Origin of the sequence: Bradyrhizobium sp., assembly GCF_035701725.1 — a bacterium.
GTDB lineage: Bacteria > Pseudomonadota > Alphaproteobacteria > Rhizobiales > Xanthobacteraceae > Bradyrhizobium.
Genome location: NZ_DASSRP010000118.1, coordinates 1 through 56468, shown reverse-complemented (window position 1 = coordinate 56468; position 56468 = coordinate 1). Strand labels below are relative to the sequence as shown.

The 56468-nt window shown below is 63.5% G+C and carries 52 protein-coding genes; 19 read left to right on the top strand and 33 right to left on the bottom strand.

What is annotated here, in order from left to right:
- Positions 1 to 85: 85 nt before the first annotated feature.
- Both VFL62_RS06805 and VFL62_RS06800 read left to right on the top strand, forming a co-directional pair.
- Positions 86 to 898 carry an MJ0042-type zinc finger domain-containing protein gene (locus VFL62_RS06805; protein WP_325171606.1) on the top strand — a complete coding sequence of 271 codons (813 nt, stop codon included), beginning with the start codon at positions 86 to 88 and terminating at the stop codon, positions 896 to 898.
- Between the two features lie 211 nt (positions 899 to 1109).
- Positions 1110 to 1484 (top strand): response regulator, encoded by a 375-nt coding sequence (locus VFL62_RS06800; protein ID WP_325171602.1) that lies wholly within the window; start codon positions 1110 to 1112, stop codon positions 1482 to 1484.
- A gap of 34 nt (positions 1485 to 1518) precedes the next feature.
- Here the strand turns inward: VFL62_RS06800 and VFL62_RS06795 are convergent, their stop codons facing one another.
- From VFL62_RS06795 to argH, 4 genes are all read right to left on the bottom strand, one after another.
- A complete protein-coding gene (locus tag VFL62_RS06795) occupies positions 1519 to 4089 on the bottom strand; it encodes a TIGR02302 family protein (RefSeq protein WP_325171601.1) in 2571 nt (856 codons plus the stop codon).
- Between the two features lie 235 nt (positions 4090 to 4324).
- Entirely contained in the window at positions 4325 to 5590 is a 1266-nt protein-coding gene (gene lysA / locus VFL62_RS06790; RefSeq protein ID WP_325171600.1) for a diaminopimelate decarboxylase, read from the bottom strand.
- A gap of 62 nt (positions 5591 to 5652) precedes the next feature.
- Positions 5653 to 5940, bottom strand: coding sequence for an LPS translocon maturation chaperone LptM (gene lptM / locus VFL62_RS06785; RefSeq protein ID WP_325171599.1), 288 nt, complete (start codon positions 5938 to 5940; stop codon positions 5653 to 5655).
- Positions 5941 to 6037: 97 nt separating this feature from the next.
- Positions 6038 to 7429 carry an argininosuccinate lyase gene (gene argH / locus VFL62_RS06780; RefSeq protein WP_325171598.1) on the bottom strand — a complete coding sequence of 464 codons (1392 nt, stop codon included), beginning with the start codon at positions 7427 to 7429 and terminating at the stop codon, positions 6038 to 6040.
- An 89-nt stretch (positions 7430 to 7518) separates the two neighbouring features.
- On the opposite strand from argH, the gene tlpA reads away from it, so the two are divergent.
- The gene (tlpA, locus tag VFL62_RS06775) at positions 7519 to 8199 is read left to right on the top strand and encodes a thiol:disulfide interchange protein TlpA (RefSeq protein ID WP_414644632.1); all 681 of its coding nucleotides are present in this window, start codon (positions 7519 to 7521) and stop codon (positions 8197 to 8199) included.
- Between the two features lie 30 nt (positions 8200 to 8229).
- On the opposite strand, the gene VFL62_RS06770 is transcribed toward tlpA, so the two are convergent.
- Genes VFL62_RS06770 through VFL62_RS06755 form a run of 4 tightly spaced genes read right to left on the bottom strand, consistent with a single transcriptional unit; the run spans position 8230 to position 12944 of the window.
- The gene (locus VFL62_RS06770) at positions 8230 to 9078 is read right to left on the bottom strand and encodes a fumarylacetoacetate hydrolase family protein (protein ID WP_325171597.1); all 849 of its coding nucleotides are present in this window, start codon (positions 9076 to 9078) and stop codon (positions 8230 to 8232) included.
- Positions 9079 to 9117: 39 nt separating this feature from the next.
- The gene (locus VFL62_RS06765) at positions 9118 to 10431 is read right to left on the bottom strand and encodes an MFS transporter (RefSeq protein WP_325171596.1); all 1314 of its coding nucleotides are present in this window, start codon (positions 10429 to 10431) and stop codon (positions 9118 to 9120) included.
- Positions 10432 to 10453: 22 nt separating this feature from the next.
- Positions 10454 to 12031 carry a bifunctional 3-(3-hydroxy-phenyl)propionate/3-hydroxycinnamic acid hydroxylase gene (locus VFL62_RS06760; RefSeq protein WP_325171595.1) on the bottom strand — a complete coding sequence of 526 codons (1578 nt, stop codon included), beginning with the start codon at positions 12029 to 12031 and terminating at the stop codon, positions 10454 to 10456.
- Between the two features lie 19 nt (positions 12032 to 12050).
- Positions 12051 to 12944 carry a VOC family protein gene (locus tag VFL62_RS06755; protein ID WP_325171594.1) on the bottom strand — a complete coding sequence of 298 codons (894 nt, stop codon included), beginning with the start codon at positions 12942 to 12944 and terminating at the stop codon, positions 12051 to 12053.
- Between the two features lie 124 nt (positions 12945 to 13068).
- Between VFL62_RS06755 and VFL62_RS06750 the strand changes: the two genes are divergently transcribed.
- Positions 13069 to 13785, top strand: a complete 717-nt coding sequence (locus tag VFL62_RS06750; RefSeq protein ID WP_325171593.1) for a GntR family transcriptional regulator — start codon at positions 13069 to 13071, stop codon at positions 13783 to 13785.
- Positions 13786 to 13838: 53 nt separating this feature from the next.
- Here VFL62_RS06750 and VFL62_RS06745 read toward each other — a convergent pair whose 3' ends face one another.
- From VFL62_RS06745 to VFL62_RS06720, 6 genes are all read right to left on the bottom strand, one after another.
- Positions 13839 to 14030 carry a YjfB family protein gene (locus VFL62_RS06745; protein WP_325171592.1) on the bottom strand — a complete coding sequence of 64 codons (192 nt, stop codon included), beginning with the start codon at positions 14028 to 14030 and terminating at the stop codon, positions 13839 to 13841.
- Between the two features lie 96 nt (positions 14031 to 14126).
- Positions 14127 to 14999, bottom strand: coding sequence for a 3-hydroxybutyryl-CoA dehydrogenase (locus VFL62_RS06740; protein WP_325171591.1), 873 nt, complete (start codon positions 14997 to 14999; stop codon positions 14127 to 14129).
- Positions 15000 to 15118: 119 nt separating this feature from the next.
- A complete protein-coding gene (locus tag VFL62_RS06735) occupies positions 15119 to 16054 on the bottom strand; it encodes an electron transfer flavoprotein subunit alpha/FixB family protein (protein ID WP_325171590.1) in 936 nt (311 codons plus the stop codon).
- Entirely contained in the window at positions 16055 to 16804 is a 750-nt protein-coding gene (locus VFL62_RS06730; protein WP_325171589.1) for an electron transfer flavoprotein subunit beta/FixA family protein, read from the bottom strand.
- 169 nt (positions 16805 to 16973) lie between these two features.
- Positions 16974 to 17546 carry a cob(I)yrinic acid a,c-diamide adenosyltransferase gene (locus VFL62_RS06725; RefSeq protein ID WP_325171588.1) on the bottom strand — a complete coding sequence of 191 codons (573 nt, stop codon included), beginning with the start codon at positions 17544 to 17546 and terminating at the stop codon, positions 16974 to 16976.
- 111 nt (positions 17547 to 17657) lie between these two features.
- Entirely contained in the window at positions 17658 to 17855 is a 198-nt protein-coding gene (locus VFL62_RS06720) for a twin transmembrane helix small protein (RefSeq protein ID WP_325171587.1), read from the bottom strand.
- Between the two features lie 146 nt (positions 17856 to 18001).
- Here VFL62_RS06720 and VFL62_RS06715 point away from each other — a divergent pair, with 146 nt between their 5' ends.
- Positions 18002 to 18895: a YihY/virulence factor BrkB family protein gene (locus VFL62_RS06715; RefSeq protein ID WP_325171586.1), complete on the top strand. Its 894-nt coding sequence runs from the start codon at positions 18002 to 18004 to the stop codon at positions 18893 to 18895.
- On the opposite strand, the gene VFL62_RS06710 is transcribed toward VFL62_RS06715, so the two are convergent.
- Both VFL62_RS06710 and gluQRS read right to left on the bottom strand, forming a co-directional pair.
- Entirely contained in the window at positions 18822 to 20069 is a 1248-nt protein-coding gene (locus VFL62_RS06710) for an ATP-binding protein (protein WP_414644631.1), read from the bottom strand. The genes VFL62_RS06715 and VFL62_RS06710 overlap by 74 nt on opposite strands.
- Before the next feature lie 152 nt (positions 20070 to 20221).
- Entirely contained in the window at positions 20222 to 21094 is an 873-nt protein-coding gene (gene gluQRS / locus VFL62_RS06705) for a tRNA glutamyl-Q(34) synthetase GluQRS (protein WP_325171584.1), read from the bottom strand.
- Positions 21095 to 21289: 195 nt separating this feature from the next.
- Between gluQRS and VFL62_RS06700 the strand changes: the two genes are divergently transcribed.
- The 4 genes from VFL62_RS06700 (at position 21290) to VFL62_RS06685 (ending at position 26003) form a co-directional block, all read left to right on the top strand.
- Positions 21290 to 21988 (top strand): DNA-3-methyladenine glycosylase 2 family protein, encoded by a 699-nt coding sequence (locus VFL62_RS06700; protein WP_325171583.1) that lies wholly within the window; start codon positions 21290 to 21292, stop codon positions 21986 to 21988.
- A gap of 47 nt (positions 21989 to 22035) precedes the next feature.
- A complete protein-coding gene (locus VFL62_RS06695) occupies positions 22036 to 23127 on the top strand; it encodes a DUF2855 family protein (protein ID WP_325171582.1) in 1092 nt (363 codons plus the stop codon).
- An 80-nt stretch (positions 23128 to 23207) separates the two neighbouring features.
- On the top strand, positions 23208 to 24962 hold the full coding sequence (locus tag VFL62_RS06690; RefSeq protein ID WP_325171581.1) for an NAD(P)/FAD-dependent oxidoreductase: 1755 nt from the start codon (positions 23208 to 23210) through the stop codon (positions 24960 to 24962).
- Positions 24963 to 25031: 69 nt separating this feature from the next.
- Complete coding sequence (locus VFL62_RS06685; protein WP_325171580.1) at positions 25032 to 26003, top strand: peptidyl-alpha-hydroxyglycine alpha-amidating lyase family protein; 972 nt, start codon at positions 25032 to 25034, stop codon at positions 26001 to 26003.
- A 24-nt stretch (positions 26004 to 26027) separates the two neighbouring features.
- On the opposite strand, the gene VFL62_RS06680 is transcribed toward VFL62_RS06685, so the two are convergent.
- Together VFL62_RS06680 and VFL62_RS06675 are read right to left on the bottom strand one after the other, a co-directional pair.
- Positions 26028 to 27017, bottom strand: coding sequence for a Bug family tripartite tricarboxylate transporter substrate binding protein (locus tag VFL62_RS06680; protein ID WP_325171579.1), 990 nt, complete (start codon positions 27015 to 27017; stop codon positions 26028 to 26030).
- Entirely contained in the window at positions 27010 to 28785 is a 1776-nt protein-coding gene (locus VFL62_RS06675) for a chloride channel protein (RefSeq protein ID WP_325171578.1), read from the bottom strand. The genes VFL62_RS06680 and VFL62_RS06675 overlap by 8 nt, the downstream gene beginning before the upstream one ends.
- Before the next feature lie 167 nt (positions 28786 to 28952).
- On the opposite strand from VFL62_RS06675, the gene VFL62_RS06670 reads away from it, so the two are divergent.
- Complete coding sequence (locus tag VFL62_RS06670; protein ID WP_325171577.1) at positions 28953 to 29510, top strand: HNH endonuclease; 558 nt, start codon at positions 28953 to 28955, stop codon at positions 29508 to 29510.
- Between the two features lie 53 nt (positions 29511 to 29563).
- Here the strand turns inward: VFL62_RS06670 and VFL62_RS06665 are convergent, their stop codons facing one another.
- Positions 29564 to 31315 (bottom strand): acyl-CoA dehydrogenase family protein, encoded by a 1752-nt coding sequence (locus VFL62_RS06665; protein WP_325171576.1) that lies wholly within the window; start codon positions 31313 to 31315, stop codon positions 29564 to 29566.
- 166 nt (positions 31316 to 31481) lie between these two features.
- On the opposite strand from VFL62_RS06665, the gene VFL62_RS06660 reads away from it, so the two are divergent.
- Positions 31482 to 32414 (top strand): LysR substrate-binding domain-containing protein, encoded by a 933-nt coding sequence (locus tag VFL62_RS06660; protein ID WP_325171575.1) that lies wholly within the window; start codon positions 31482 to 31484, stop codon positions 32412 to 32414.
- A gap of 220 nt (positions 32415 to 32634) precedes the next feature.
- Positions 32635 to 33606, top strand: a complete 972-nt coding sequence (locus VFL62_RS06655; RefSeq protein WP_325171574.1) for a S1C family serine protease — start codon at positions 32635 to 32637, stop codon at positions 33604 to 33606.
- A gap of 53 nt (positions 33607 to 33659) precedes the next feature.
- Here the strand turns inward: VFL62_RS06655 and VFL62_RS06650 are convergent, their stop codons facing one another.
- The 5 genes from VFL62_RS06650 to VFL62_RS06630 form a co-directional block, all read right to left on the bottom strand.
- On the bottom strand, positions 33660 to 35255 hold the full coding sequence (locus VFL62_RS06650) for a PEP/pyruvate-binding domain-containing protein (RefSeq protein WP_325171573.1): 1596 nt from the start codon (positions 35253 to 35255) through the stop codon (positions 33660 to 33662).
- Between the two features lie 40 nt (positions 35256 to 35295).
- Positions 35296 to 37221 carry a hypothetical protein gene (locus tag VFL62_RS06645; RefSeq protein WP_325171572.1) on the bottom strand — a complete coding sequence of 642 codons (1926 nt, stop codon included), beginning with the start codon at positions 37219 to 37221 and terminating at the stop codon, positions 35296 to 35298.
- A gap of 180 nt (positions 37222 to 37401) precedes the next feature.
- Positions 37402 to 38112 (bottom strand): ligase-associated DNA damage response endonuclease PdeM, encoded by a 711-nt coding sequence (gene pdeM, locus VFL62_RS06640; RefSeq protein ID WP_325171571.1) that lies wholly within the window; start codon positions 38110 to 38112, stop codon positions 37402 to 37404.
- A 2-nt stretch (positions 38113 to 38114) separates the two neighbouring features.
- On the bottom strand, positions 38115 to 40658 hold the full coding sequence (locus VFL62_RS06635; protein ID WP_325171570.1) for a ligase-associated DNA damage response DEXH box helicase: 2544 nt from the start codon (positions 40656 to 40658) through the stop codon (positions 38115 to 38117).
- Positions 40659 to 40668: 10 nt separating this feature from the next.
- Positions 40669 to 41595 (bottom strand): class I SAM-dependent DNA methyltransferase, encoded by a 927-nt coding sequence (locus VFL62_RS06630; RefSeq protein ID WP_325171569.1) that lies wholly within the window; start codon positions 41593 to 41595, stop codon positions 40669 to 40671.
- A 66-nt stretch (positions 41596 to 41661) separates the two neighbouring features.
- Between VFL62_RS06630 and VFL62_RS06625 the strand changes: the two genes are divergently transcribed.
- The 5 genes from VFL62_RS06625 to VFL62_RS06605 all read left to right on the top strand — a co-directional run bounded on the left by VFL62_RS06625 (position 41662) and on the right by VFL62_RS06605 (position 46849).
- The gene (locus tag VFL62_RS06625; RefSeq protein ID WP_325171604.1) at positions 41662 to 42705 is read left to right on the top strand and encodes a ligase-associated DNA damage response exonuclease; all 1044 of its coding nucleotides are present in this window, start codon (positions 41662 to 41664) and stop codon (positions 42703 to 42705) included.
- Positions 42702 to 44372 carry a cisplatin damage response ATP-dependent DNA ligase gene (locus VFL62_RS06620; RefSeq protein ID WP_325171568.1) on the top strand — a complete coding sequence of 557 codons (1671 nt, stop codon included), beginning with the start codon at positions 42702 to 42704 and terminating at the stop codon, positions 44370 to 44372. The genes VFL62_RS06625 and VFL62_RS06620 overlap by 4 nt, the downstream gene beginning before the upstream one ends.
- An 80-nt stretch (positions 44373 to 44452) precedes the next feature.
- Complete coding sequence (locus VFL62_RS06615; RefSeq protein WP_325171567.1) at positions 44453 to 44758, top strand: DUF6460 domain-containing protein; 306 nt, start codon at positions 44453 to 44455, stop codon at positions 44756 to 44758.
- Positions 44759 to 44828: 70 nt separating this feature from the next.
- Positions 44829 to 46109: an MATE family efflux transporter gene (locus VFL62_RS06610; protein WP_325171603.1), complete on the top strand. Its 1281-nt coding sequence runs from the start codon at positions 44829 to 44831 to the stop codon at positions 46107 to 46109.
- 11 nt (positions 46110 to 46120) lie between these two features.
- Positions 46121 to 46849, top strand: a complete 729-nt coding sequence (locus VFL62_RS06605) for an MBL fold metallo-hydrolase (RefSeq protein ID WP_325171566.1) — start codon at positions 46121 to 46123, stop codon at positions 46847 to 46849.
- Here VFL62_RS06605 and VFL62_RS06600 read toward each other — a convergent pair.
- The 8 genes from VFL62_RS06600 to VFL62_RS06565 form a co-directional block, all read right to left on the bottom strand.
- Positions 46846 to 47943: a quinone-dependent dihydroorotate dehydrogenase gene (locus VFL62_RS06600; RefSeq protein ID WP_325171565.1), complete on the bottom strand. Its 1098-nt coding sequence runs from the start codon at positions 47941 to 47943 to the stop codon at positions 46846 to 46848. The genes VFL62_RS06605 and VFL62_RS06600 overlap by 4 nt on opposite strands.
- Positions 47940 to 48284, bottom strand: coding sequence for a DUF952 domain-containing protein (locus VFL62_RS06595; RefSeq protein ID WP_325171564.1), 345 nt, complete (start codon positions 48282 to 48284; stop codon positions 47940 to 47942). The genes VFL62_RS06600 and VFL62_RS06595 overlap by 4 nt, the downstream gene beginning before the upstream one ends.
- Positions 48285 to 48414: 130 nt before the next feature.
- On the bottom strand, positions 48415 to 49197 hold the full coding sequence (locus VFL62_RS06590) for a class II aldolase/adducin family protein (protein ID WP_325171563.1): 783 nt from the start codon (positions 49195 to 49197) through the stop codon (positions 48415 to 48417).
- 150 nt (positions 49198 to 49347) lie between these two features.
- Positions 49348 to 50982, bottom strand: coding sequence for a lysine--tRNA ligase (locus VFL62_RS06585; protein ID WP_325171562.1), 1635 nt, complete (start codon positions 50980 to 50982; stop codon positions 49348 to 49350).
- A 166-nt stretch (positions 50983 to 51148) separates the two neighbouring features.
- Positions 51149 to 52129: a transporter substrate-binding domain-containing protein gene (locus VFL62_RS06580; protein ID WP_414644630.1), complete on the bottom strand. Its 981-nt coding sequence runs from the start codon at positions 52127 to 52129 to the stop codon at positions 51149 to 51151.
- Positions 52130 to 52207: 78 nt separating this feature from the next.
- On the bottom strand, positions 52208 to 52798 hold the full coding sequence (locus VFL62_RS06575) for an SCO family protein (protein ID WP_325171560.1): 591 nt from the start codon (positions 52796 to 52798) through the stop codon (positions 52208 to 52210).
- Between the two features lie 13 nt (positions 52799 to 52811).
- Complete coding sequence (locus VFL62_RS06570) at positions 52812 to 53003, bottom strand: hypothetical protein (protein ID WP_325171559.1); 192 nt, start codon at positions 53001 to 53003, stop codon at positions 52812 to 52814.
- A 154-nt stretch (positions 53004 to 53157) separates the two neighbouring features.
- Positions 53158 to 53616: a hypothetical protein gene (locus VFL62_RS06565; protein WP_325171558.1), complete on the bottom strand. Its 459-nt coding sequence runs from the start codon at positions 53614 to 53616 to the stop codon at positions 53158 to 53160.
- A 269-nt stretch (positions 53617 to 53885) separates the two neighbouring features.
- On the opposite strand from VFL62_RS06565, the gene VFL62_RS06560 reads away from it, so the two are divergent.
- The gene (locus VFL62_RS06560; protein ID WP_325171557.1) at positions 53886 to 55544 is read left to right on the top strand and encodes an FAD-binding dehydrogenase; all 1659 of its coding nucleotides are present in this window, start codon (positions 53886 to 53888) and stop codon (positions 55542 to 55544) included.
- An 81-nt stretch (positions 55545 to 55625) separates the two neighbouring features.
- A complete protein-coding gene (locus VFL62_RS06555) occupies positions 55626 to 55976 on the top strand; it encodes a RidA family protein (RefSeq protein WP_325171556.1) in 351 nt (116 codons plus the stop codon).
- A 164-nt stretch (positions 55977 to 56140) separates the two neighbouring features.
- On the opposite strand, the gene VFL62_RS06550 is transcribed toward VFL62_RS06555, so the two are convergent.
- A partial coding sequence (locus tag VFL62_RS06550) for a DUF1223 domain-containing protein (protein ID WP_325171555.1) occupies positions 56141 to 56468 on the bottom strand: 328 nt, incomplete at its 5' end.

Genomic DNA, 56468 nt, shown 5'->3' with positions numbered 1-56468 from the left:
AATTGGCTTCAGATTCGGGCATGAATTCCGAAAAAGCGAGGACAACCCGGCAGCCCCGGCGGGCGTCCTTGCGGAGAGCGGCTCCATGCAGATCATTTGCCCCTATTGCTCAACCTCCTATGGCATCAGTTCGGCAGCCCTCGGCGAAGCCGGCCGCACCGTGCGCTGCTCCCGCTGCAAGGAAGTCTGGCTCGCCCGGCCGGAAGATGCCGTCGAATTCGCCGGCCATGCGATGGCTGGGACAGGCGATGGCGACTACGACGAGAGTGCCGGATGGAACAGCCACGGACAGGACGCCGAAAGCGGAACCCCGCATGTCGACAGCCCCTCGATCGCCGGCGACTGGCAGACGGCGGCTCAGGATCAAAATCTGGACGGCTGGTCAACTGACGCCGGCGAGGAGTTCGACGGCTCGCAGCCCGGACGCTTGTCCTGGCTCAAGGCTGTCCGCCTGCCGCATATCAAGTCGCCGATCAGCCTCACCACGGCCTGCGCGGCAATGGGAGCGCTGGTGCTGGCGACCCTGGTCTGGCGCGCCGAACTGGTTCGCCTGCTGCCGCAGACGGCGGCGTTCTATAAATTGGTCGGCCTCGAGGTCAATCTGCGGGGGCTCAAGTTTAGGGACGTCAAGGTGTCCTCGGAAATGGTCGAGGGCAAACCGGTTCTGGTGATCGAGGGTTCGATCACCGGCGAATCGAACAAGCCCGTCGAGATTCCCCGGCTGCGGTTCAGCGTGCGGGATGCGCAAGGCGCCGAAATCTACGCCTGGAATGCGGTGCTCGAGCAATCGGTCCTGAAACCCGGCGAGCGGGCGCAATTCAAGTCGCGGCTTGCCGCACCGCCGCCGGAAGGCCGCAACATCGACGTGCGCTTCTTCAACAAGCGGGATCTCGGCTAGTGCGGTGAATTTGAAGTTCCTATCAGTTTCGCTGCGGGTTGGTCATAGGAACTTCAGATTCTAAACCGCACGAGAATCATTAGGTTGCTAGAGCTCCTTTGATCCCGAAGTTCGTAAACGTGGAGCCGCGATACCATACGAACTTCGGAATCGGAGCTCTAGGACCCGCTTTACGAAATTCGATACGCTTCTACAGCTTCAAGGGATCGTCATGTCACGGGTGTTGATCGTCGACGACGAGGAATCGATGCGCCTCCTGGTCGCGCGCGCCATCGCCATGGATGGCCACGAGATCACGACGGCGGCCGATGGCGCCGAGGCGCTCGACATCTTGAGCGGCCCCAGCCTTCCCTTCGATTTGCTGTTGACCGACATCCAGATGCCGGTGATGGACGGCATTGCGCTGGCGCTGACGGCAGCACGCGATTTTCCGCAACTCACCATTCTGCTGATGACCGGCTATGCCGAGCAGCGCGAGCGCGCTTCCGGCCTCAACGCCATCGCGCACGATGTCATCAGCAAGCCGTTTTCGGTAGCCGACATCCGCACCGCGGTTGCGGACGCACTGGCGGCAAAGAAAGCCTGACGGCAAGCCCCCCTGCTTTTGCAGGAGAGAGGCCTCAATAGTCCTTCAAGAGCCGCTCGAGATAGTCGAGCTCGATCTGCGGACGCTGCGGATCGGCGAGACGCCGGCGCAGCTCTTCGAGAATTCGCCGTACCCGCTGCACGTCGATCTCGCCGGGAATCTTCACCGTCAGATCGTCGCCGAAATCCTTGCCGTGCAAGGGCCGCCCCAATGGATCGCTCTGGTTGCCATCACCCTGCTGCCGGCCGGCACGGGCGCCGGGACCTGTACCCTGACCTTCGCCGTCCTGCTGCTGCAGAGCCTGCGCCAGGCCTTGTGCACCCTTGCGCAGGGCCTCCAGCGCCTTGCCTTGCGAATCCACGGCGCCGTCGGCGTTGCCCTCACCGAGCTTGCCGCTGGCATCACCCATCGCATTGTCGGCCGCGCCGAGGCCATCCTCGTCATCACCGGCATCGCCGTCCTGGCCCGGCTGCTGGCCCTGCTGACCTTGCTGGCCCTGCTGCCCCTTCTGGCCGCGCTGACCCGGTCCCATGCCGCGCTTGGCCAACTCTTCCTGCAATTTCTTCAGACGGTCACGCAGGCCCTGCTGATCCTGCTGCAGATCGCCCATCGCCTGATCGCCCTGTTTGCCGCGCTGGCGATCGCGCCGCGAATCCTGCCCCTGCTTGAACGTCTTGTCGCGCAATTGCTGCTGCTTGCGGATCATGTCGCCGAGTTCGTTCAGCGCCTGCTCCATATCGTCATCGCCGGACTGTCCGGGCTGGGCGAGTTGCAATCCTTCCAGCATCTGCTGTAGCTGGTCGAGCAACTGCCGCGCCGATTCCTTGTCGCCGGAGCGCGATAGCCGCTCCAAGCGGTCGATCATGTTATTGAGGTCCTGCTGGCGCATGACCCTGGCATTGGGATCGAGCGGCCGGGCCAGAGCCTGCGGATTATTGCGAAGCTGCTCGGCGAGCTGGCGCAGGAAGTTGTCGAGCGCCGCGCGCAGATCCTGGGTGAGCTTCTTGATCTCCTCATCGCTGGCGCCGCGCTCGAGCGCCTCCTTCAGCGCGTCCTGCGCTGCGCGAAGCGCCTTGTCGACATCGGTGATGTTGCCATCCTCGATCGTGACGGCAAGCGCCCACATGCTCGCGACAACGCCGCGCAAGGCATCATCGGAGTGCGCCGCTTCGAGTTCGCGCGTGACGCTGTGCAGGCCGAGATATTGGCCTGCCTGATCCGCCATGAACAGTTCCGGGGCGATCGACAGCGCCTCAAGTGCATCGATGACCTGCGGCCGTTGATCGGCATTGAGCGCGAGCGTGCGGCGCTGTTCGATCAGCGCGCGCGCCAGCGGCTTGGTAAACAGCCGCTCCGGCAGGCGCATATCGAACGGCTCGCTGCGGCCCTCGTTGCCGGCCTGGTCCTTGGCCGTAAGCGTGAGCGTGACGTCGGCGCCGGCATAGGGATCTTCGCTCAGATCCTTGACGGTCTGGCCGACACCGTTGCGGGTGCGGACGTTGGGCAGCACCAGCGAGAATTGTGGGGGCTCGTACAGCGGGTGCGCCTCGCTGCCATCGGCCGGCTTGGTGCGGGCGGCAAATACCGCGTGCGCTTCGGTGACGCCGTAATCGTCTTCGATCTTGTAGGACAGTTGCAACGAACCGCGCGCCTGCCGCTCGGGATCCTTGGCGAGCGCAATGGTCGGCGGGCGGTCCGCCAGCGCGGCAAAGCGCCATTGCGGCTGGCTCGACGGTGCGCGGACATGAGCCGTGCCGTCCCCTGCGATGGTGAAATGCTTTTCGCTGGTGCCCTTGGGCGCCTGCTCGGCCGGCGCGACCTCCGTGATGCCGCCGCCAACCACGACGTCGAGCGCGCCGCCGCTTGAGCGTACGATCAGCGTGCTGCCGGCCGGCACCGACAGCGGGCCCGATGGCGGAAGCGCGGCCTCCTTGTTGGCCGCCGACAGGATCACCGGCGGCCGCCCGGTATAAATCGGCGGCGTGACCCAGGCATCGACCCTGACATTGTCGGCGGCGAACACGCCGTTCCAGTCGAAAGCGGCAGCGACGCGAATCCTTCGCTCGTCACCGGCGGCGATATAGGTCGCCACCATCAGCACGACGATCAGCGCGCGCAGCGCCCAGGGGTCGTGAATGGCAAGCCGCGGCGACGGCAGCCCGGCCCGGATTCGCTTGATCGAAGCCAGCGTGCGCTCGCGCTGCGCCTGCCACAGCGCCTGCGCGACCGGATCTTGCGTCGTCAGCGTGTCGCTCAGCGTCGTCGCCGGCCGGTGGCGAATTCCGGTGCCGCGATCGAGCCGCGTCAGCGCATCCTGACGGCTTGGCCAGCGAAAACGAGCCAGCGGAAACAGCGCGGCAACCGCCAACAGCGCAAACAGACCCAAACCGACGGCGCGGGCGAGGAAAGGCAGCACCAGCCACAGACCGGCCCAGGACAGCACCAGGAACAGTCCGATGACGGTCATAAGCCGCGCCAGATGCGGCCAGCTTCGTTCCCAGGCGATGGCAAATCCGGCGCGCCGCAGCGCCTGCGCGAGCTTCAGCCGCGAAACGGCATCAGCGCTGCGTTCCGGCTCCGGCGAAACGGGGGTGGGTTCGCTCAATCATCTCTCCAGCTTGCCCGGCAACATAGACTCTAACACAACGGCAGCCGTGAGGCACCCACGCCGGCCGGGTATTCCCACACCCGGATTCATGCATAACACGAAGCCGTGACCGCTGCCGCCCGGCGGCCAAGCGTCAAATTTGGAACCAACCAAACCTGTCACGAACGTTGCGGCCAGAACGGCAAGGCCGAATGCGGTCGCAAGACCAAGCCGCCGCAGCTACAGCCAAGGCCTACAGCCAAGGCGCAGCGCGGTCCATCGCAATCAGCGCATCGACCTCGATGCGCGGGCGCACCACCGCATACTGGTCGTCCTTGACCAGCACTTCGGGCACCAGCGCACGAGTATTGTAGGTGCCGGACTGCACGGCGCCATAGGCGCCCGCGGTCATGATGGCGATAAGATCGCCGGCTTTCACGTCCGGCATGCTGCGGCCGAGCGCGAGATAATCGCCGCTTTCGCAGACCGGCCCGACCACGTCCGCGGTGATGGTGGGCGCGCCTTGCGGCGCCGCGCGCACCGGCAGGATGTCGTGATGCGCTTCGTACAAGGTCGGGCGAATCAGGTCGTTCATCGCGGCATCGATGATGACGAACTTCTTGGCTTCGCCCTGCTTCACATAGATCACGCGCGAGACCAGGATTCCGGCATTGCCGACGATGTTCCGGCCCGGCTCGAACAATAGCGTGCAGCCGAGATTGTGGGTCACGCGCTTGACCATCGCGGCATAGGCAGAAGGCAACGGCGGCGCTTCGCGATCCATATGATAAGGGATACCGAGACCGCCGCCAAAATCGACGTGCGAGATGGTATGGCCGTCGGCGCGCAGGCTCTGCACGAAATTGGCGAGCAAGCGAAAAGCCGCCTCGAGCGGCTCGAGATCGGTGATCTGGCTGCCGATATGCATGTCGACGCCGGTGACGCGAATGCCTGGCAGCTTGGCTGCGCGCGCATAGACGGCGCGGGCGTGGGTCAGCGGAATGCCGAATTTGTTCTCGGACTTGCCGGTCGAGATTTTCGCATGCGTGCCGGAATCGACGTCCGGATTGACGCGAACCGAAATCCGCGCGGTCTTGCCCTGCTCGCTTGCGAGGCGCGACAGCAGCTCCAACTCAGGCTCGGACTCGACGTTGACGCAGAGGATGTCGGCGGCCAGCGCCGCGCGCAATTCGGCCTCGGTTTTGCCGACGCCGGAAAACACGATCCGCTCGGGCGGAATCCCGGCGCTGAGCGCGCGCTTGAGTTCGCCGCCGGAGACCACGTCAGCACCGGCGCCAAGCTTGGCCAGCGTCCGCAGCACCGATTGATTGGAGTTCGCCTTCATGGCGTAGCAAATGAGCGCCTTCTCGCCGGCAAAGGCCTCGCTGAAGACGCGATAGTGACGTTCCAGTGTAGCCGTCGAATAGCAATAGAACGGCGTGCCCACCGCATCGGCGAGTTCCACCAGACTAACCGCCTCGGCGTGAAGCACGCCGTTGCGATAATCGAAGTGATTCATAATTGGTTTTCCGGTCAGTCTGAGAAAGCGGCGGCGGACATCGAATCCACCGAAACGCAAGCTTACTTGCTGTCGAGAAGCGGATCGAGCGCAAACGGCCGTTTCGGACCTTTGCCGGCGGCCGGCAACTGGTCGCTGCCATAGCTCGGATTGAACAGGTTGCCCTTGCTCGCCTCGGCGGTTGCGGTGGGATCGGGCTGCACCGCATTGGCGGTCGCGCCCGGCTGCGACGAGGCGGTCGGCGGCAGATCGAGCGGCCCCTTGCGGCCGCAACCGGAAAGCGCCAGCGCGCTCGCCCCCAACAGGATGAGGGCCCATCGTCGATAGGTTCGGCGGTCGTCGCGATTCACGTCAAAGTCCCCAATGCGGGCCGCACCATACAAAGATTGAACCACGATGGCGAGGCCTGCGAAGCGTTGAATTTCCGGCGAGAATCTTTCGCCAGCCCTACTTTCGCTCTTTTTCCAGCCGTTTGAGCCAGGCTTTGGCCTGCGCCGCCACGTTCTTCGGCGCGGTTCCGCCAAAGCTTGTCCGGCTTCTCACCGATGCCTCGACCGACAGCGCGGCGAGCGCGTCCTTGCTAATTCTCGGCTCGATCGCCTGCATCGCCTTCAACGGCAATTCATGCAGAGCAACCCCGTCGCTTGCCGCCTTCGCCACGATCCGTCCGGTGACGTGGTGGGCATCGCGGAACGGCATTTTCAGCGTTCGCACCAGCCAGTCGGCCAGATCGGTCGCGGTGGCATAGCCCTCGCCGGCAGCAAGCCTCATACGCGCCTCGTCGGGCACCATGTCGAGCACCATGCCGGTCATTGCCCGGACCGCCAGCGATAGCGCGCCGAACGCCTCCATCGCGCCCTGCTTGTCCTCCTGCATGTCCTTTTGATAGGCAAGCGGCAGGCCTTTCATCACGATCAACAGCGCATTCAGCGCGCCGATCACCCGACCGGTCTTGGCGCGCACGAGCTCTGCCGCATCGGGATTGCGCTTTTGCGGCATGATCGAGGAGCCGGTGGTGAACTTGTCGGAGAGCCGCACCAGTCCGACCAGCGGCGAAGTCCAGATCACGATTTCCTCGGCAAAGCGCGACAGATGCACGGCGCAGATCGCGGCTGCCGACAGCGTTTCGATGACGAAGTCGCGGTCGGACACGGCATCGAGCGAATTGGCCATCGGCCGCTCGAAGCCGAGCGCCTTGGCGGTTGCCATGCGGTCGATCGGAAACGAGGTGCCGGCAAGCGCGGCGGCACCGAGCGGCGATTCGTTGAGGCGCCGGCGCGCGTCCGCAAACCGGCCGCGATCGCGCGATGCCATCTCGACATAGGCCAGTAGATGATGACCGAAGGTGACGGGTTGCGCCGTTTGCAGATGGGTGAAGCCCGGCATCACAGTGGCGGCATGATCGAGCGCACGGCTCGCCAGCGCCTCTTGAAACAGTGCGAGTGCCCGGTCGGTCTCGTCGATCATATCGCGGACGAACAGGCGAAAATCGGTTGCCACCTGATCGTTGCGCGAACGCGCGGTATGCAGACGGCCTGCCGCAGGGCCGATCAGTTCGCCGAGCCTGCTCTCGACGTTCATATGAATATCTTCGAGCGCGCGCTTGAAATCGAATGATCCCTTGCCGATCTCTGACAAAATCGTGTCTAGACCCTTGGCGATGTTTTTTGCATCGTTTGCCGTGATGATGCCTTGGGCCGACAGCATGGCGGCATGGGCCTTGGACGCGGCGATGTCCTGGGCATAAAGGTGACGGTCGACGTCGATCGAGACGTTGATTTCCTCCATGATCGCGTCAGGACGCTCGGTGAACCGGCCGCCCCACATCTTGTTGCTCATGACCATCTGCTCGTATTCGCCGTTTTTTGTTGCGCCGGCCGCTGGGCCGGGCGTAACCGAAGCCTTCCAATAGCCGTATCTGAACCCGAATGACAAACGATATGCCCGAAAGCCCGCCACCTGCCCCGGCTGCCACGCGCCGCATCCCTTACGTGATCGGCGCGGTGGTGATCGGCGCCGCCATCGGATTTGGCGGGATATACGGGCTTGGTGGCCTCAAGCGCAACGCGGCGGGCGATTCTGCCTGCGCGGGCGCGGTTAACCTTGCCCACAAGATCTCTCCGCTCGCCCATGGCGAAGTCGCCGCGCTGACCATGGCGACCGCGCCGCTCAAGCTGCCCGATCTCGCGTTTGACGATGCCGACGGCAGGCCGAAGAAGCTGTCGGACTGGCGCGGCAAGACCGTGCTCGTGAACCTCTGGGCGACGTGGTGCGTGCCGTGCCGCAAGGAAATGCCGGCGCTGGACCGGCTACAGAGCAAACTCGGCGGCAAGGATTTCGAGGTGGTGGCGATCAATATCGACACCCGCGACCCCGAGAAGCCGAAGAACTTCCTCAGGGACGCCAAGCTTACTCAACTCGGCTACTTTAACGACGAAAAAGCCAAGGTCTTTCAGGATCTTAAAGCCATAGGCCGGGCGCTCGGCATGCCCACCTCGGTGCTGGTCGACGCGAACGGCTGCGAGATCGCAACCATCGCAGGCCCGGCCGAATGGGACAGCGATGACGCGGTCAAGCTGATCACGGCCGCCACCGCCACGGGCTCCTGAGGAGCCCGCGGCCGGCGCGACAGCGGTCTATTATTTCTCGTCCGCGATGGTGTTGCGGAGCAGGCCGATGCGGTCGATCTGGACCTCGACGACGTCGCCCGGCTTCATCCAGAGCGGCGGGGTACGGCGCGAGCCGACGCCGCCCGGCGTACCCGTGACGATCACGTCGCCGGGCTCGAGCCGGGTGAACTCCGAGCAATATTCGATCTGGCGCGGGATATCGAAGATCATCTCGGCAATTGTCGTGTCCTGAACCACTTCGCCGTTGAGACGCGTCTGCAGCCGCAGCGGGCCGAGGTCGCCGGCCTCATCCGGCGTCACCATCCAGGGTCCGAAAGCGCCGGTATTCGGAAAATTCTTGCCGGGCGTGAATTGATGGGTGTGGCGCTGGTAGTTGCGGACGCTGCCTTCGTTGTAGCAGGCGTAGCCGGCGATGTGGCTCCAGCTGTCTTTTTTCGAGATGTAGCGGCCGGGCTTGCCGATGATGAGCGCCAGTTCGCCTTCATAATCGAGATCGGTCGAAACCTTCGGGCGGATGATGTCGGTGAGATGCCCGGTCTGGCTGTTGGCGAAACGGCCGAACACCGTCGGGTTTTCCACCTCGGTGCGCCCGGTCTCCTTGCGATGGTTCTCGTAGTTGAGGCCGATGCAGAGGATCTTGTCGGGGTTCGGAATCACCGGCAGCCAGGCAATCGCGCTGAGCGGATGGCGCGCGGCCTTGCCCGCGGATTCGGCGGCCTCGGCCAGCGCAGCGGCGGCAATCGCGGATTTCAGATCCGGAAAACGGTCGCGCAAGACCGCGCCAAGATCGATGACGTCGTTGCCATCGACGAGGCCCCAGCTGGAGGCGCCATTGATCTTGAAACTTGCGAACTTCATGGGATGTCCTTGTGTGTTGAGGGATGAAGCTTGTTAGAACTAAGCGGCGCGCGTGGCTACCGGGGCAACCGAACCGAGCCGTGAAAAGCGCGCGATCGTGCGCTCGGGAAAAATGAGCGCGAAGGCCGCGACGGCGCCGATGATCAGAATGCCGGCGGTGAACGTCATGGCGTGGGCATAACCCAGTGCAACATCAGACCCAGCCTCGCCGACGATCCAGCCGGTGAGCGCATTGGATATCAACGCGGACGCCGCGTTGCCCGAATAGATGACGACGATCAGGCGCCCACGTTGCGCCGCCGGCGCGACCGCCCCGAGCGCGACGGGTCCGAAGATCGTGGTCAGGCTCGGCGCAGCGAACGCCAAGGCGATACACACGAGCTGCAGCACGCCACTCGTTACAAGCGTCAACAGCAATGCGCAGCCGGCGGTCAGCAGCGCCAGGGCGGCGGAATGGCCGAGGCAGGCGCGCAGGCTCCAACCGCGGCGTTGCATGAACTGCGTGATCCAGGAGCCGCCGAGCAAGAGCGGCGACTGAAACAGATAGATGCCGAAGATGATCCAGCCGACAGATGTCGGCTGGTAGCCGAGCCCGAGTTGGAGATAAGGGGGCAGCCAGGTCGCCGACATTCCGACGATCCAGTACGACATGGTCGACATGATGATGACACCAATCACGGTTGGATCGCCCCAGAGCAGCTTGGTGGGCACCATGGCTTCCGAAGACGGCGCATCCCGGTCCGGAGCGGCGGCGGCATAAGGCCCCTCACCCCCAATGAGCGCCCAGGCAAGCATCCAGGCGACGCCGAGCAGGCCGCAGACCAGGAAGCCGGTGCGCCAACCGTAATTGACAATGATGTAGGTGAGAAAAGGTCCGCCGGCCAACAGGCCCACGCTGATGCCCTGAAGCACGACCGCGCTCGGCACGCTGCGCTTGTCGGCAGCAAACCAGTTGTAGCAAGCGTGCAAAGCGGTCGGCAGACCCGGCCCCTCGCCGGCGCCGAGAACGATGCGGCAGATGATCAGCACCGCAACCGAGCTCGTGAAGAAGATCGGAATCTGCGTCGCCGACCAGATCCCCGCGAGAACTATCAAAATCCATTTCACCGGAAAGCGGCCGATCACGAACAGGCCGACCGCCATGCCCGAGAGCGAGAACAGCAGGAAGAAGCTGCTGCCGATCAGACCGAACTCCTTGGGTGAGAGCGACAGCTCCTTCATCATCGGAACCGCCGACAGACCGAACACCAGCTTGTCGAAGAAGTTCAGCGTCTGAAACAGAAACAGCATGATGAGCACCGCCCATGCCCGGCCTCGTGCTGCCGACCCGGCAGCCGTCTGTTGTGGCGTCATCGTCGGCTCCTCCTGCAATTCGTCACGAAATCACTTTCAAGCGTGAGGTCAGATCCGACATCATCGTGGACAGCGCCGGCATATCCGCCGCAACGCCGTAAACGTAGTGATCCGGACGAACGATCGCGGCCATGCATTCGTGCCGGCCAAACCAGCCCGCAACGATACCGTCCTCTTCCAGGACGGAATCCGCCGTCGCGCGACCGTCGACCGCGCCAATCCGGATCACGCGCAGGCCAGACCCACGCGCCTGATCTTCGATGGCGGGATCGGCCGCGAACGCGTGGCGCCCGTCGAGCACGACACGCCAGCCGGTGCCGCAGACCGCATCCAGCAATCGCCGGCCCGTTTCCGTTCGCACCCATGGCTGCGGAAACAAGCTGCCGTTGGCCGCATGTGGGACCGATGCCAGCAATCCGCTGCGCAGCGGCGGCACGATATCCTGGCGCGTGATGGTGCGCGGCTCGCCGTTGCCCTCGGCAAGGATGCGGGCGTCACGCGCTTCGGCGGCATGCGGATCGCGTTCGCAGATGACCTCACCGATTGCCTTGATTCGGCTGGTCAGCTCGCGGACATGGCCGCCGCGTTCCTCGCCATAGCTATCGAGCAGCTCCGCGCCGGACTGGCCCTGAAGCACGCGATCGAGCTTCCAGACCAGATTGGCGACGTCGCGAATGCCCTGGCACATGCCCTGTCCGATGAAAGGCGGTTGCTGATGCGCCGCATCGCCGGCGAGCAAGATGCGCCCGCGCCGCCACTCCGCCGCCACCAGCGCGTGGAAGCGGTAGCTCGCGGCGCGCCACAACGTGGCCTCGTCCGGCGTCAGCCATTTTCGAAGCAGGCGCCAGACCTGATCCGGCTGCTCCATGACGCGCGGGTCCTCGCCGGGCAGCAACATGATCTCGAATCGGCGATGCAGGCCGGGACCGACAATGAAAGTGGTCGGGCGCGCCGGATCGCAGAACTGGGCTGCAGTTTCCGGCAGTTTGCCAACCGCTGCGTCTGCGACTTGCAGATCGACCACCAGCCAGGGCTCATCGAACACAAGATCCTCGAAGGCGATCCCAAGCTGCTGCCGGACGCTGCTGGACGCGCCGTCGCAGGCGATGACATAATCGGCCGTCACGGTGCTGACCGCGCCGTCGTCGTCGCGCAGATGGATGGTCACGCCATCTTCCGTTTGAGAAAGACCAGTGAGTTCGGTGCCGAGCCTGACCGTCACGCCGGGATAGGACCGCGCATGCGCGCGCAACTCTGCCTCCACCGGTGGCTGCGTGAACACCATGCTCGGCGTATATCCCAGCGGATAGGGCTCGCCGACCATATCGATGCGCCGGATCAACTGGCCCTTGGCGCCGAAATGCTGCGAGGCGGGGAATGGCGCGAGATAGGGACGAACCCGTTCCGCCACACCGAGATTGTCCAACAGACGCAAAATCTCGTGGTCAATCGCGATCGCCCGCGGCTTGTCGTAGACGCTCCGCGCGCGATCGATCGCCAGGGTGCGGATACCGCGATCGCCGAGCAGGCTCGTTGCGACCGCGCCCGAGGGGCCGAACCCCACGACCAGGACTTGAAACTCGTTTGGTGTAGCTGCCATCGCGTCGATCGTTGGTGGCCTAGCCGGCGTAGGGAATGGCGAGCTGGGCCGCCTTGACATGATCCGCCTTGGGCGGCGCGATGCCCCATTGGTCGGTGCGCCCCGGAGGCCAGACCCATTCGCTCGGACCGCGGAATTTGTAGTCGTCGTCGACCTGCAAGACTTCGGCGGTGTATTCGATCACGAAACCATCGGGATCGATGAAGTAGGCAAATACGTTGTCGCCCGGACCATGACGGCCGACGCCCCAGGCGATCGGAAAACCGGCATCGATCATGCGCCCGGAACCGCGCATCACCGTCTCCAGGCTCGGCATCAGGAAAGCGACGTGATTGAGCCCGTTGACCTTGGCGTCCGCGATCACCACGGCATGATGGTCACTATTGCAACGGACGAAAGCCATCAGGCCGGTACGGTCGGTGAGATGGAAGCCCAGCGCGTTCTGGTAAAATTCAGCCGTGGCGTCGGCATCGACGCTGTTGAGATTGACATGGGCCAGCCGCTCCGGGCGATCGCCCGCCGGACGTTTGGGGACCTGCATGGCGTCGCCGTGGACGAAGCGCAGGAGCCCGCCCTGCGGCGCACGGACCGTCATGACGATCCCGCCGTCGGGCGCGTCGTTCGCCGCCGGCGGAGCGATGACCTGCCCTCCATGGGCGGCCACATTCGCCGCCACAGCCGCCAGGTTGTCGACGGCGGCGACCCGGAATGTCACCGCGCGCAATTCCGGCCGCGCGTTCGGATGCAGGGCAAGGACGTGGTGATCGGTGCCGTCGGCGCGCAGATAGACCACGCCGTTGCGACGCGCGACCACCTCGAGCCCCCAAACTCCGACGTAGAACCGCTCGGACCGGCCAACGTCCGGCGTGCCTAAATCGACGCTGCGCAGGGCCGAGACCGGAAACCGGGCCATTTTCGTCCATCCCCTGGATCTTCGAAGCCGCTTTATATTGTATAAAAATTCAAATTCAACCAAAATTTATATATTATTTTTGAGCAGCAGGAAATATATACGTCGTTGCCCCGGAGAAACCTGCGTGGACACGACATTGCTGAATGAGCCGGTCAACGGCCCCTCAACCCAGGCCAGCCACGTCTATGACCGGCTGCGCGAGGACCTGCTTTCGGGACGGCTTGCTCCCTCACGCAAGCTGCAGATGCGCTTCTTGATCGAAACCTACGGAACCGGACAGACCCCGCTGCGTGAGGCGCTGAACCGCCTGACCTCCGACGGGCTGGTCGAGGTGCACGAGCAGCGTGGCTTCTATGTCAGAAACATCAGCCGCGCCGAACTGGCAGAACTCACCAAGACACGTTGCTGGGTGGAAGGCTTGGCGTTGCGCGAATCCATGGCGGCCGCGACGCCAGAATGGGAGGAGCAGCTTCTGCTGGCGCAACATCGCCTCAGCCGCACGCCGCGCTCGCTGAAAGAAACTGAGTTCGAGGACAATCCCGAATGGGAGCGGCTGCATCGCATCTATCACCGCACGCTGATCGGCAACTGCGGATCGCAATCGCTGATCGCTTTCTGCGGGCAGCTTGCGGACCAACTCTATCGTTACCGGCGGCTTTCGATACGCAAGGCGTTTCCCTCACGGCATGTCGGCGACGAGCATCAGGCCATCGCCAATGCCGTCATGAGCGGTGATACGGAAGAAGCGGTAAGACTTCTGACCAGGCACTACCAGACCACGGCAGAGGTGATCTTGCAGGATGAGGGAATATTCCCGGAACTGCGCCAGGCGAAAGCCTGATCAGGGGCGGCGACGCGGAGATGAATAAAATCGAAGCTGTCGAATGAGAGGCGTTACGCCGAAACGTTGAGACTGCCGCCGATGCCGGGGCCGACATTGGCGAGCGAAGGCGAACCACCGAGCAGCGTCAGGACCGAGTTTTTTTCGGCATCGAGGTTCGATTTCAGCACGGACGTTGCGATCTGCTGCTGGGTATTGCCCGCCTGCATCGAGATCAAACTGAGGGCCAAACTTGCCACGTCCATGCGCTTCACTCCCGTCGCCGGTAACCCTATCCGGCGGGAGTTAACAAATGCTGGAGATGGATCCGCGAATTGACGCGGAAATAAATGAACCGGACGCTAGCGCGTCGGGATCGGCTTTTCGCCGCGATAGTCGTAGAAACCGCGCTGGGTTTTGCGCCCCAGCCAGCCCGCCTCGACGTATTTCACGAGCAGCGGGCACGGCCGGTACTTGGAGTCGGCGAGCCCCTCATGCAGCACCTGCATGATCGACAGACAGGTATCGAGGCCGATGAAATCGGCGAGCTCAAGCGGGCCCATCGGGTGGTGAGCGCCAAGCTTCATCGCAGCGTCGATCGCCTCGACATTTCCGACGCCTTCATAGAGCGTGTAGATCGCCTCGTTGATCATCGGCAACAGGATACGGTTGACGATGAAGGCCGGAAAATCTTCCGAGACCGCGACCTGCTTGCCAAGCTTGGTGACGAATTCCTTAGCGGCGTCGAAGGTGGCGTCATCGGTGGCGATGCCGCGGATCAGCTCGACCAGCTCCATCAGCGGCACCGGATTCATGAAGTGAATGCCAATGAAGCGCTCAGGCCGATCGGTTGAAGCAGCGAGCCGCGTGATCGAAATTGACGAGGTGTTGGAGGCGACGATCGCTTCGGGCTTCAACAGCGCGCAGACATCGTGAAAGATCTTGCGCTTGACGTCTTCCTTCTCGACTGCGGTCTCGATCACCAGATCGCAGTCGGCAAGACCGTCCATGGTATCGGCGAGCACGATCCGGTCGAGCGCCTGCTTGCGGGCATCCTCCGTAATGGCCTTCTTGACGACCTGTCGCGACAGGTTGCCGTTGATGGTGGCCATACCCGACTTCAGGCGATCGGCAGAGACATCGTTCATGACCACGTCGAAGCCGGCCAATGCCGAGACGTGGGCAATGCCATTGCCCATCTGGCCCGAACCGATCACGCCGATTTTCTTTATCATGACCGCTATCCCGCCATCTCAACTCTTAATCTAATACCGCTTTGTCGATCTAAAGTTAAACAGACTTGCCGCCTGCGGCATAGGAGCTCCAGATCGGCAGTACCAGCCGCTTCCTGTCCCTACTTGCCGATCGTCTCGGTCAACTCGGGAACCACCTGATACAGATCCGCAACCAGGCCATAGTCGGCAACCTGGAAGATCGGTGCATCCTCGTCCTTGTTGATCGCCACGATGACCTTGGAATCCTTCATGCCGGCGAGATGCTGGATCGCACCGGAAATTCCGATCGCGACGTAAAGCTCGGGCGCCACCACCTTGCCGGTCTGACCGACCTGCCAGTCGTTGGGCGCATAACCGGCATCGACCGCCGCGCGTGAAGCACCGACGGCAGCACCAAGCTTGTCGGCCAGCGGCTCGATATATTTGGCGAAATTCTCGCGGCTTTGCATTGCCCGTCCGCCTGAAACAACGATCTTGGCCGAGGTCAGTTCGGGCCGATCGCTCTTGGCAACCTCCTCGCCGACAAAGCTGGAAAGACCGGGATCGGCCGCGGCCGCAGCATTCTCGACCGCCGCGCTGCCGCCCTCGCCCGTCGCCGCAAAGGTCGAGGTTCGCACCGTGATGACCTTCTTGGCATCCTTCGACTTGACAGTCTGGATGGCGTTGCCGGCGTAGATCGGCCGTTCGAACGTGTCCGGCGAGATCACCTTGGTGATCTCCGACACCTGCATCACGTCGAGCAGCGCGGCCAGGCGCGGCATCACGTTCTTGTAGCGCGACGTCGCCGGCGCGACGAACGCGTCGTAGTTTCCTGCCAACGAAACGATCAGCGCGGCCAGCGGCTCGGCCAGATCATGCGCGTAAGACGCATTGTCGGCGAGCAGGACTTTCTTGACGCCGGAAAGCTTGGCGGCTGCGTCCGCAGCGGCCTTGGCGTTTTCGCCCGCGACCAGCACATGAACGTCGCCGCCGAGCGCGGCGGCTGCGGTCAGCGCCTTGTTGGTAGCGTCCTTGATCGATGCGTTGTCGTGTTCGGCAATCAGAAGCGTGGTCATTTACAGAACTCCCGCTTCGGTCTTGAGCTTCGACACGAGTTCGGCGACGTCCTTGACCTTGACGCCGCCCTTGCGGCCCGGCGGTTCGGACGTCTTGAGGATTTCAAGGCGCGGCGTGAGATCGACACCATAATCCGCGGCGCCCTTCTCGGCGATCGGCTTCTTCTTGGCCTTCATGATGTTCGGCAGACTTGCATAACGCGGCTCGTTCAGCCGCAGATCGGTGGTAACGATGGCCGGCCCCTTGAGTTTCACCGTCTGCAACCCACCGTCAACCTCGCGCGTCACTTTGAAATCGGCGCCGTCGACTTCGACCTTGGAGGCAAAGGTCGCCTGCGACCACCCAAGCAAAGCGGCCAGCATCTGTCCGGTTTGGTTGCTGTCGTCGTCGATCGCCTGTTTGCCGAGAATCACGAGCCCGGGCTTTTCCTCGTCGGCCACCGCCTTGAGGATCTTCGCCACCGCCAACGGTTCGACAGTGCCTTCAGCCTTGACGAGGATGCCCCGGTCCGCGCCCATAGCCAGGCCGGTTCGGATGGTTTCGGCCGCCTGCGCCGGTCCGATCGAGACCACAACCACTTCGGTTGCCTTGCCGGCCTCTTTCAGGCGCAGGGCTTCCTCGACGGCGATTTCGTCGAATGGATTCATCGACATCTTGACGTTAGCCAGCTCAACGCCGGTTCCATCGCTTTTGACGCGAACCTTGACGTTGTAATCGACCACCCGCTTGACCGGTACCAGGACCTTCATCGACCTTCTTTCGTAAGTAACACGACCGCTAATTGGCTAGGCCGCGGAACCTAAAGCGCCCGCCCACCCCGGTCAACGCCGGTGGAGTGGATTTGCCATTCGCCAGCGGTCTGGCGGCGAGATGCGAATGTTAAAGCCGGCGCCTGGGACCCAAAATTGCCCCTTCGCGTCAGCGATTCTGGCCGGGGACCCACAGCACGTCCCCGGCGCCATTTCCATTGGCCGTGCGGCTCGCGATAAACAGAAAATCCGACAGCCGGTTCATGTAATGGATCGCGGCTTCGCCGACGGGTTCGTCCGGCCGGGCTGCCAGTTCCACGATGATCCGTTCCGCTCTGCGACACACGGTGCGCGCCAGATGCAGGTGGGCTGCGGCCGGCGTACCGCCGGGCAGCACGAACGAATTCAACGGTTGCAGGTCGGCATTCAGCCGGTCGATATCACGCTCGAGCCGTTCGACCTGGCTGGAAAGCACGCGCAGGCGTTCCGCCTTGCCTTCGCGCTGGGGCACCGCGAGGTCGGCCCCGAGATCGAACAGGTCGTTTTGCGCCCGCCCGAGCATCGCATCGAGCTCCGGCATCGTCGCAAGATGAAGCCGCGCGATGCCGATCACGGCGTTGGTCTCGTCCACGGTTCCATAGGCGGCGATCCGCAGATCGTATTTCGGACGCCGCTCGCCGCTGCCAAGCGCGGTGGTGCCGTCATCGCCGGTGCGCGTATAGATGCGGTTGAGGACGACCATCGCTAGAGCTCCGCAATTAACCGATGATAGTGCTGCTTTCGAATTTGACGTTCCTATCGTGGACCAACGGCGAACTGACAGAAACTTCAAACTCGCCGGTCTCGTTCGGCCTCAGCGATGACCCATCGCCCATACCGTGACCATGATGACGACGATCGCGATGAACTGAAGCAACACCCGTAGTCGCATCAACTTCTGCGAGGTGTTCGGCGATCCGCCACGCATCATATTGATGAGACCGAACAGCAGCACCAACGCAACCGCGCCGACCGCGAGAGGGACAATAAACGTACCGAGGAACGAAGCCATCTGTTTTACTTAGCACCGCAACCGACGCTCCGCCATCGCCCGTGTGCACAGCTTAAGTCCAATCGATACCGACTTCCCACCCCCACACTGGCTTTTGCTAGGATAATATTGGAATGTAGCTCCGTCTTGGTAGGCCAGAGGCAGCCGTGCGGCAGATTCGCTACATCTTTCATGTCTGCATCGACGCGTTCTACACGTTTCTGGCCGACGACGGCTGGGCGATCGCCAGCCACATCGCGCTCTCGACCTTGATGGCGCTGTTTCCTTTTCTCATCGTCCTGACTTCGCTGGCCGGCTTTTTCGGCTCCAAGGAACTGGCCGATCAGGCCGCCGGGCTGCTGCTTCAGGTCTGGCCCAAGCAGGTTGCCGACACCCTGTCGGGCGAAATCCACGATGTGCTGACCACCACGCGAGGCGACATCCTGACCATCGGCGCCGTGCTTGCGGTCTACTTTGCATCCAACGGCGTCGAGGCGCTTCGCGTCGCGCTCAACCGCGCCTATGCCGTGATCGAGCCGCGGCGATGGTATTGGCTGCGGCTGGAATCGATCGGATATACGCTGCTCGCCGCTTTCACGTCGCTGGCGATGGCCTTCCTGATCGTACTCGGGCCGCTGATTTTGGAAGCCGCGCGGCGGCACATTCCGCTGATCGTCGAGAGCAACGAGAATCTGCTCAACCTTGCACGTTACAGCGTCACGGTTCTGGCGCTGGTCGTGGCGCTGTTCGTGCTGCACGCCTGGCTGCCGGCCGGCCGCAGGAGTTTCCTGCAGATCCTTCCGGGCATAGTCTTCACCGTTATCGCCTCGATCATATCGGGCACCGTGTTCGGGCAATATCTGGCGCGCTTCGCCAATAACTACGTGACGATGTATGCCGGTCTCGCTTCGGTTGTCATCGCGCTGGTGTTTCTCTATTTCCTGGCCGCAATCTTCGTCTATGGCGGCGAACTCAATGCAGCGATCATCAAGTCGCGTCTGCCGCGCGGCGTGACGCTTCAAGCAGCGCAATCGCTAGCGTCCTCGGGGACACAGGCTTGACCAAAAAGGCGTCGGCGCCGGCCGCGCGCGCAGCCGCCTCGTCCTCGCCTCGGCCGGATACGCCGATGATCGCGGTGGCGCCGAACGGCGGACCCAGCGCACGAATCCGCCGGATCGCCTCGACGCCGTCGATGCCGGGAAGCACCATGTCCATCAAGATCGCATCGAAGCTGCCCTGCGTGATGCGCTCCACCGCATCTTCGCCGCGGCCGACGAATTCGGCCTGATGGCCGAGTTCGGTCAGGACGGCATTGAGCACCACGCGGCCGAACGGATTGTCCTCGACACTGAGCACGCGAAGGCCCCGCGCGTGGTCCTGCGGCGGAAGATCACTTGGACCGGAACCGTCGGGCGAGGCCGCGGCGGGGTCGAGCCGCACCGTCAGCGTGAACGTGGTCCCGCCGCCGCGACGCGGCGTCACGACGATGTCTCCGCCCATGGCGCGGGCGAGTTGTTTCACCGATGACAGTCCGAGCCCGGCGCCGCCAAAGCGCGCGGCGATCTTCACATTGGCCTGCGAGAACGGCCGGAATAACCGCTTGATCTCCTCCAGTGTCAACCCGATGCCGCTGTCGGACACCGCAAAGGCGACGCCGATCTTGCCCTTCAGGCTGCCGGTTGGCCGCACGGTCAGCGCGACGCTGCCGCGCTCCGTGAATTTGGTGGCGTTGTCGATCAGATTTTCCAGTGCAGCTCTCAGGCGGACGGGGTCCCCGGTCACGAAGCTCGGCAGGTCGTCCGAAATCTCGACCCGTGACTGCAAGCCTTTCGCCGTGGCTCGGCCGGCGAGCGAGTCGCCGACGCTCTGGGCAAGCGTCCGCAGATCGAAGAAGTCCTGCCGTACGCCGAAACCGGAACGCCCGCTTCTGGCGGCATCGACGAACAAGGTGGCGAGGCTGGCCAGATGTTCCGCACCGGCCTTGATGGTATCGACCCAGCGCCGCTCCCGCTCATCGAGATCGGAGGTCGCCAGGAGGTCGCTGATCGCCAGAATGCCGGTCAGCGGCGTTCGCACCTCATGGGCAAAGGTCGCGAGGGCCGTCTCCACGATGCCGGGAGCCGCCGGCTTGCGAACCGACTTGGCGGTTCGCTTGCCGACCCTCTTAACAAGCCTCTTGGCAGCTTTACGCGGCTTGCCTGCCGCAACACCTGCCTTGCGTTTTTTTTGCTGCATTTTGTTCGGCCGTCGCCGATTGCGCCTTGGGCGCGAACTCAACGCCATGATTCCCCCGATCCTGGCCGGCCCACCATGGCATGGCGGAGTGGACGGAGTCACGCCGAGCGCAATTCATCCAGCGCAGAATGTTGGCAATATCCGCAGGCTTCTCAGGCGAGCCCGACCCGGCGGCGAATCTCGGCCGGGTCAATGCCGGCCGCCCTGAGTTCGCGAAGCCCGGTGGCATCCGTCGATTTCGACAGCTTTTGACCGCTCGCATCGCGAATAAGGCGATGGTGCCGGTAGACCGGCTGCGGCAGGTGGAGGAGTTCCTGCAGCAACCGATGGACGCTCGTCGACCAGAACAGGTCCTGGCCCCGTACCACCTCGCTGACGCCTTGCAGCGCGTCGTCGATCACGACCGCGAGGTGGTAGCTGGTCGGTGTTTCCTTGCGCGCGATGATAACGTCACCCCAGGCCGCCGGCTCAGCCGCGACCGCCCCGGTCTCGCCCTCCGGGCCCTCGCCGCGCTCGGTCCAACCGATCGAACCGACGCGCGCGCACGCCGCCGCCATGTCAAGCCGCAGCGAGTAGCGCACGCCCGCATCAATCATTTGTTGCGCTTTCTCGGCTGCGAATGACCTCGACGTGCCGGGGTAAAGTGGCACACCATCAGGATCGCGCGGCCATCCATGAGGGACCTTCTGCTCAGCGATTAATTTCGCGATGTCGAGACGGCTCTCAAACGCCGGATAGATCAGCCCCAGGCCTTCGAGCTTCTCCAGCGCGGCACGATATTCCGAAAGATGCTCGGACTGGCGGCGGACCGGCCGCTCCCAGGAAAGGCCGAGCCAATTGAGGTCTTCCTCGATCGCGGCTTCGAACTCGGGGCGGCAGCGCGTAGGATCAATGTCCTCGACGCGCAGCAGGAAGCGGCCGCCGGATTGTCGCGCCAGGTCGAAATTCAGCATCGCCGAAAAGGCGTGGCCGAGATGCAGATAGCCGTTCGGCGAGGGCGCGAACCGGAAAACGGGTGGCGGCATCAGACAGACCCCGTCATGCCCGGACTTGTCCGGGGCATCCGCGCCTTGCAAAAGGCGGGCCTGGAAAATTTGCCGAGCTAGTCATGAAGTGAGGCCATCGACGTCTCGCATGTTTCATATCTACAGTCTCGTTCCACCAAGACAAGAAGACGTGGATGGCCGGGACAAGCCCGGCCGTGACAAAGAACGGCAGCAATGACCCTTCATCTCAACAGCCAGGCCGATCTCGAACAGGCTATCCACGCGCTTCTGAAGCTCGATCCGCGCCTTCAGCCGGTCTTTGCGGTTGCCGGCATGCCTGCGCTGCGACGGCGCGAGCCCGGATTTGTCGGTCTTGCGCATATCGTCTGCGGCCAGCAGCTCTCGACTGCGAGCGCAGCGGCGATCTGGGCGCGGCTTTCCGCCGCTTTCGATCCGTTCGATCACGAGGCCGTGCGCCGGGCCCGCGCCGATCGTCTCGGCCGGCTCGGCCTGTCGGCGGCGAAAATCAAGACGCTGAAAAATCTCGCTCGCGAGATCGGAGCCGAACGCCTCAACCTCGATGTGCTCGCCGAAGAGGACGCCGATGCCGCGCATCACACGCTGGTCTCGCTGCACGGCATCGGTCCGTGGACGGCCGATGTCTACCTGTTGTTTTGCCTCGGCCACGGCGATGCCTGGCCTGCCGGCGATCTCGCCGTGCAGGAAGCCGTGAAGTTGGGCCTCGGATTAAAGACGCGGCCGACGGCCAAGGAAATGATTCCGCTCGCGGAACCCTGGCGGCCGATGCGCGGCGCCGCAGCGCATTTGTGGTGGTCGTACTACCGGGCGATCAAGAAGCGCGAGGGCGTGATCGGTGACGCCAGGAAACCGAACGCCGTTTCAAACAATGTCCCTGTTGCCAAACGTTCATAGCTGACTGCAAAGATCGCGGGCGATACGTCGAACGGAGGTCGCCGCCCATGAACGCCACCGACTTCATCGTTGCTCGCCACGATCTTCAGCAATGCAGGTTCATCAAGACGCGGCTGCCGGACCCAAGCGCTCTTGCCGAGGGAGCGCTGCTGGTCAAGGTCGCGCGCTTCGCCTTCACGGCCAACAACATCACTTACGCCACGCTCGGCGATCAGCTGAAATATTGGCAGCTGTTCCCGGCGCCGGAAGGTTTCGGCAACGTCCCGGTATGGGGATTTGGCGAGGTGGTCGTATCCAGCCATCCGGCGGTCGCGCCCGGCGAGCGGCTGTTCGGCTACTTCCCGATGTCGTCCCATCTCGTGATCGACGCGACCGATGTGACCAAACGCGGGCTGCGCGATGCGGCGCCGCATCGGCAAGGCGTCGCGCCGGTCTATAACGCGTACGCGCGAGTGACCGGCAACAAGGACTTCGAAGGCCTCGACGGCGATCACCAGGCGCTGCTGCGGCCACTATTCATGCTGTCGTTTTTGGTCGATGACTTTCTCCGCGAGCATCAATTTTTCGGCGCGCGGCGCGTGATCCTCTCCAGCGCCTCCAGCAAGACGGCGTTTGGTCTCGCGCATCTTCTGCATTCCAGCACTGAGCCGATACATGTGATCGGGTTGACGTCAGCCGGAAATGCCGAGTTCGTCCGCTCTCTCGGCTATTATCATGAGACCGTGCTCTACGATGATGTCGAGTCGCTGCCAAAAGACGTAACGGTCGCCTTCGTCGACATGGCCGGCAACAGTGGCTTGCGGGTGCGGTTACATCATCACTTCCGCGACGCCATGAAATATTCGGGCCAGATCGGACTGACGCATCGGAGCTTTTCACCCGATGAGCCGGAGCTTCCGGGCGCAAGGCCCGCCTGGTTCTTCGCTCCCGATCAGATTCGAAAGCGCGCCAAGGAATGGGGACCGGGCGGCATCGATCAGCGCTTTGGCGCCGCCTGGTCGGCTTTTGCGCCCGAGCTACCGCAACGGCTCACCGTGATCGAAAGCCGCGGGCCGGCGGCCGTCAAGCAGGTCTATCAGGACACGCTGCGCGGCCGCATTCCTCCGGCGCAGGGCCACATTCTTTCGATCGAGCCCTGAGCTGCTTTTGACCCGGCCGCAATAGGTATAGCCTCACACGCCAGGAAACGCCGCAACACGGCCGCACCGAGGCCACACCTATGCTTGATCGCACCGACGATATCGCCGCCACTGCCGCAAACTGGCTGGCACAATTCGAGCGGGCGCTGGAGTACCCCGCCGAACACGCGCTTCGGTCCCTGTTTCTCACCGAGAGCTACTGGCGCGACGTGCTGGCACTGAGCTGGAAACTGCAAACGCTCAACGGCGCAGAGGCTATCCTGAAAGAGCTTCCTGTCCTCGCAGCACAACGCGCACCTTGCCGTTTTGCGATCGATCCCGCGCGCGCATCTCCTCGCCGCGTCAGACGCGCCGGCACCGAGACGATCGAGGCGATCTTCAGGTTCGAAACGAACCAAGGCCGCGGCCACGGCATCATCAGGCTGCTTCCCGACGCGCGTGACGGCAACCGGCTCAAGGCATGGACGCTACTCACCGCGCTCGAAGAGCTGAAGGGGTTCGAGGAGACAGTCGGATCGGCGCGCCCGCGCGGCCAGTCTTATTCGCGCGATTTTCGCGGCCCCAACTGGCTCGACCAGCGTCAGGCCTCCGCCGCCTATGCCGACCGCGATCCGACCGTGCTGGTGGTCGGCGGCGGACAGGCCGGGCTTTCGATCGCGGCGCGGCTGAAACAGCTTTCCATCGATACGCTGATCGTCGATCGCGAAAGCCGCATCGGCGACAACTGGCGCAAGCGCTACCACGCGCTGACCCTGCATAATCAGGTGCAGGTCAATCACCTGCCCTACATGCCGTTCCCGCCGAACTGGCCGGTCTATATCCCGAAAGACAAGCTCGCCAACTGGTTCGAGTCCTACGTCGATGCCATGGAGCTGAACTTCTGGACTTCGACCAGCTTCGAACGCGGCGAATACGACTTCGGCAAAGCGCGCTGGTCCGTAGCCCTGCGGCGCGGCGATGGCACGGCGCGCACGCTGCATCCGCGCCACGTCGTGATGGCAACTGGCGTAAGCGGCATCGCAAATATTCCCGACATTCCGAGCCTGAAGAATTTTGCCGGCACTGTGCTGCATTCCAGCCGGTACGACGACGGCGAGAACTGGAAGGGCAGGAATGCCATCGTCATCGGCACCGGCAACAGCGGCCACGATATCGCCCAGGACCTCTATTCGAGCGGCGCTGATGTCACGCTGGTTCAGCGCAGCCCGACCCTGATCACCAATATCGAACCATCGGCGCAATTGGCTTACGCGACCTATAACGAAGGCACGCTGGAGGACAACGACCTGATCGCGACCTCGATGCCGCTGCGGCTGGCGCGAAAGACCCATCAGATGATCACCGCGCAGTCCAAGGAGTTCGACAAGGACCTGCTCGAGGGCCTGAAAGCCATCGGATTCAAGCTCGACTATGGCGAGGACGACACCGGCTGGCAGTTCAAATATCTCACCCGCGGCGGCGGCTACTACTTCAACGTCGGCTGCTCGGATTTGCTGGCGCAGCGCGAAATCGCGCTTCGGCAGTTCGCCGACATCGAATCCTTCGTCGCCGAGGGCGCACGGATGAGAGATGGACAGACGCTTGCCGCCGATCTGATCGTGCTGGCGACCGGATACAAGCCGCAGGAGGCCCTCGTCACGCAACTGTTCGGCAACGAGATCGCTACGCGCGTCGGGCCGATCTGGGGTTTTGGCGACGGCCAGGAATTACGCAACATGTATACCCGCACCGCTCAGGACGGCCTCTGGTTCATCGCGGGCAGCCTGGCGCAATGCCGCATCAATTCGAAGTTCCTCGCTTTGCAGATCAAGGCCCTCGAGGAAGGGCTGCTCTAGCTGTCATTCCGCGCCGCCTCGATGAGGCAAACCGAAAACGACGAAAGAAAAAGAATGGGAGAAAAACAAATGCCAGCCATCCTCGGCTCGGGTGAATATCGCTATCGCGTGGTTGAGAACTGGGCAAAGCTGCCGGACGGATGGTCGCTCACCGACGTCGCATCCGTTGCGGTCGACAGCAAGGACCGCGTCTACGTTTTCAATCGGGGCGCGCACCCGATGATCGTGTTCGATCGCGAGGGCAATTTCATCACAAGCTGGGGCGAAGGTCTTTTCCATCGCGCGCATGGACTGCACATCGATGCCAACGACCACATCTACTGCACTGATGACGGCGACCACACCGTGCGCAAGTGTACCACCGACGGCAAGGTGCTGCTGACCATCGGCATCCCGGAAAAGCCCGCGCCGTTCATGAGCGGCGAGCCGTTCCATCGCTGCACCCATACGGCGCTGTCGCCCAAAGGCGATATCTATGTGTCGGATGGCTACGGCAATGCCCGCGTGCACAAATACACGCCCGATGGCAAGCTGATCAAAAGCTGGGGCGAACCGGGCAGCGATCCCGGCCAGTTCAACATCGTCCATAACATTTCGACCGATGCCGATGGCTGGGTCTACGTCGCTGACCGCGAAAACCATCGCGTGCAGGTGTTCGACGGCAGCGGCAAATACGAGGCGCAGTGGAATAACCTGCACCGGCCGTGCGCCCTGCACTGTTGCGGCGGCAAGTCGCCCAATTTCATCATCGGCGAATTGGGGCCGGGCATGCCGGTCAACCTGCGGGTGCCCAATCTCGGCCCTCGCCTGACCATCGTCGACGCCAAAGGTCAGCGCATCGCGCGGCTCGGCGGCGAGCAGGGTCCAGGCCTTGACGCCGGCAAGTTTCTCGCGCCTCACGGGTTGGCGCTGGATACAAGAGGCGACATCTACGTCGGCGAGGTCGGCGTCACCAACTGGAAGACCAGCTTTGGCGATGCGCCGATGCCGGCGGAGGTCGGCCGGGCACGCTGCCTGCAGAAACTGGAGAAGGTCCGGTAGGCAAACGTCGCAAGGCCCGCTCCGTCAATCGGCCTTCAGGTTCGACGCCCTGATCACCGGCCACCAGCGCTCCGTCTCGGCCTTCTGAAAGGCCCGCAGCGCCTGCGGCGACTGCTGCTCGTGCGGCGAGATCTCGATGCCGAGATCGTCGAGCCGTTGCTTGACGGAAGGATCAGCCAGCACGTCACGCAAGGTGGCGTTCAGCTTCTCGACGATGTCGTTCGGCGTGTCCTTGGGCGCCCAGAGCCCGTACCAGAGCGAAGCTGTAAAGCCGGACAAGCCTGCTTCTTCGACGGTCGGAATATTCGGCGAGGCTGGCAAGCGCGCCTTGCCGGTGACCGCGATCGGCTTGATGCTGCCGGCTGCGATCAGCGACCTGAAATTCGACGACGGCTCCATCATGAAGTCGATCTGTCCGGCGAGCAGGTCCTGCATCGCCGGCGCGTTGCCGCGATAGGGCACGAACTGAAACCTCGTTCCGGTTTCCTTCTGAAACGCGATGCCGGCGAGATGGCCGGCGGCGCCGACGCCGGCGATGCCGACCGAGGCCTTATCCGGATTTGTCTTCAGATACGCAATCAATCCCTTCAGATCATCGGCCGGAAAATCCTTGCGGGCCGCGAGCAAAAGCGGCTCACTGCCAAGATAGATGACAGGCTGGAGATCCTTGAGGAGATCGAACGGCAGCGTGTAGAGGCCGCCGGTCAGCATATGCGTGGTCGAGGTGCCGATCGAAAGCGTGTAGCCGTCGGGGCCGGCGCGAACCGCGCGGGCGACGCCGATCGTTCCGGCCGCACCGCCGACATTCTCGATGATGATCGGCTGCCCGAGAATTTCCCGCATCTTCTCGGCGAGGAATCGCGCCAGCGTGTCGGTGGCGCCACCGGCCGGAAACGGCACGATCATGGTGATGGGTCGGACCGGATAGGGCTGCGCGGAAGCCGCTGCCGAGCCGAGAACGGCGAGGGCAACGACCAGCGATGCAAGCCATCGGTCGATCCGCGGTTCATGCATCGCCTATCACCTCGCGCCGCCGCCGTTCGGACTCTTCGGCATAGCGCCGCATCGCATGCGCTTCGGTCAGGATACCGATCGGCCGCTGATCGCCGCTTTCGACGACGGTCAAAGACTCGGCCTCGGTGATGTCGAAAGCGGCGATCGCTTCGCGGATATTCATGCCGGGATGCAGCACCACGCGCGGATAATGCAGGATGCTGCTCAGCGGCTTCTTGAGGTCGATATCGGCAGCGTGCGCGTCGGAGACAAACACCATGCCCGCGTAGTGACCGGCGTCGTCGACCGCGACCACCTGCGTCTTCGATCCCGGCGGATACTTGGTGCGAAACTCCAATATCGGCGTCGCCGCATTCACGGTCAGCACATCGGGGCGCATCAGCCGCCGTACGGTGAGGTCGCGGATCCATCCGACATCGGCCGCGCTGCGAATGGTCTCGCCGCGCAAGTGCAGCCGCCAGGTCGCGAAGGAATAACCGAACAGCTCGCGCGTGATCTGGGTCGAGATGATGACCGCGACCAGCACGGCCGTGGTGAGCCAAAGGTCGCCGGTCGATTCGAGCGCAATGAACGACATCGTCAGCGGCCCGCCGATGACGGAAGCCGACAGCGCGCTCATGCCGATGATGGCGTAGATATTGGACTCAAGCCCCATGCCGGGAAATATCCCGTCGAAGGCTTCGGCGAAAAGGCGGCCGCCCATCGCGCCGAGAAAAAGCGTGGCGAAAAACAAACCGCCACGAAAGCCGGCCCCGAGCGAGATCACAGAGGCGGTCGTCTTCAGCACGAAGACCATGCCGATGAAGGCGAGCGGCATGGTCACGATGCCGTTGAAGTGGAGAGCGCCGTGGCCCGACGAGAGCACTTGCGGCGTCTGCAGCGCCAACATCCCGACCACGAGCCCGCCCAGCGCCGGGCGCAGCGGCGGCCACGCCACGATCCTCGCCAGCAGCGTTTCGCAAAGCCCGGCGCCGCGCATGATCGCAATGCCGAACAATGCGGCGAAAATGCCAAGCAGCGCGGCCACCGCCAGGTCGCGCCCGAGCACGATGCCGACCACCGGCCCGGCGGCGATGCCCAGCGACAGCGGCGCAAAGGCGTGCGCCACAAAGTAGCCGACGACGGAAGCGACCCCGACCGGCGTCAGGCTTGCCGGCGTATAGCCGCCGATCACAAGTTCGAAAGCATAGAAGGCGCCCGCCAGCGGCGCACCGAAAGCTCCCGCGATCGCTGCAGCCGTGCCGCATCCCACCATCAGCCGCTGGTCGGCACGCCGCAGATGAAACCCGCGGCCGATCGAGGCGGCGAGCCCGCTGGAAAGCTGGGTATATCCCGCCTCAAGGCCGACGGAAGCGCCGACCCCGCTGGACCAAATCGTTTGCAGCGCCACGATGACGCTGCCGCGAAACGACATGCGGCCGCCATGCAGGGCATTGGCTTCGATCGGGTCGATTTCGCGCGCCGGCCGAACGCGTGCCAGCAACAGAAACGCCAAGCCCAGAAGGAACCCGCCGAGGCTTGGAACCAGCAGGGCGCGCGTCGGATCGATCGCGACCTGGCTTGAAAGGCGGTCACCGGGATTAAGGTTGAAGAGCGCGACATGGAGCAAATCCACCGCCGCGCTCATCGCCGCCACCACGAGCCCGCCAATCGCGCCGACCAATGCGGCCAGAATCACCAGGCTGGTTTCGTGGGCCCTGACGAAGGCCCGCAGCCGCCGCGGCGCCTCGAGATAGGGGGACTTGGTGTTCATATTTGGCGTGTCCATCCAGCTTCTTTCAGTGACTTATCGTGGCCCTGGCGGCACCTTCGCAATCCAGCCACAAATAAGACCGGGGTAGACAACCCTCTCTATCCTCTTCACAATCCCGTCACGCTGCATGTAGTATGTCAATGCATGCTGCTTCGCAGCTATATGGAGGCCGGGAGCGTTACTTGAACGCACATGTCTCACAAGGCGGTTGGCCGGTGTTAGTGCTGAACGCGGATTTCCGGCCGCTGAGTTACTATCCGCTCTCGCTGTGGTCGTGGCAGGACGCGATCAAGGCGGTGTTTCTCGACCGCGTCAACATCGTTGAGCATTATGACCGGGCCGTTCGCAGCCCGACATTCGAGATCCAGTTGCCCAGCGTGGTGTCGCTGAAGTCTTTCGTCAAACCGACCACCCACCCTGCCTTCACCCGATTCAACGTCTTCCTGCGCGATCGTTTCGCCTGCCAGTATTGTCTGTCAGGAGATGATCTCACCTTCGATCACATTATTCCGCGCAGCAAAGGCGGCCAGACCACCTGGGAAAACGTGGTGGCGGCGTGCTCGCCGTGCAATCTGAAGAAGGGCAATCTGACGCCGCAGCAGGCGCGGATGTTTCCCAAACAGCAGCCGTTCGCACCGACCGTGCACCAGCTTCACCGCAATGGACGGCTGTTTCCGCCGAACTATCTGCATGAAAGCTGGCTCGACTATCTCTATTGGGACACCGAGCTCGATCCATAGCGGCTCAGCGCCAGCGTCGAAATCCTGGCTAGCTCGAGGATGGACGGCTGGACCTAGCCCTGCGCGAGCGCGGCGGCCCGGGCCAGCGGCACCGGCGCCTCGTCGAGCAGCAAGTCGATCGCCTCGTCCTCCCAGCGCTGCGCATCGAATCCGGCCGGCGGGCGGTCGGCCAGCCGATGCTCCAGGACAAAACGCGACAGCACGAGGCGGCGCGCATCGCCGCCGGCTTTTCCAAGCCGCGCGCCCTCCGTGGCCAGCAGAGTTGCCGTGGTCGCATGATAGAGCTTACCGGTGGCAAGACGGCAGAAGCGCTCATTCTCGGGAGCGGCGGCGACCTGTTCGGCGAAACTTGTCGCCTCGGTCACCGCGCTGGACAGGCGCGTGCGGAATTGCCCCGGCAGTCCGGGGGCGCTTTCCAGAAGCTGTCCCGCGGCTTCGTTCAATTCTTTTTGGGCGCCGGCCTTGCCCACGGCGCGCTGGACCGCATCGAGCGCGTTGATGTTGCTCGTCCCCTCCCAAAGCAAGCCGAGATGGGCATCGCGGACCAGTCTGGCGTTCGGCCAGTCCTCGATATAGCCGTTGCCGCCACGCGCCTCCATGGCGCCGGTGGCAACCGTGACGTTGTCGCGGCAGGCGCGATACTTCGCGATCGGCGTCAACAGCCTCAGCACCTTCTCATCGGCCGTGGCCGCATAGAGCAGCGCCGATAGAGCCTGTTCGGTCGGCACCATCAGCTTCAAGAGCTGGCGGCGCATCAGCGGATGATCGATCACGGCGCGCCCGAAGGCATTACGATGGCGGGAGGCGACCAACGCCTCGTTCAGGCAGCGCCGCATCATGCCGGCGGCACGGGCAAGATGCGAGACGCGGCTGGAATTGACCATGACCAGCATGTGCTTGAGGCCCTGGTCCAACTGACCGAGCTGATAGGCAAGTGCTCCTTCGAATGCGATCTCTCCGCTTGCCATGGTGCGGCTGCCGAGCTTGTCCTTGAGTCTGAGGATTCTGTACGCGTTCCGCGCTCCGTCGGGGAGAACCTTCGGCATCAGAAACAGGCCGAGCCCGCGCCCTCCGGCCGGCGCCCCTTCGGGTCTTGCCAACAGCACCGCGAGTTCGGCATCCGCGTTCGAGCAGAACCACTTCTCGCCATAGAGCCGCCAGGCATCGCCGTCGCGGACTGCGGTGAGCTCCGCCGCACCGACGTCCGAGCCGCCGGCCTTCTCGGTCATGAATTGCGCGCACTTGAACAGGGTCTGCGTGTCCTGGCTCCACATCCGATCCAGATAGCGGTTGCGCAGCGCCTCGCTGCCAAAACGGCGAACCAGCTCCGAGGAACTGTCGGTCAGGTTGACCGGACACAGCAGCCCGAATTCGGCCTGCGCAAACATGTAGTGGAAAACGTATTTGGCGATCGGTGCCATCGGCGACGGCCAACCGAGGACGCCGGCGCGGTGAGACATCGCGTGCATGCCGAACCGGCCGAACGCGATCTCTTCCATCTCCCGATAGGCGGGGTGGTATTCGACCCATTCCTCGTCCCGGCCGTAGCCATCCCGCGCATGCAACACCGGTCCGTGCCGCTCGGCCTGTTCTGACAGATCGTGAAGCCGGCCGCCCGCGAGCTCGCCGAGTTCGTTCAGATGCGGCTTAAGGTGGGTGAGCAGCGCATCGTCCATGTAGAGCGGCAGGATGTCGCGCAGGCCGCCGTCGATCGCATAGAAGTTGGCTCCCCGGCAGGTGGGCGCGAGGGCGGCGGATCGCCGGGCAGCCGCATCACGGCCGGTCAGCGCGGTGTGGATGGTCATGCGTTTCCTCCGACGTCGTTGGTGACGGCTTGACCAGAGGCCTATGACTTGACATCGGCCGCGGCAAACGACTTCTTGGGCAGGTGACTTGAGTTTAAGTCAACACTCGACCGGCGCCTGGATCTCCCGGAAGAGCCGTGTCCAGTGCGCAAAGGGATCACGCAAAATGCCGACGCGACGCCTTCCGCCCTTGCACGCGGTCCGCGCGTTCGAAGCGGCTGCCCGGCATCTGTCGATTACCCGCGCCGCCGAGGAATTGAATGTCACGGTTGGCGCCGTGAGCAGGCACGTCCGCGCGCTTGAGGATCGGATGGGGACCGTGCTGTTTCTTCGCGGCCCGCGCGGCCTTGCCCTCACCTCGGCCGGCCGGACATTCGCCGAATCCGCCCGTGAAGCACTCGACCGTATCGCCGCTGCCGCGGAGGGCGTTCGCTTGCGACGCTTCAGGCGTTTGTCGATCGGCGCCTATGGCTTTTTCGCTTCGCGCTTTCTGATGCCAATCTGGAGTGGGCTCCGGCGCGCACTTCCGGACCTCGAGATCGATCTTCATACCAGTTCCAATCCGGTGGATCTTCTTGCCAGCCGGTTCGATGCCGTCATTGCCGTTTCCGACGCGCAGCCGCGACCGGGGCTGGTCAGGATTCCGCTGATGCCGATCTCCACCGTCCCGGTATGCGCACCCGGCTTGATAAAGAGAGGTCCGCTCGATTTCGCCGCCGTACCGCTTCTGCATGCCCGCCCGCGGCCCGACGATTGGCGGCGGTGGCTGGACCATGCCGGGCTCGCCAACGTACCCGTGCAGGGCGGCAGCAGCTTCGAGAGCCTCAGCCTGGCGATCGAAGCCGCGGCAGCCGGACTAGGCGTCGCGATCACGATCGATGGGTTGCTCGCACCCGATCTTGCCAGCGGCGCGGTGGTGAAAGCGCACCCGGCGGTGCGCCCGACCCGGCGCTCGTTCGTGCTCGAATATGAACAGCGCCTGGCGGAAGATCCGGCGGTCGCGGCCTTCTCGGCATGGATTTGCGATCCGGCACGCCGCGATCAGCTGCCGCGCGGACTGCAACCGAATGGTGCGCGACGCCAAGGTGCGAACCGATAGGCGTGAAACGATAAATGTTCAGAAACCTCAAAATCAATTCGACGCGAGTGACGGCGCCGCATTGATTTTTTCCGAGGTTATTTTTCCGTTTCGAGCGGAGCGCTGCGACCGGCGATCCCGCTGCGCAAGGCCTTTTCCGAAGAAAATTTGCGGCCTAAGATTGCAATGTGCAGAATCGAAATCGCCGTCAGGCTTTCGGTTGCCGTTTGGGAGATTCTCCATGCCCGCCCTGACTGAATGGAAGGTGCCACCGGCGAACCAGCCTCGCGCAAGCGACTATGGCTTCGACCTCGACCGGGCGCTCGCCTCGGTGGTTGGCCTGCATTCGATCATTCCATCCGACGCGTTCACCGCCGATACGCTCGGGACCGAGCGCGCCGGCAATGGCGTCATCATCGATGACGGCCTTGTGCTGACGATCGGTTATCTCATCACCGAGGCCGAAGCAGTCTGGCTGCATTTGGGCGACGGGCGCGTCGTCCAAGGCCACGCGCTCGGTGTCGATGCGGTGACCGGTTTCGGGCTGGTGCAGGCACTCGGGCATCTCGGTCTGGATCCGCTGCCAATCGGTTCATCCGCGGCCGTATCCGTCGGTGACCGCGTGGTGCTCGGCGGCGTCGGCGGACGCACGCGCTCGGTGGCAAGCCAGATCGCCGCCAAGCAGGAGTTCGCCGGTTATTGGGAATACATGCTGGACGAGGCGTTCTTCACGCACCCCGCTCACCCGAACTGGGGCGGTACCGGCCTGATCTCCGATCGCGGCGAGCTGATCGGCATCGGCTCGCTTCAGCTTGAGCGCGAACGCGAGAACAAAGCCGAGCATATCAACATGGTCGTGCCGATCGATTTGTTGAAACCGGTGCTGGACGACCTGCGCAGGTTCGGTCGCGTCAACAAGCCGGCGCGGCCCTGGCTCGGGATGTATACGACGGAGATCGACAATCGCGTTGTCATCGTCGGCGTATCGGCCAAGGGCCCCGCAGCCCGCGCCGAACTCAAGGCCGGCGATGTCATTCTTGCCATCAACGGCGACAAGATCACCTCGCAAGCGGGCTTCTATCGCAAGCTCTGGTCATTGGGATCGGCCGGCGTCGATGTGCCGCTCACCGTTCATCATGAGGGCGTCACCTTTGATGTCGTACTGGCCTCGACCGACCGCGCGCGGCTCTTGAAGGCGCCGCGCCTGCACTGACGGGCGTTCGCGCAGATGCTTCGTCGAAATGCGATGAACATCGGAAAGTCAGACTAGACCGCCACGCACTGGCGTTCCTGCGAGCGCCACGAGGCCACCTCCGCAAGCTCGGCCTCGGGTCGCTTTGCTACCGTTTCAAGCCGTCCGAGGTAGATCTTGCCGCTGTCGCCATCGACGGTGAGCCAATCGCCCTCCAGAACCGTCGTTCCATCAAATTGCGCGCGGCCGATCGCACCGTCGATCGATAGCTTGCTGCATCCGACGATGCAGGGCTTTCCAAGCTGACGCGCGACGAGCGCGGCGTGAGAGGTCCGCGCCCCTACGCTCGTCACGACGCCCGCGGCCAGCGCAAACCCCTCGACATCGGCGGTGCTGGTGTCGGGACGCACCAGAATGACAGGGTCGCCCGAGCTTGAAAGGCGCCGGGCGCTCTCTGTCGAGAACACCGCCCGGCCGCTCGCAATTCCGCCCGAAGCGGCGATCCCTGTCACAACCGGCGTGCCGGCCGAGACCAGGGAGATCTCGACAACTGTCGTCGGATCAATTCCGTCAAGCCGTTCCAGCGCTTGGCATGGCGATATCAGTCCCTCATGCACGAGGTCGACAGCGATGCGCAGCGCGGCGCGCGGCGTCCGCTTGGCCGGGCGCGTCTGCAAGGTCCACAGCTTGTTGTCCTCGATCGTGAACTCGACATCCTGAACGTCGCCGAACTCCCGTTCGAGCTTGTCCAGAATATCGCGCAGTTCAGTCGCCTGCTGTGGCAACGTTGAATCCATCGCGTCCTCGGTGCCTGGCGTTCGCCGCCCCGAAACGACATCTTCGCCCTGGGCATCGAGCACGAAATCGATGACCGGCTGTCGCAATCCGGTTGAGGGATCGCGCGAAAACGCAACACCCGAGCCGGACGAAAGCCCGCCATTGCCGAAAACCATCGCTTGCACCGTCACCGCGGTACCCTGCAAGTGGTCGAGCCCCTGAAGGCGACGATAGGATTGCGCGCGTTCGCTCATCCACGAGCGATAAACCGCTCCCACCGCGCCCTCAAGCTGCCCGGCGGCGTCCTCGAGCCAGTCTGAGTCGTAGCGCTCCGCAATCAAGGCCTGCTCATTTGCGGCCAGCCGTTCGAGCGCCTCGCTGTCCAGTTCGTAATCGCCACCGACCCCTTCGCTCAGAACCAATTCGGCCAGCCGGTGCGCAAACACTGACGGGTCGAACCCCAACACCGTCTCGGCATAGCTTTGCAGAAACCTGCGACGGCAATCCCATGCCAGGCGCGGCCGGCCAGTGGTGCGGATCAGGCCCTGCACGGCGCCCAGCGTGCAGCCGACGTCAAGCACCGTATCCAGCATGCCCGGCATCGAGCGCGCCGCGCCGGATCGCACCGACAGCAAGAGCGGCCGCCGATCATCGCCGAACCGCTTTCCTGTCGCCTGCTCCAGAAACGCAATTCCCACCTTCAATCCGTCGCGCAGGTCACGGTCGGCATCCTGCCTCGACAGCATGGCAGCGCAATGGGCAATCGGCAGCACGAACGCCGGTGGCACTGGCAGGCCGAGCGCCGCCATGCGTGCCAGGTTGGCGGCTTTAGCCCCGATCTCTTCCGCCGAATAGGTTCTGCCCGACGAGCTTCCGATACAAACGATCTCCATCCTTCAACTCCTGCGAACGTGATTTACCGCCTGCGGCCTGTCACGCCGACAAATCGGCCATAATGTGCCGTCGCAACAGGTGCGCCACGCTGGCCAGCCGGTCGGTGGCGCGCTCGATGGCGCGGGCAAGTTCAATAGCGCAAAGCGAGGTCGAAACATCGAAATGACCCGCGAATACCAGCGTCGTAATCTCGCGCTCGCACCGGTCAGCCGCGTGTTCGGCATCGACGATGCGGGCGATTGCATTCAGTGCGTCCTCGGTGTCCAAGCGCAGGCCATTTGGCACGTTGATCGCTGCGGCGAGGCCCGATGCGGCCGCCTCGGTTGCGCTGATCGCAACCGCGCACAATTCAGCGAGCGCCGAAAGCAGCCGTAAGTCCATGCCCGCCGCCGCAAGGGAAGCGACAAAGGCCGCCTGCTCCAGTTCATCGATGGCGTCCTCGACGCGGTCGATGAGTTGCTCGATGATCGATCCCGCGGCGAGACGGATCGCCTCCTTGCGCGCGTCGGCCGCGATACGATCGGCTTTGCGCTCGATCAGCCCTGCCCGCGCGCTGAGGCGTTCGCCGTCGGTGCTCTGGCCGGCTCGCATCGCTGCAACGTGACCGGCGACGGCCGCGATGATGTCATGCGCCAGTCCCACCTGCCGCAGCACGCTGCCGAGCAAAGTGCTGTCGACGCGTTCCAGGTGCCGTATCAGATCCGCCTCGATCTGATCGCGGACCAGCCTTACAGAACGGCCGCCGCTCAATGCTTCGGTCGATATTCGCATCGCCGACTGGATGAAGTCGGCCGCGGCGCAACGGCCGAGCACCTGATCCAGCCTTTCGCCAAAGCGAATCCGCGATGGCGCGGCGTTACGGACAGCCGCGCCGATCAAATCGTTGCCGCCGAGTTCGAGAAGAGCCCGATGCCCGATGCGCCGTCTGGCGCCCCAATCGAGAATTCGTATGGCATCTTCCTTGGCGACCCAGTTACGCAACAATTTGCGCGCCTTGTTCCAGTCGATCAGGAAGACCAGCGCCGCGCCAAGCGCGGTCAGGAAAGCGTCGCGATCGCCGCGGCTGCCCGCCTGCAACTCGCCGGTGACCAGATAGAAGGCGGCGTCTTCGCCGAGGGAAGTCGAGTGGCGGTCCAATCCACTCCACTCCACATCGAATTCATCGAACAGCGCAATGAAGAATTTGGCGCGCGGCCGATGCACGTCCGTGTAAGTCACGCTGACGGAATTGCCGCTGACTGCGACAACCACCACATGCGCATCGGTCTCGCCAATGTCGTTTTGGATCAGGAGCCGCCCGTTCGAACGGTTTGCCGTGGTATCGAGACCTGGATGATTGAATTTCAGTCCACGCGTCGCGTTCAATCCCTTCATGAAACTTTCGACAGCGTCCCTGTCCTCCGTCTGCAAACCAAACGTATGAGCACCGCTTACGATTTCCTCCGAGCACAACGCCGCCAATCGGTTTATCGCCTTGTGCAGGTCCATCACCAGACGATGCAGGCTGTCGGCGCCGCCTTGGGTGATGGCCGTTAATTGCGCGACGCGTGCGATTTCAATTTCGTCGGCGGCCTCAAGCAGGCCTGCGGCGCGGATCGCGGCGAGCCGCGCAGCAAGAGGTTCGCTTTCAGCCGGCTCTCCGGCCTTGACGGCATCAAGCATCGCAGCGATGTCGCCCGTGATCTCCTCGATCAGCTTGGCCAGGTTCGGCGCGGTCATCCGGCTGCCGCCGACAAGATGAGCCCCTCCGATCAGCGTTGCGAGAGCGGCGGGCGAAATTCCGGCCGCCCGGCTTTCGGCGTTCAGTTCGACGGGCGGGCGTCCCGGCTCCTGAGCGCGACGTAGCGCGGCCTGTAGCGCGCTCATGCGCACCTTGATGCGATTATTGGCGGCTAGCCCCTCCGCGAGGAGGGCGGGCAACAGGATATCGGTCTGCCCGAGTTCGCTGATGATCTGAGTTTTCATGGCGTCACCCCAATAAGAGTAACGCCCTTTTCGCGTGCGCCCGGGCGCAGTTCATTGCGCTAGATCATTCATCTAATTGTCATATATCCGCCCGGCACGGCTTCTCCTGCGCTAGCAAGATAAGCAGCACATCTTCGCTCCCGTAGGCGGGACAAGAGGAGTACGTTGGGCGGATAGGAACTAGTAACAGCGCGCAGCCGAAATCGTGTGCAGGCGCAAGTCCCCGAGCACATGCGCCACGAAGGCGCGGCTGAAGATTTTTGCGAACGCGTCGTCGCGAATGCTCAAGCCTCCGGTAAAGGCGCCGAAGGCCGGCATCACCATGCGCTCGCCGTCGCTTGCAAAACAGCGCCGCTCAAGCCATCGCGCCCGCGTCGCGACCCGCGCCTTGGGGTGAAGATGTCCGGCGATTTCGCCGAAGGCGCCGGTCGGCTCGTGGCGAAATACGATCGGACCGATCGCGACTTCGGTCGCGACGGTACCACCGAGATCGGACGGCAGGGCGGGATCGTGGTTGCCCGAGATCCAGATCCAGTCGCGCCGCGCCTGCAAGGCCGCGAGCGCCTCGCGGTCCGGCGCCGACAACCGCCGATGGGCGGTGCGATCATGAAAGCTGTCGCCCAGCGCGATCACGATCTTGGGGTCGTGGCGCGCGACGGCGGATGCGAGTCGGCCAAGCGTTGCCACCGTGTCGTAGGGCGGCAGCAGCACGCCGCGCGCGGCAAAGCTCGAACCTTTTTCAAGGTGCAGATCGGAGACGACCAGCAGGCTTTGCTCTTTCCAGAACAACGCGCCGGAAATATCGGCCAGCAACGTCACGCCGGCGATTTCGATGCTGGCGGTCGGCGCCGGCGCGCTTTCGTCTTCCAGAAATTCCCCGCCCGCGTTCATATTTATCCCGTCGCCTCTTTAACCAATTCCTCGGCGGCTTCCGCCAAGAGTTCATCAGACGCCTCGCCATAGACTGCTTCGCGCCCGATTTCCAGCATCACCGGCACCGCCAGCGGCGAAACGCGGTCGAGTTCCCTGTGGATGATTCGCCCCTTGATTCGCGTCAGCATATCACTCAAACGGCGCAGATCGAGCAGGCCGGCTGCTGCATCGGCGCGCGCGGCACGCAGCAGCACGTGGTCCGCCTGGTGTTTGCGCAAAACATCGTAGATCAGATCAGTCGAGAACAAGACTTGACGGCGGGTCTTCTCCTCGTCGGTGAAGCGCCGCGCGATCAGGCCGGAAATCAGCGCGCAGGTGCGGAAGGTGCGTTTCATCAGCGCGGATTCGGCAAGCCACGCCTCGAGATCATCGCCCAGCATGTCCGGGTCGAACAGCGCATTGAGATCGAGCCGGCCCTGGCGGATCATCATTGAGGCGTCGCCGAGCCCCCAGATCGCCAGCGCATATTCATTGGCGACGAAGCCAAGCGGCCGGCCGCGTACGCGCTCGAGCCGACGCGTCAACAGCATACCGAGGGTCTGGTGCGCAAGCCGTCCTTCGAAGGGATAGCAGACCAGATAATGCTTGTTGCCGCGCGGGAACGTCTCGACCACCAATTCGCGCGTATCCGGCACGCGCGAGAAATGCGCCTGCAACGACAACCAGTCGCGCACCTGTTCCGGCAAGCCTTTCCAGGCACGCTTGTCGGCCAGCAGCTTTCGCACCCGTTCGGCCAGATAGGTCGAGAGCGGAAACTTGCCCCCCATGTAGGACGGCACCTTCGGATCGGCGTCGTTGGCGCGCGAGACGTAGACCTGATCCTCGGCGAGGTGCTCGTAGCGCACGACCTCGCCGCCAAACACGAAAGTATCGCCGAGCGAAAGCCCTTCGATGAAATATTCCTCGATTTCGCCCAGCATACGGCCGCCGCGCGCTATTGCGCCGGTCGACCCCGCACCGCCGGCGCGCGAACGAACCAGGCGCACTTTCAGCATCGCCTCTTCGACGATGGTGCCGACGTTGAGGCGATAGCTCTGCCGCACCTTCGGATTGGCGACGCGCCAGCGACCGGATTTATCCTGCTTGATGCGCGCGAAGCGCTCGTAGGTTTTCAACGCATAGCCGCCGGTGGCGACGAAATCGACCACGTCGTCGAAATCGACGCGGCTTAGCTCGCTGTAGGGCGCCGCCGTGCGCACCTCGGCATAGAGTTCGTCGGACAGAAACGGCGTGCCGCAGGCGCATCCGAGCACGTGCTGTGCCAGCACGTCGAGCGCGCCGGTGCGCAGCGGCGGCGTATCCTGGGCATTCTCGGCCACCGCATCGATCGCGACGGCGCATTCCAGCACCTCGAACCGGTTGGCGGGCACCAGCACCGCGCGCGAGGCCACATCAAGACGATGATTGGCGCGGCCGATCCGTTGCATCAGACGCGAGGCGCCCTTGGGCGCGCCGACATTGATGACGAGGTCAACGTCGCCCCAGTCGACACCGAGATCGAGCGAGGAGGTGCAGACCACGCCACGCAGCTTGCCGGCCGACATCGCGTCTTCGACCTTGCGGCGCTGCGCGACATCGAGCGAGCCATGATGCAGCGCGATCGCAAGCCCGTCGTCGTTCATCCGCCAGAGGTCCTGAAACAGCATCTCGGCCTGGCTACGCGTGTTGACGAAGACGAGCGTGGTCTCGTTGCGCTTGATGAGGTCGTAGATCTCGCCGAGCGCATGGCGGGCGGTGTGCCCGGCCCAGGGCAGACGCTCGCGCGTATCCAGCATCGCGACTTCGGGCGCAGCCGCGCCGCCGGCAACGACAATATCGGCCGATTGGCGCGCGCCATCTTGCTGCGGCACCAGAAATCGCGACAGCTGCTCCGGCTCGGCGACAGTAGCCGAGAGCCCAATGGCGCGGATCTGCGGCGCGAGCTTCCACAGGCGTGCCAGGCCCAGCGACAACAGGTCGCCGCGTTTGGAAGTTACCAGTGCATGCAATTCGTCGAGCACGATCCGCCGAAGCGAGGAAAACAGAAACGGCGCATCGTCGGATGCCAACAGGAGCGCAAGCTGCTCCGGTGTCGTGAGCAAGATATCCGGCGGATATCGCCGCTGCCGCTGCCGCCGCGACACCGGCGTGTCGCCGGTGCGGGTCTCGACCTTGATCGGAAGCGCCATCTCGGCGATCGGCGTCTCCAGATTGCGCGCGATGTCGACCGCAAGCGCTTTGAGCGGCGAGATATAGAGCGTGTGGAGGCCACGGCTGCGTTTCACGCTGCGCCCGGTCGCGGCAAAAGTTCCACCGGCTGAAAGCTCGACCAGCGTCGGCAAAAATCCCGCCAGCGTCTTGCCCGCACCGGTCGGCGCGATCAAAAGCGCGGAGCGGTCTTGGCGCGCCTTTGCCAGCAGGTCCAGCTGATGGGTCCGCGGCGACCACCCGCGCGCTCCGAACCAGCGCAGGAAATTCTCAGGTAGCAGCGCGTGCGTAAACAGATCTGGTTGCGTTGCGCTCACCACTATGGCGTCACGACTTGGCCGCAACGACGACGAGGCCGGGCACGGGCACGTTGCTTTCGGTGCGGAACGATTGCTCCTCCAGCTGCGACAGCTTCAAGCCTGCCGTCGCGAGCGAGTCGCGGACATATTGCGGGCTATGGGCGTAGCGCAGACCCTCGCCGATAACGACACCGTCGCCCGGATTGCGTTCCAGCGTGAAGGCGAGCAAGCCGCCGGCAGCGAGCACGCGACGAATCTCCGTTAGCACCGGAACGAGATCGGCGACATAGACCATTGCGTCCGCCGCAAGCACCAGATCGGCGCAGCCATCCGCTCTCGCCCGCAAACCCTCCAGCATGTCGTTGACCTCGAGCTCGGCATAGAGCCCGGTCGCCTTCGCCTTTTCGATCATGCGTGGGGACAGATCGATGCCGGTCAAATGATCGACCTCCTTGGCGAAGGCCGATGCCGCGAGCCCGGTCCCACACCCCAGATCGATCGCGCGCTTGAAGAAGGCCGGCTTCTTCACCGCGTGCCGCGCAGCCAGCACCGCTTTGAACAACACCGAAGGTCCGCGATAGCCAAGGTCCTCGATCAAAGCGCGATCGAACCGGGGCGCGTATTGATCGAACAGCGTGCGCACATAGGCGGGTGGCATCGCCGACAGGGCTTCCGCCCCCAGCCGCATCAATTTCAGGCTCGCGCCGTGCGGATCCTGGCTATCGGCATCACGCGCGCTCTTGAAGGCCGCAATCGCCGCGTCGTGCTCGCCAAGCTGCTGACGGATTTCGCCGAGCGTGAACCAGGCGGAGACGAAGTTCGGCGCCAGTTCGATCGCCTGTTCCAGCAGATCGGCGGCTGCGGCCAGATCGCCCTTGAGCTGCAAATCCCGCGCGAATTCATAGCGGCGGTCGGCAATCAGATCGCCGGAGGAGAAAAACAGGCGCGCGGGCATTTCAGGACCGATATCCGTTGAGAAGGCGGGACTCGAATGAATCCCGCGTCAGCCTATATAAACACAATGCGCCCGCAAGACATTCTGACGCCGCAACCCGCCGGCCTCGCCTGCAAGGCCGGCGGCTTCCATATCGATCCGGTGCGGCCGGTCGAGCGCGCCGTGATCACCCATGGTCATTCCGACCATGCCCGTGCCGGCCACGGAGCGGTACTGGCGACCCAAGAGACACTCGACATGATGCGGCTGCGTTATGGCGAGAATTTCGCCCGGTCCACGCAGGCCATTAAATATGGCGAGGAGGTGCGGCTCGGCGATGTCACGATCAAGTTCCACCCGGCAGGCCATGTGCTCGGTTCGGCGCAAATCGCCGTCACCTGCAAAAACACCCGCGTGGTCGCCTCGGGCGACTACAAGGATGCGCCGGACCCGACCTGCACCCCGTTTGAGGTCGTGCCCTGCGATGTCTTCATCACCGAGGCGACGTTCGGCCTGCCGGTATTTCGCCATGGCAACGCCGCGGATGAGGTGAACAAGCTCTTGGGCTCGGCCAAACTGTTTCCGGAGCGCGCACATCTTGTCGGCGCCTATTCGCTCGGCAAGGCCCAGCGCGTGATCGCATTGCTGCGTGCGGCCGGTTACGATGCGCCGATCTATCTGCACGGCGCGATGGAGAAGATCACGCATTACTATCAGCGCCGAGGCATCGCCCTCGGCGAGTTGCGGCCCGTCAAGGGCATGAAGAAGGCCGATCTCGCCGGCACCATCACGCTGGCGCCGCCTTCGGCCACCTCTGACGTCTGGACACGGCGATTTCCAGATCCCGTCACCGCCTTTGCGTCGGGCTGGATGCGCGTCCGTGCCCGCGCACGCCAAGGCGGCGTCGAACTGCCGCTGGTGATCTCCGACCACGCGGACTGGGATGGCCTGACCGCGACGATCAAGGCGACAGGGGCGAGCGAAATCTGGGTCACCCACGGCCAGGAAGACGCGCTGGTGCATTGGTGCAAGACGCAAGGGCTCGCCGCGCGCCCGCTCGATCTCGTCGGTTATGGCGACGAGGACAGCGGCGAAGGCGACGTGCCGGTGTCAGAGGGCGAAGGCGCATGAACCGTTTCGCCGAACTGCTCGATCGCCTCGCTTATGAGCCCGGCCGCAACAACAAGTTGCGGCTGATCACCAATTATTTTCGCAGCGTGGAGGATCCCGATCGTGGCTATGCGCTCGCGGCGCTGACCGGGGCGCTGTCGTTCAAGCACGCCAAGCCCGCCCTGATCCGCGACCTGATCATGGAACGCACCGACCCTACCCTGTTCGCGTTGTCCTACGATTACGTCGGCGACCTCTCCGAGACGGTGGCGCTGATGTGGCCGAACAATTCCGACGATCGCAGCCATAACAATCCGCCACCGCCGACGCTCTCCGAAGTCGTCACCACGCTGCGCACGCTCGGAAAAACCGAGATTCCGAAGCAGCTCTCGCGCTGGCTCGATCAGCTCGATGAAACCGGCCGCTGGGCGCTGTTGAAACTCGTCACTGGCGCGATGCGCATCGGCATTTCCGCACGTCTCGCCAAGACCGCAGCCGCCGCCCTCGGCGACAAGGACGCTCACGAGATCGAGCTGATCTGGCCCGGCCTCACCCCACCCTATCTCGATTTGTTCGCGTGGCTGGAGGGGCACGGCGAGAAGCCGATCAACCGCGATCCGGCGCCGTTCCGTCCCGTGATGCTGGCACATGCAATCGAAGATTCGGATTTCGCCAGCCTCGATCCGGCCGACTACGTCGCCGAATGGAAATGGGACGGCATTCGCGTGCAGGCGGTGAGCGGCCGCGATCCGCAGGGCCAGATCACGGCGCGGCTCTATTCGCGCAGCGGCGAGGACATCACCAAGAGCTTTCCGGATTTGCTGCCGTCGTTGCATTTGCCCGGCGCGATCGACGGTGAACTCCTGGTGGTGCGGCAGGACCGCGTGCAGAGCTTCAACGTGCTGCAGCAACGCCTCAACCGCAAAGTTGTCTCGCCAAAACTGACCAAGGAATATCCTGTTCACCTGCGCGCCTACGATCTGCTCGGCGACGACGAGATGGATTTGCGCGAGCTCGGCTTTGTCGAGCGCCGCGCGCGGCTGGAAGCTTTCGTCAAAAAGCTTGACGATTCCAGGATCGATCTTTCGCCGACCATTGCTTTCGACAGTTGGGAGGCGCTCGCCGTAGCCCGCCGCGATCCGGCATCCGCCGGTGCCGGCGAAGATGCCGAAGCGGTGGAAGGCGTGATGCTCAAGCGGCGCGACGCGCTCTATGTGCCGGGGCGCCCCAAGGGCCAATGGTGGAAGTGGAAGCGCGACCCGCACATCATCGATGCAGTATTGATGTATGCGCAGCGCGGCCACGGCAAGCGCTCATCCTTTTATTCCGATTACACCTTTGGGGTCTGGACCGGTCCTGACGATGACGCGCAGCTCGTGCCGGTCGGCAAGGCCTATTTCGGTTTCACCGACGAAGAGCTGCTGCAGATCGACCGCTTCGTTCGACGTAACACCACCGAGAAATTCGGCCCCGTCAGGGAGGTGGTGCACGGTCCGGATCAGGGCTTGGTGCTCGAGGTCGCCTTCGAGGGGCTGCAACGCTCGACCCGACACAAGTCCGGCGTCGCCATGCGATTTCCCCGCATCAACCGCCTGCGCTGGGACAAGCCGCCGCGCGAAGCTGACAGGCTGGAGACGCTGGAGCAATTGCTGAAAAGCGCCGCGACAGCAGATCCCGGCGCGGATTAACAAATCGAAATGACGGGAAAACAGGTTCCCACTTTTCCGCCTGTTGCATTAGAATGGCATCGCAGCCCGCGGAGATCACGATGCCGAACGACACCAGAGAATTGCCGGCGAATAATAACGACGCCCTGTACCGTTTCCTGGGCGGTTCGCCGCTGGCGGTCGCATTTCGGTTGATCCTGCTTTCGATTCTGGTCGGCGTCGTGCTGGCCGCGATCGGCTTCGATCCCTGGAATATTCTGCGCAGCATCGAGCTGTTGTTCCGCCGTATCTGGGATCTCGGCTTCGATGCGATCAACTGGCTGTGGCGTTACTTCCTGCTCGGCGCGGTGATCGTCATTCCGGTCTGGCTCCTGATGCGGTTGTTCGGAACGCCGCGAGGGCGCTAAATCGAAAAGGCGCTTTCCGTTGAATTCCAACGTAACGAGCGCGCGGGTGTTCGCCATCGCGGGCCCTGCGATGGTGGCTAACCTGACGACGCCGCTGATCGGCGTGGTCTCGACCATCGCGATCGGGCGGCTCGGCGACGCCACGCTGCTCGGCGGCGTGGCGATTACCTCCGTCGTATTCGATTGCCTGTTCTGGCTGTTCTCGTTTCTGCGCAACAGCACCCTTGCGTTCACGGCCCAGGCGCTTGGCGCCGGCGAAACACAGGAAATCCGCGCGTTGCTGGTGCGGGGCATCGTCATCGCCGGACTGATCGGCTCTGGCCTGATCGCCCTTCAGTTGCCGCTCGGCATGATCCTGCTCGATGCCATGGGCGGCAGCGAAGGCGTCACCCGCGCCGCGCGCGCCTACTTCGCGATCCGCATATGGTCGGCGCCGATCGTGCTCGCCAATTTCGTCGTGCTCGGCTGGCTGATCGGCCAGGCGAGGGCCAAGCTCGCGCTCGCCATTCAGCTCGTCATCAACGTCATCAACATGGTCGTGACCCTCGCGCTGGTGATCGGATTGAATGCGGGGATCGAAGGTGCGGCGATTGCGGCCGTTGTGGCGGAAACCGTCGGGCTCGTGCTTGGTGTGGTCGTCGCGCGGACGATCTCGCACCAGCCACTCAACGTGCCCCGCGCCGTGCTGCTCGAGCGCGCCAAGCTGTGGCGGATGCTGTCGGTCAATCGCGACATCATGATCCGCACCGCCGCACTGATCACGACGTTCCTGTTCTTCACTGCGCAAGGCGCCCGCGCCGGCGACGTGGTCCTCGCCGCCAACGCAGTCTTGAACAATTTCCTGCTCATCAGCGCCTTTTTTCTCGATGGGCTTGCCAACGCCGCCCAGCAACTTTGCGGGCAGGCCACCGGCGCGCGCGATCGCGCGGCCTTCTCCGATGCCGTTCGGCTGGTGTTGTCGTGGGGATTTGGTTTTGCCATCGCGGTCGCGATCATCTTTGCGCTGTTCGGCCCCTGGCTGATCCGCACCATGACCACGAGCGGCGATGTACAGCAAACGGCGCAAGATTATCTGTGGTTTGTGGTGGCCTCGCCGCTGCTTGCGGTATTCGCCTTCGGCTATGACGGCATCTTCATCGGCGCGACCTGGGCGCGCGAAATGCGCAACCTGATGATCCTGTCGCTGCTTTGCTTTCTCGGCGCATGGTATGCGCTGCGCGGGCTCAGCAATACCGGATTGTGGATCGCCTTTCTCGTGCACTACGCGGCGCGCGGCGGATTGCAGGCGCTGCGCTATCGCGCCAATCTGCGCGCCTCATTCGGTCCGGTCGCGGTCCCTGTTCTCAGCTGAAGGAACAGCCGATGCAATTGCGTTTCATTGGCTGCGGCGACGCGTTCGGCTCGGGCGGTCGCGGCAACACCTGCTTTCACGTCACCGGCGAGCGCGTCAACTTCCTGATCGATTGCGGCGCCTCATCGCTGCCCGCGCTGAAGCGCCAGGGTATCGCCCCAAACGATATCGAACTCATTCTGATCACGCATTTCCATGGCGATCATTTTGGCGGATTGCCGTTCCTGTTGCTCGATGCGCAATTTTCCCGCCGGTCCCGTCCGCTCGTTGTCGCCGGTCCCGAGGGGATCGAGGCGCGGCTCGCCCAAATGATGGAAGCGCTGTTCGAGAACTCCTCGAGAACAAAGCAGCGCTTTGAGCTTAACCTCGTCACGCTGTTGCCCGAGACCACCTTCCGTCTCGGCGAAATCAACGTCACGCCATTTCCGGTCGTACATGGCTTGTCGGGCGGACCCTTTCTCGCCTACCGGATCGAGGCCGAAGGCCGTACCGTCGCGTATACCGCCGACACCGAATGGACCGAAGCACTTGTGCCGCTCGGCCGCGATGCCGACCTGCTGATCGCCGAGGCCTATACTTTCGAAAGGCAGGTCAAGAATCACCTGAGCTTTAAGACGCTGGAAGCACGCCTTGCCGACATCCAGCCCAGGCGGCTGATCCTGACCCATATGAGCGATGATATGCTCGACCGCCGCGTACCTTACGAGACGGCCAGCGACGAACTGATCGTAAACATCTAGCTGACCGGCCAGTCCTCGGCCGTGATCGTGGCCGCATCCGCGCCGACGATTTCCGACAGCGAATCGCGCCCGGTGCGCAGCAAGGTCGACGACAGGTCCTTCTTGATGTCTTCGACAAGGCCGAGCCCTTTATAGACCAGTGCCGAATAAAGCTGGATCAGGCTGGCGCCGGCGCGGATCTTGGTCAGCGCGCCACCGCCGGAATCGATGCCGCCGGCACCGACAAGCGGAAACGCGCCCTCGGCCCGCACATAGGTTTCGGCCACCATCCGCGTCGACAGCCGAAACAGTGGCCGTCCCGACAGCCCGCCGGCCTCCTTGGCACGGGCTTGTTCGCGCAAGGTCGATGGACGCCCGATCGTGGTGTTGGTCACGATCATGCCGTCGGCGCGGCGCGAGCGTGCGATGTGAACGACATCGTCGAGTTCGGCGAGACTGAGGTCGGGCGCAATCTTCAAAAGGACAGGCGCATCGCCGGCGTTCTTGCGAACCCGTTCCCGCGCGTCGATCACCCGCGCCAGCAGTTCATCGAGCGCGCTCGCCTGCTGCAGGCTGCGCAAGCCGGGCGTGTTGGGCGACGACACGTTGACGGTGAAATAGCTCGCGACCGGCGCAAAGGTCTCGATCAGGCTGACATAGTCCGCATTGCGATCGGCCGAATCCTTGTTGGCGCCGATGTTGACGCCGACGATGCCGCCGAGATGGGCGCGCGCCGCAAGCCGCCGCAACACCACCTCCGCACCTTCGCTGTTGAAGCCGAAGCGGTTGATGATGGCCTCATCGCGCTCCAACCGGAACAGGCGCGGCCGCGGGTTTCCCGGTTGCGGCCTCGGCGTCACCGTTCCGATCTCGACGAACCCGAAACCGAGGCGCAACACGGCGTCAGCGACTTCGCCATGCTTGTCGAAGCCTGCGGCCATGCCGATCGGATTGGGAAAATTCAGCCCGAACGCCCGCACCGCCAGCTTGGCGTCATCGACCGGTGGCCGCGCCGGCGGCAGCAGTTTCAGGCCTTGCACGGCAAGGCGATGTGCATCTTCCGGATCGAACCAGCGTAAGAGCGGCAGCGACACGGCATCAAACGCGCGGATCACGGCTCAAGCTCCGGAATGTCGTGAAATCCGTCGGACCGCGCCCGCATCGACAGCACGGCGAGCACCGCGCCGAGATCGAGATCGCCGTAAAGATGCGGGAACAGATCGTCATTTCGCGAGCGCTCCCACCGCAGCGCATCGCCCAAGGCATCCGCATCGACTGCAATCAGGAACAGGCCGGTCTGGCCGACGAAATGTTTTCGTGCGGTCTCTTCGACCTGCGCGGCCGTGGAAAAATGAATGTAGCCGTCGCTAATGTCGACAGGGCTGCCCCGGAACACGCCCTGCCGTTCCGCTTCGCGCCAGGCCGAAGCCGGGCAGATCTTGTAGATCCTGGACACGAGGTCTTTAGCCCCTGGGCCGCACCAATGCGGTGCGGCTCACCTTCTGGAATGGACGAATTATGCCCTGCTTTCGCAGGGACGGCGGCAAATATCAAGCCGCTCCTCCACAAGCTTTGAAAGTCAAAGCCTATGTTGCGTAGTCCGGCTCCTTGCGGTCGAGCATGCGCTTGAGGGCGGCGAAATGCCGCTCGGCCGGATTCAGCCCGAGATAGAAGGTGTTGCCGCGCATTTCGTCCTTGGTCTTCTTGACCACCGGTTCCGGCAGCTTTTTCAGGGGCTGCCCGGTCCACATCGCGTAGATCTGCACCTGTGCCGCGCGCTCGATGTAATAGAGCTTGTCGTAAGCATCAGCGATGGTTGCGCCGACCGTGGAAATGCCGTGATTGGCCATGAACAGGATGGTCTTGTCGCCGATCACGCGTGCGAGCCTTTCGCCCTCCGCCGGATCGAAGGCGGGACCGGTATACTCGTCGTCATAGGCGATCTTGCCGGACATGCCGACCTCGGTTTGCCCGATCTCCTTGATGCGCGGATCCTCCAGCCGCGTCAGCGCGCTCGCAAACGGCATGTGGGTGTGAAACACGGCTTTGGCATGCGGCAGCGCCTTGTGGATCGGCGCATGGATGCAATAGCAGGAGCGCTCGACATCGCCCTCGCCGCGCTTCACCTGGCCGTCGTCAATGCCGACTTCCATGAAGCAGGACGCCGTCACCTCCGACCAGTGCGTGCCGAACGGAATTTGATAGTAGCGGTCGCTTTGACCGGGCACCACGTAAGTCAGATGATTGAAGATGCCCTCGTTGAAGCCGTGCATGAAGGCCAGCCGGTGTGCGGCCGCGAGATCGACCCGCGCCTGCCATTGCTCGGCGCTGGCATCGGAAACCGCCTCTGGCGAAACCCTGTACTGCATGAGCCTCTCCCTGATGTTTGTCGTTGCTTGGCGGTCAGCCTAGCGCGATTTGATCGGCGCGTCATGGCCGGGACCTGCGCATGTCACGCATTGCTCATACGCGCCGCTTCCCCTTTCCCGCAAGGGGAAAGGGGAACGCCGGACGTTGACTTACGCGCTCCGCGCCAGCGCGCCGTCGATCATCGCAACCGCGTTGGCAAGGCCATAGACCGCGACGAACGAGCCGAAGCGCGGGCCTTTTTCCTGGCCGAGCAGCACCTGATAGAGCATGTTGAACCAGTCGAGTGACACGCCCGGCCGGCCATCTTTGGCTGGCTTCTTGTGGTCGAGGAACGGCTCGCGGCGGCCTATCTCGTAAACGGCGTTCTGGATGTCTTCCGCGCTCGATTCCGCCCCCATGTTGGCGAGCGCATCGCGCAAATCCGATAGCGCGGCGCGTTCGGCATCGGTCGGCTCGCGGAATTTTTTGGTCGGCGCGACGAAGTCGCGATAGTAGTTGATGGCGTAGCCGACCATGGCGTCGAGCTTCGGATGCGTCTGTGGCGTGACGCCGGGCCGATAGCGTCCGATGAAACCCCACAGCGTCGAGGCGTTCTCGGCGTTCGATGACGACACCAGCGTCAGCAGCAGCTGGAATGTGACCGGCATGTCGGCCTTCGGCGGCTGCCCGGCATGGATGTGCCAGACCGGATTGCCAAGCTGTTGCCGGTCATCCTGCCTCGGAAAACCTTCGAGGAACTGCTGGTAGTCGTCGACGTTGCGCGGGATGACGTCGAAGTAGAGCCGCTTCGCCGCCTTCGGCTCGCGGTACATGAACAGCGACAGCGATTCCGGGGAGGCATAGCGCAGCCATTCGTCGATGGTGAGCCCATTGCCCTTCGACTTCGAAATCTTCTGGCCCTTCTCGTCAAGGAACAGTTCGTAGTTGAAGCCTTCCGGTGGCGTACCGTCGAGCGCCGCGCAGATCTTCCCCGAGAGCTTCACCGAATCGATCAGGTCCTTGCCCGCCATTTCATAATCGACCCCGAGCGCGGCCCAGCGCATCGCCCAGTCCGGCTTCCACTGCAGTTTGCAATGCCCGCCCGTAACCGGCAGCGTGACGCGCTCCTTGGTCTCGGGATCGTCGTAGGAAATCGTGCCGGACTTGACGTCGTGCGAAGTGATCGGCACGTACAGCACCACGCCGCTGCGCGGGCAGATCGGCAGAAAAGGCGAGTAGCTCGCCGCGCGTTCCTCGCGCAATGACGGCAGCATGATCGCCATCACCTTCTCGATCCGCTCCAGCATCAGAAGCAGCGTCGCGTCGAAGCGTCCCGAAGTATAGTAGTCGGTCGAGCTCGCGAATTCGTAGTCGAAGCCGAAGGTGTCGAGGAACGTGCGCAACCGCGCATTGTTGTGCGCGCCGAAGCTCGGATGGGTGCCGAAGGGGTCCGGCACCTTCGTCAGCGGCTTGCCGAGATTTTGTTCGAGCAGTTCCTTGTTCGGCACATTGTCCGGCACCTTGCGCAGGCCGTCCATGTCGTCGGAAAACGCCAGCAGCCGCGTCTTGACCTTGTCCTCGGTCAGCACGCGGAAGGCGTGGCGCACCATGGTGGTGCGCGCGACCTCGCCGAAGGTGCCGATATGCGGCAGACCCGACGGGCCGTAGCCGGTCTCGAACAGCACCTCGTCCTTCGGTTTCTTCTTCAGCCGCGCCACGATCGCTTTGGCCTGCTCGAACGGCCAGGCGTTGGATTGTTCGGCAAGCGCGCGCAAATCGCCTGGGCTGAGGTTGATGACGGACATTTTTAGGAAAGTTCTCCGAGGGTAACGCAACGATTATAACATTCCGGGGCGATGCGCAGCATCGAACCCGGAATCTCGAGATTCCGGGTCTGGTCCGGAGCCTGTCATCGGGCCGGCCAACGGGCCGGACCCGTTGGGACCATCCTGGAATGACAGAGTCAAATGCTCAAAACGGACTCACCGAAAAATAGCGCAGCCACAGATCGGTGTAGCGGCCCTTTTCCCAGAGCCGGAATAGCGCGTAGTTCAGCGCCTGCCGCAACAGATCGTTGCCTTTGCGCACGCCGATGCCGACGCCCTCGCCGAAAAAGCGGCTCTCGACGAACGGCCCGCCCGAGAAGGCACAGCAGTCGGCCGAATCGGTCCCGTTGATCCAGAACGCCAGCGAGATCGCGTCACCGAAGATGAAGTCGACCTCGCCGCGCCGAAGCGCCGTGCGCAACGCCTCATCGTTCGGATAGCTGTGCAGCTCGGCGTCGGTGAACATCGCCTTCAGATAGGCTTCGTGCGCGGTGCCCGCGATCACGCCGACCTTCCGGCCTTCGAGAAATTCCGGCTTGATTTCCCGCATCACAGAATCCTTGCGCGAAACGAAGCGCGCCGGAACGCGGTAATAGGGATCGCTGAAATCGAGCCGCGCGCGCAGTTGCGGCGTCACCGCAAGCGAGGCGATGATGGCATCGCCCCGGTTCGAGGAAATTGCATCGAGCAGCGTCTCGAATCGGCGCATCTGGATGGTGCAGGTGACCTTGATTTCGTCGCAGATCATCCGCGCCAGGTCGACATTGAAGCCCGCGGGATTGCCGTCGGGGCCGGTATAGTTGAACGGCGGATAGTCGGTCTCGGTCAAAAACCGGATCACGGTGATACGCGACAGATCCGGCCGGTCCGGCCGCCGCCGTGGGTCCCAGAAGCCGGGCACGGCCTGCGGACCGGGCTCGGCGACCGGCTTTGCCGATGATGGATTCGGCGCAGCCGGAGCTGGCGCGGCTTGGCCGGGTGCTGGCGCCGGCTGTTTCGCGTTTTGGGCCTGCGCGAAGCCGCCTAAAACCACAAGCGCGCCCGCGAGGACAAGCCGACAGGCCAATACGGCCCGGCTGACGCCAAATGGCTTCGGTCCAACAAGACTGCTCTGGTTAAGGTGCATCCCACGCCGATTTACTGGAAATCGGAGGCCTTATAGACCGATCCGGCAGGGGCGAACAGCGTTTCGACGCTGGATACCTCAGAGATAGCGCTTCAGGTCGGAAGCTGCGTCCTCAGGCTTGCGATTGATATTGAAGGGCGAAACGAACTTGCCGTCGCGGTCCATCAGGTAGACCAACGCGGTGTGGTCCATGGTGTAGTCGCCGTCCTTCAGCGGAACCTTCTTGGCGTAGACGCGGTATTCGGAAAGCACTTTTGCGATCTCTTCCGGATTGCCGGTGAGGCCCTTCAGGCGCGGATCGAAGCTCGATAAATACTCCTTCATCGCGGCCTGGGTGTCGCGCTCGGGATCGACCGAGATGTAATAGGCATTGACGCGATCGGCATCGTTACCCATCGCCTTCAGCACTTCGGAAATCTCAAACAGGGTGGTCGGGCATACATCCGGGCAGTGGGTAAAGCCGAAGAAGATCAGCGTAGGCCGCCCCTGCATGGACTTGTCGGTGACGGTCTGGCCGGCCTGATCGGTGAGCTGGAACGGGCCGCCGATCGCGGCGGGCGCTGCGGCGTGGCGCAAGCCGCCCATCACCCACAGCATCAGGACCAACCCGACGACGAGACTTGCGGCAAACGCTCCAATGACGACCAGCGGGCGGGCGGTCCGGTCCATGATCAAGGATTCCTTAGAAACAAGCGGCGAAGCCGGAAGCGATCATCTCGAAGAAGACCGTGCTTCCGTAAGTCAGCCATAGAATGGCGGCGGCGAGCACAAGCAGGACGCCGATCGCCACACCGCCCGCCACCACCGCACGCGCCAAGCGGGCGGGCCCGGAGGTCCGCTGCAAGACGTGTGGCGTGGAAGCAAGTTGCGCCATGGACGGCCTGGTTTATCTGCCCGCAAGGCTGGAATCGGCGGGGCTGCCGCCGGGGCCTCACCCGCTCAGATAAAGCCTGCCCGCGGCCCCGGCAAGCGCCGGAACCGCGCGCAAAATCAAGTCATTCTGATCCTGGCGCAGGAATAAAGGACGGTTAATGCGGTGCCTGCGCCCGGGCATCGAGGAAGCACGAGTGGTACATGCTCGTCAGCTCCTTGCCGCGCAGATAGATCATGCGCGAGGTCAGGCCGCCGCGCTGGTTGATCCACTTCTTCACCGGCTGGGGATACATCGAATAGAGCATGTGAGTGGCTTCGGGATTGGTGATGGCGTGGCCATCCTCATCCAGATCCCAGGCGGCGTGGAAGCCGAGCGCCGCATGCGAGGTGACGCAAATCTTGTCGTGGGGAATGGCGCCGAGAACGATGGTGCAGGCCGATGCGCAGAGGCCGTCGATGATCACCATCTCGCCGGAGGTCCGCACTTCCTGGTACTTGTCGACATAGGTGCCGATCCGGCCGCCGCGGTCCTCGCCGATACGCACCACCGCATGACCAGTCCCCATGCTCGCCAGCAAGACAACCGCAGCGAGCAGCCCCAGCGTGAATTTCATATGTCCGGCCCCAGTTCGTAACCTGCCGGACGTGATCCGGTGGTGTGTGATGCGTGTCGTGAGCGTGTTGCCAGTTGGCTATTTTGTCCAGATGCCCGGCGCGGTCCAAATTAAATTCACATCGAGTGTTGCCTGCACGCTGCACCCTCCTCTGGCCTGATCCCGAGCCGGAACAAGGCCTTCGGCTGGTCGGCTGGGCCAACGGCCGAATCCCCGTTGACCGCACCATCGCGCCCGGTTTCACTCGTCCAACTCACCGGGGAAACGCGATGGCAGAAAAAATTGACGTCATCGTGGTCGGCGCAGGCCTCGCCGGTCTGGTCGCCGCAACCGAACTGGCGGCGGCCGGCAAGCGCGTGGCGGTTGTCGACCAGGAAGGCGAACAAAGCCTTGGCGGGCAGGCGTTCTGGTCGTTCGGCGGGCTGTTCCTGATTGATTCGCCGGAGCAGCGGCGGCTTAAGATCAAGGACAGCCTTGAGCTGGCCCGCCAGGACTGGATGGGCACGGCGGGCTTTGACCGCGAGGAAGACCTCTGGCCGCGGCGCTGGGCCGAGGCCTATCTCGCTTTCGCCGCCGGCGAGAAACGGAGCTGGCTGCGCGCCATGGGCCACCGTATTTTCCCGGTGGTCGGCTGGGCCGAACGCGGCGGCTATGACGCCATGGGCCACGGCAACTCGGTACCGCGGTTCCATGTCACCTGGGGCACCGGGCCCGGCCTGGTCGAGCCGTTCGCACGACGCGCCCGCGAGGCGGAAAAAACCGGACGGCTGATCTTCAAATTCCGTCACCGCGTCGACGCACTGACCACGACGAACGGCACGATCGACGGAATCAGCGGCGCCATTCTCGAAGCCGATCCGGTCGCCCGCGGCGTCAGCAGCTCACGCAAGCAAACCGGCGACTTTGCGCTGCGCGCGCAGGCCGTCATCATCGCCTCCGGCGGCATCGGCGGCAACCACGAGCTGGTGCGGCAGAACTGGCCGGCGCGCCTCGGCGCAGCACCCGCCCACATGATCTCCGGCGTGCCCGAGCATGTCGATGGCCGTATGATCGGCATCACCGAAAAGGCCGGCGCGCGGCTGATCAACCGCGACCGCATGTGGCACTATGTCGAGGGCATCCAAAACTGGTCGCCGATCTGGCCGCGCCACGGCATCCGCATTTTGCCCGGACCGTCGCCGATGTGGTTCGACGCGACCGGCAGGCGCTTGCCCTCGCCGCTGTTTCCGGGCTCCGATACGCTCGGCCAGCTGGAATACATCATGTCCACCGGCCACGACTATTCGTGGTTCATTCTGACCCAGAGCATCATCAAGAAGGAATTTGCGCTTTCGGGCTCCGAACAAAATCCCGACCTCACGGGAAAGAGCTGGCTGCTGACCGCGCGCCGCGCCACCAACAAGGGCGCGCCGGCCCCGGTCGAAGCCTTCAAGAAGCACGGCGCCGACTTTGTCGTGCGCGACAAGCTTGCCGACCTCGTCGGTGCGATGAATGCGCTCGCCGGCAACGATCTTCTCAAGCTGGACGCGATCAAGGCGCAGATCGAGGCGCGCGACCGCGAGATCGAAAACCCGTACGCCAAGGACACCCAGATCCTCAACATCCACAACGCCCGCCGCTATATCGGCGACCGCCTGACCCGCACCGCGATCCCGCACCGGATTCTCGATCCCGCCCATGGGCCGCTGATTGCGGTCAAGCTCAATATCCTGACCCGCAAGACGCTCGGCGGTTTCGAGACTGACCTCGATTGCCGCGTGTTCGGCCAGGACGGCCATATCATGCCGGGGCTTTACGCGGTGGGCGAAGCGGCCGGCTTCGGCGGCGGCGGCATGCACGGCTATCGGGCGCTGGAGGGGACATTTCTCGGCGGCTGCCTGTTCTCGGGCCGCAATGCCGGGCGCGCGGCGGCGAAGGCTGTTTTGTAGACGCAGGGCTTTGCTGCAAGAAGACTGTAGCTGCGGGCGCGCTGGCGGGTTAAGTGGCAGCACCAACCACGGGAGAGAAAAATGACAATTCAACGTTTTGATACCGGACCGCGCATGAGCCAGGTCGTCGTTCACGGCAACACCGTCTATCTTGCCGGCGTCGTCGCCAACAAGGCCAAGGGCGAGAGCGTCACCAAGCAGACGCAGGAAATCCTTTCGATCATCGACGCTCACCTGGCCAAGGCCGGCACCGACAAATCGAAGCTGTTGTCGACCAACATCTACATCACCGACATGAAGAACTTTGCCGAGATGAATGCGGCATGGGATGCCTGGGTCTCGCCGGGCAACACGCCGGCGCGCGCCACGGTCGAGGCCAAGCTCGCGGCGCCCGAATATCTCGTCGAGATCATGGTGACGGCGGCGAAGTAACTGCCGCGCCGTCATTACGAGCCAACGGGTCGCGCGAATGCGCGCCCGATGACAGGCTCCACGAAGCAATCCAGCCTTGCTTTACTGTAGAAGACTGGATTGCTTCGTCGCTTTGCTCCTCGCAATGACGCTTCAACCCACCGTCAACGTGCTTTCGCGCGCCATCACGTCGAACCACCCGTTGCCAGACGGCCCGCGCCGATGATCCGGCCATCCGGGGCCTCGAGCAGCACCGCGACATCCTGCCCTTGAGGAAAGCGCTCGCTGAGCTTGAGCGCGGTCCCCGACCACTGACCGATCGCGCGGAACGAACGCACCACGTTGGCTTCGGTGAGCGTGCGGCCGGAGTTTTCGCCGCGGCCGATCGCGGTGGTGTGCTCGCGATCGAAGCCAATCAGCAGAACCCGCCCCAAGCCCGAACCGGCGCCGACTTCGATCGAAAGCTGCTCACCATTTCTGGTGACATTGACCGCTGCCGCCGTTTGGCCATTG

Bases quoted from the DNA above. Each gene is read 5' to 3' on its own strand.
- VFL62_RS06805 (WP_325171606.1), top strand. From the start codon at position 86: ATGCAGATCATTTGCCCCTATTGCTCAACCTCCTATGGCATCAGTTCG.
- VFL62_RS06800 (WP_325171602.1), top strand. From the start codon at position 1,110: ATGTCACGGGTGTTGATCGTCGACGACGAGGAATCGATGCGCCTCCTG.
- lysA (WP_325171600.1), bottom strand. From the start codon at position 5,590: ATGAATCACTTCGATTATCGCAACGGCGTGCTTCACGCCGAGGCGGTT.
- argH (WP_325171598.1), bottom strand. From the start codon at position 7,429: ATGAGCAACAAGATGTGGGGCGGCCGGTTCACCGAGCGTCCTGACGCG.
- tlpA (WP_414644632.1), top strand. From the start codon at position 7,519: ATGACAAACGATATGCCCGAAAGCCCGCCACCTGCCCCGGCTGCCACG.
- VFL62_RS06770 (WP_325171597.1), bottom strand. From the start codon at position 9,078: ATGAAGTTCGCAAGTTTCAAGATCAATGGCGCCTCCAGCTGGGGCCTC.
- VFL62_RS06765 (WP_325171596.1), bottom strand. From the start codon at position 10,431: ATGACGCCACAACAGACGGCTGCCGGGTCGGCAGCACGAGGCCGGGCA.
- VFL62_RS06760 (WP_325171595.1), bottom strand. From the start codon at position 12,031: ATGGCAGCTACACCAAACGAGTTTCAAGTCCTGGTCGTGGGGTTCGGC.
- VFL62_RS06755 (WP_325171594.1), bottom strand. From the start codon at position 12,944: ATGGCCCGGTTTCCGGTCTCGGCCCTGCGCAGCGTCGATTTAGGCACG.
- VFL62_RS06745 (WP_325171592.1), bottom strand. From the start codon at position 14,030: ATGGACGTGGCAAGTTTGGCCCTCAGTTTGATCTCGATGCAGGCGGGC.
- VFL62_RS06740 (WP_325171591.1), bottom strand. From the start codon at position 14,999: ATGATAAAGAAAATCGGCGTGATCGGTTCGGGCCAGATGGGCAATGGC.
- VFL62_RS06735 (WP_325171590.1), bottom strand. From the start codon at position 16,054: ATGACCACGCTTCTGATTGCCGAACACGACAACGCATCGATCAAGGAC.
- VFL62_RS06730 (WP_325171589.1), bottom strand. From the start codon at position 16,804: ATGAAGGTCCTGGTACCGGTCAAGCGGGTGGTCGATTACAACGTCAAG.
- VFL62_RS06725 (WP_325171588.1), bottom strand. From the start codon at position 17,546: ATGGTCGTCCTCAACCGCATCTATACGCGCACCGGCGATGACGGCACC.
- VFL62_RS06720 (WP_325171587.1), bottom strand. From the start codon at position 17,855: ATGGCTTCGTTCCTCGGTACGTTTATTGTCCCTCTCGCGGTCGGCGCG.
- VFL62_RS06710 (WP_414644631.1), bottom strand. From the start codon at position 20,069: ATGCAGCAAAAAAAACGCAAGGCAGGTGTTGCGGCAGGCAAGCCGCGT.
- gluQRS (WP_325171584.1), bottom strand. From the start codon at position 21,094: ATGCCGCCACCCGTTTTCCGGTTCGCGCCCTCGCCGAACGGCTATCTG.
- VFL62_RS06700 (WP_325171583.1), top strand. From the start codon at position 21,290: ATGACCCTTCATCTCAACAGCCAGGCCGATCTCGAACAGGCTATCCAC.
- VFL62_RS06695 (WP_325171582.1), top strand. From the start codon at position 22,036: ATGAACGCCACCGACTTCATCGTTGCTCGCCACGATCTTCAGCAATGC.
- VFL62_RS06690 (WP_325171581.1), top strand. From the start codon at position 23,208: ATGCTTGATCGCACCGACGATATCGCCGCCACTGCCGCAAACTGGCTG.
- VFL62_RS06685 (WP_325171580.1), top strand. From the start codon at position 25,032: ATGCCAGCCATCCTCGGCTCGGGTGAATATCGCTATCGCGTGGTTGAG.
- VFL62_RS06680 (WP_325171579.1), bottom strand. From the start codon at position 27,017: ATGCATGAACCGCGGATCGACCGATGGCTTGCATCGCTGGTCGTTGCC.
- VFL62_RS06675 (WP_325171578.1), bottom strand. From the start codon at position 28,785: ATGGACACGCCAAATATGAACACCAAGTCCCCCTATCTCGAGGCGCCG.
- VFL62_RS06665 (WP_325171576.1), bottom strand. From the start codon at position 31,315: ATGACCATCCACACCGCGCTGACCGGCCGTGATGCGGCTGCCCGGCGA.
- VFL62_RS06660 (WP_325171575.1), top strand. From the start codon at position 31,482: ATGCCGACGCGACGCCTTCCGCCCTTGCACGCGGTCCGCGCGTTCGAA.
- VFL62_RS06655 (WP_325171574.1), top strand. From the start codon at position 32,635: ATGCCCGCCCTGACTGAATGGAAGGTGCCACCGGCGAACCAGCCTCGC.
- VFL62_RS06650 (WP_325171573.1), bottom strand. From the start codon at position 35,255: ATGGAGATCGTTTGTATCGGAAGCTCGTCGGGCAGAACCTATTCGGCG.
- VFL62_RS06645 (WP_325171572.1), bottom strand. From the start codon at position 37,221: ATGAAAACTCAGATCATCAGCGAACTCGGGCAGACCGATATCCTGTTG.
- pdeM (WP_325171571.1), bottom strand. From the start codon at position 38,112: ATGAACGCGGGCGGGGAATTTCTGGAAGACGAAAGCGCGCCGGCGCCG.
- VFL62_RS06630 (WP_325171569.1), bottom strand. From the start codon at position 41,595: ATGCCCGCGCGCCTGTTTTTCTCCTCCGGCGATCTGATTGCCGACCGC.
- VFL62_RS06625 (WP_325171604.1), top strand. From the start codon at position 41,662: ATGCGCCCGCAAGACATTCTGACGCCGCAACCCGCCGGCCTCGCCTGC.
- VFL62_RS06620 (WP_325171568.1), top strand. From the start codon at position 42,702: ATGAACCGTTTCGCCGAACTGCTCGATCGCCTCGCTTATGAGCCCGGC.
- VFL62_RS06615 (WP_325171567.1), top strand. From the start codon at position 44,453: ATGCCGAACGACACCAGAGAATTGCCGGCGAATAATAACGACGCCCTG.
- VFL62_RS06610 (WP_325171603.1), top strand. From the start codon at position 44,829: ATGGTGGCTAACCTGACGACGCCGCTGATCGGCGTGGTCTCGACCATC.
- VFL62_RS06605 (WP_325171566.1), top strand. From the start codon at position 46,121: ATGCAATTGCGTTTCATTGGCTGCGGCGACGCGTTCGGCTCGGGCGGT.
- VFL62_RS06590 (WP_325171563.1), bottom strand. From the start codon at position 49,197: ATGCAGTACAGGGTTTCGCCAGAGGCGGTTTCCGATGCCAGCGCCGAG.
- VFL62_RS06585 (WP_325171562.1), bottom strand. From the start codon at position 50,982: ATGTCCGTCATCAACCTCAGCCCAGGCGATTTGCGCGCGCTTGCCGAA.
- VFL62_RS06580 (WP_414644630.1), bottom strand. From the start codon at position 52,129: ATGCACCTTAACCAGAGCAGTCTTGTTGGACCGAAGCCATTTGGCGTC.
- VFL62_RS06575 (WP_325171560.1), bottom strand. From the start codon at position 52,798: ATGGACCGGACCGCCCGCCCGCTGGTCGTCATTGGAGCGTTTGCCGCA.
- VFL62_RS06570 (WP_325171559.1), bottom strand. From the start codon at position 53,003: ATGGCGCAACTTGCTTCCACGCCACACGTCTTGCAGCGGACCTCCGGG.
- VFL62_RS06565 (WP_325171558.1), bottom strand. From the start codon at position 53,616: ATGAAATTCACGCTGGGGCTGCTCGCTGCGGTTGTCTTGCTGGCGAGC.
- VFL62_RS06560 (WP_325171557.1), top strand. From the start codon at position 53,886: ATGGCAGAAAAAATTGACGTCATCGTGGTCGGCGCAGGCCTCGCCGGT.
- VFL62_RS06555 (WP_325171556.1), top strand. From the start codon at position 55,626: ATGACAATTCAACGTTTTGATACCGGACCGCGCATGAGCCAGGTCGTC.